Here is a 57,671-nt window from a genome sequence, read left to right on the forward strand (position 1 = left end):
GGCACGACAACCCGCTCACGCGGCAGATGCTCGGGGAAGGCCCGGCGCGCCGGCTTATTGCGCACGAAGCCTTCGACCGTGGAGGTTTTGGTGGCAGCGGCCTGCGACGCCAGTTCCGCCTCGGTCGCGGTCGCCTCGATCTCTTCGAACGTCATTTCCATCTGATCGATCAGACGGACACTACGTTCCGAGCGCGGACCGTACAGCGCGTTCTGGAGCTTGGCGATGACCAGCTTCTGGTGCGTGATGGTCGCCAGGGCGTCAGCATTTTCCGCCTTGGCGGCCGCCAGCTCGGCTTGCGCATGAAGGAGCTTCGCCTCCAAAGCGACCACATTGTCCGGAGTGATTTGGGGCGTCGTTTCCATGCCGAAGTGAATCACAAAACCCCTATCTTGCAAAGGAATTTTACGGCTCTCAACCCAATAAACATGCCCGTTCAGCCGACACTTTCCGGCTTCCATGTCATCTGCGGATTGCGCCAATCGATCCCTTCCAGGAGATAGCCCAGTTGGGCTGGCGAGATACTGACACTGCCATCCTTGACGGCCGGCCAGATGAAACGGCCCCGGTCCAGACGCTTGTAAAACAGGCAGGCGCCTTGGCCATCGTGCCAGATGATTTTGATCTTGTCGCCCTGGCGGCCACGGAAGACAAACAGGTGCCCGCTCGATGGATCACGCTTCTGGCTCTCCTGGATCATCAGGGCCAAACCGTTATAGCCCTTTCGCATGTCGGTATGGCCCATCGCCAACCACACCCGAACACCGGCCGGAACCGGGATCATAGCCGTCTGGGCGACACCGCCGCCACCACGTCAGCAGCAAATCGAGCGCCGGCTGAGACCGGAATCCGGATCAACGATCCATCGGGCATAACGATCTCGACCATGCCCTTGGTACATCCACTTGCACGCTTCGGCGTCTTGGCCTCCGTGTCCTTGCCAGGACCTGAAAGGGCCGGCACCAAAGCCACGCCAGCCTCCGGCGTCACCGTGACCGCAACGAAATCTCCGGCAGCCTCATTCACACGTTCTGCCGCAAGGCCATCCCGCCAGCGATATATCTGGTGGTTTTGAAGGCCATGCCGCCGTGCTACGGCCGAAACACTGGCCTCTCCCGAAAACGCCTCGTCCACAATTTGACGCTTCTCTTGCCAACTCCAGGTCCGGCGCTGAACATATATCCCGCTTGTAGCCATCGACAAAACTTTCCAGCACCAGTGCCGGCACTACTGCCAGCACTACCTACAGGCAGATAACTGCGCGAAACAAAGGCGAATGAACAAGGCGGCCCTCGCCGGAGGCTTACTGCATGTAGATGGTGCCGGAGGAACAGACGGACTGGAAATGAACCTGGCCATATTGGGTGCAGAAATACAGAATGTGGTCTGGACAATTACCGGCGATGTGACCGCGTCTTCAAATATCGGGATTTATGATCATTTTGAAACAATCAATATGACCCTGGGCGGCGGCAATAACGTCCTCAATATGGGAAACGAGGTTGACACGATCTATTCCGAGGCCGGCCATGACGTCATTAATGCCGGCGGCGGTGACGATACGCTCCAGGCCCACTTCTACAACCATACAGCCCTGTCGGTGACCTATCACGGAGGAACCGGCAACGATACGCTGAGCGGCGGCGCCGTGGATGATTATCTCTACGGTGACGCCGACGACGACTATATCGACGGCGGTGCTGGAAATGATGCGATCAACGGCGGCGCAGGTGCGGATGTTCTGATCGGCGGCCTTGGCACCGACACCCTTTTAGGCGGGACTGGCAACGATATCTATTACCTGGATGATTTCCATGATGTGGTAACGGAATCGAAGGGCCAGGGAACGGACACGGTCTATTCTTCGGTCCAGTATATCATGGGAGGTTCCTATGTCGAGAACGCCATACTGACCGGTAGTCTGAACAGCTATGCCGTAGGAAATGCGCTGGACAACCAGTTGACCGGCAATAGCGGCAATAACAACCTGACTGGCGGTGCGGGCAATGATCATCTCGATGGCGGTGCGGGGGCGGATGGCCTGCGCGGCGGACTGGGTAATGATACCTACTATGTCGATAACCTGGGCGACTTCATCGTTGAAAGCAAGGACGAAGGCACGGACCTTGTCTTCTCCAGCGTCAACTTCAACCTGGGCGCCCAATATATCGAAAACCTGACTCTGACGGGGACAGCCAGCATCAATGGTTCCGGCAATGCTCTGATCAACACCATCACCGGCAATGCGGGTAATAATATTCTCGATGGCCGCCAGGGTGCGGACATAATGTCGGGCGGCGCCGGCAATGACATCTACTATGTGGATAATCTGTGTGACAAGGTCATCGAAGCAAACGGGAAGGGCACGGACATGGTAATTTCCAGCGTGACCTTTGCCATGGGCGGGCAGTATATTGACAACCTGACACTGACGGGGACAGGCAAGATCAACGGTTCAGGTAACGCGCTGACCAATACCATCATCGGCAACAGCAATGTGAATACACTGAATGGTGGTGCAGGCAACGACACCCTGACCGGCGGAGCAGGGGCAGACATCTTCTTCTTCGGCGCCGGCAGCGGCAAAGATACGATTACCGATTTCTCTGCTGTCCAGGGGGATAAGCTTAATCTGGATGCCTATAACCAGGCGACGGCGGTGATCACACAGGTGGGAAATAACACCGTCATAGACCTAGGTGGTGGTAATATCATCACCTTGACCGGCGTTCACAAGGCGGATGTGACCAGCCATATCACGTGGTAACGTCATTTAGTTGAATCAAACCTGCCAGCAGCCTTATTTGGTGAGGTATGATTTGCATGTAGTTGTCGTTATGATATGCAACTCTTGGTGTTTTGGGAGGCGCGCATGACGCATATAGTCGGAACCAGTAACGGCGAGAACATTAACGGTAGTGCGCTTGACGATACTATTGATGGTCTGGGAGGAGCGGATTTTCTCTATGGAGGTATGGGGAATGACACGCTGAATGGCGGCGATGGTATTGACTTTCTGAACGGTGAGTTCGGCGAGGATATACTTAACGGTGGTGATGGTGACGACTGGCTAATTGATACGCACGGGGCAAATAAATACTACGGCGGCAGTGGGAATGATCATATTACTGCCTATTCTGATAGCCTTGGCAGTTTGGTAGATGCCGGCTCAGGCAATGATGACGTAACTCTGTATGAAGGCAATGTTACAGTAAATCTGGGCGCTGGTGACGACACCATCCTGTTCTTCGGATTTAACGGCGGCCTGATTATGTCGGGAGGCGCCGGACGAGACACCTACGATCCCTATACTAGCTTTTACACAGATGACACCGTCATCACTGATTTTCGGGGTGGTGCGAGCGGTGATGTTATCAAGCTTGGTGACTTGCTCTCGGCGGAGCATTGGTCAGGCACCAACCCCTTTGCCGATGGCTTTCTCAGGCTTGCTCAGTTTGGCAAGGATGTCTTGCTGCAATTACAGGGCAGTACGATCATCACCCTGCAGAATGTCAATATTGCAAGCCTGACCTCAGCTAATTTCGGCGGTTTAGCCCTAAACACGCCGCTGTTCCTGGGAACGGCCGGCGCTGACAAACTTACCGGGACAGCGGGTGCTGATATCATGCAGGGCGGCCTGGGTAATGATGTCTATTACGTCAACAGCTTTTCCGATGTGGTGACGGAGCTGAAGAGCGAGGGCACTGACACGGTGATTTCTTCGGTGCAGTACATTATGGGCGGGTCATACGTCGAGAACGCCACGCTGACCGGCACGCTGAACAGCTATGCGGTGGGTAACGCACTCGACAACATCCTGTTCGGTAACAGCGGCAATAACAACCTGACCGGCGGGGCCGGCAATGACCGTCTCGATGGCGGGGCGGGGTCTGACGGCTTGCGCGGTGGTGTCGGCAATGATGTCTACTATGTAGATAACCTGGGCGACTTCATCGTCGAGAACAAGAACGAAGGGACGGACCTGGTCTATTCGACGGTAAGCTTCAACCTGGGCGCCCAGTATGTCGAAAACCTGACCTTAAGAGGCAGCGCCAATATCAACGGCCTTGGCAATGCCCTGGCCAATACGATTATCGGTAATGCCGGCAATAACACGCTGGATGGCCGCCAGGGTGCGGATCGCCTGACCGGCGGCGCCGGGGCGGACATCTTCTTCTTCGGTGCCAGCAGCGGCAAGGACACGATCACCGATTTCTCCGCCTCACAAAACGACAGCCTCAATCTGCACGCCTACAACCAGGCGACGGCGGTGATCAGCCAGGTGGGTAATGATACCGTCATCGATCTCGGCGGCGACAATATCATCACCCTGACCGGCACGCTGAAGGCCGATGTGATCAGCCATATTACGTGGTAGGTGTGCGGCGCGTTTTTTGCATGTCGTATGTGCTATAATTTTTTATTTTAGATATATTGGCAAGGGGTGAGGAGATTTGCTTCTCTCCCCGCCGGATAGAAGCGTTTATGATTCACCTGCTCACGCGTTTCAAGGTTAACCCGACTTTGGGGCGGGCATTGGCGCAATGCCGGCCGCATTTTGTCAATGCGGCGGTCTTCAGCTTTTTCATCAATGTCCTCAGCCTGGCTCCCACGCTCTACATGCTTCAGGTATATGGCCGCGTGGTGCCGACGGGCGGGGTGATGACCCTGGTCTATCTGACGACGATCCTGCTTGTTTCCTTAGGCGCCCTGTCCATTCTTGACAGCCTGCGCAGTCGATTGCTGATGCGCTCCGGCGTGCGGCTTGATCGAATTCTGGCCGGTGATGTGTTAAATCATCTCTTTGCCCGCAGCAGCACAAAGAAAGGCGCGGCCAACACAACCCTGCTGCGTGAATTCGACGCTTTTCGCCAGGTTTTGAGCGGCCAGGGCATGACGGCTGTATTCGACCTGCCGTGGATCGTCATTTTTCTGGGTCTGGCCTTTTATCTTCATCCGCTTCTCGGCTGGTTGTCCATTGCCGGCGGTGTCCTGCTTGCCATCGTCACCTGGCTGAGTGAGCGGGCGTCCTATCAGTTTGTCACCCGTTCGGCTGAATCCATGGCGGCCGCCTATGCGCGTCAGGATGCCACCAGCCAGAAGGCCGATGTGGTGCGGGCGCTGGGCATGAGACGGGCCCTGGTCGACGTGCAGTTAAAGGATCGTCACGGTGCGCTGGACGATCAGGTGAAGGCGAGCCTGAGCGTCAGTGGCTATACCACGGCGTCCAAATTCATTCGTCAGTTTCTGCAATCGGTTGCGCTGGGTGTTGGCGCCTGGCTGGCTATCCATCAGCAGATTTCGGCCGGTGCCATTTTCGCAGCGTCGCTTCTAATGTCCCGTGCGCTTACGCCCATGGAGCAGGTTATCACGTCCTGGCGCAGCCTTATCCGGGGCTATAATGCGTTTCGTACGGTTGACAAGGCGCTGAACGAGCAGGACGCTAGTCCGGTGCTGACCGCCCTGCCGGCGCCCAAAGGCCTGGTCGAAATCGATGGGTTGACAGTGCAGCATCCGGACATGAAAGCGTTCATCCTTCAGGGGATATCTTTTCGCGTCATGCCCGGTGAACTGGTCGGCGTGGCCGGCCCAAGCGGGGTCGGGAAATCCACCATGGCGCGCCTGATTGTCGGCGCGGATGCCTATGACGTGGGGACCATCCGTTTCGATGGCGCCGAGCGACGCGACTGGGATCCGGAAAAACTCGCGCGCCATGTAGGTTATCTGCCGCAGGATTCAGCGCTTTTCGGCGGGACGATCCGCGATAATATCTGTCGGTTTGAGGCCGTGGGTGAAGGCGGCGATGCCGGGGTGGATGAAAAAGTTGTCGCGGCAGCCACGCTGGCCGGTGTGCATGAGATGATCCTGCAATTGCCTCAGGGGTATAATACTATCCTGGGACTGAACGGGCAGGGCCTGTCCGGAGGGCAGGCGCAACGCGTGGCCCTGGCGCGCGCGCTTTACGGTGATCCTGCCGTTCTGGTGCTGGATGAACCAAACGCCTATCTTGACAGCGCCGGTGAAATTGCCCTGATTGAAGCGATGACCGCTGTATGCAAGCGGGGAGGAAGTGTCATCATCATCGCCCATCGCACCAGTGTACTTGAGCGGGCGTCGAAACTGCTCATGCTGGCCAATGGTCGGGTGCAGTTTTTCGGGACACCGCAGCAGTGGGCCGAGGCCGTCGCCAAGCAACGCGGCCAGGTTAATCTGGCGCCAATCGCCGGTGGCAGGACGGGGGGAAACTGACATGCCATTTGACAGTGAACCGCCCGATCCGCATGCTCCACGAAAATTCGACATCTTGAACTCGTTTCGATACCGGAAAGCCGATGCGACCGGACTGGATGATCCGGCGCCGGATATCGCCAGGGGGCTGTTTGTCGTTATCGCCTTCTTCGTCGTCTTGCTCGGCTGGGCCGCGCTGGCGCGGGTGGATGCCGCTGTATATGCGCACGGCACCATCGTGGTGAGCGGCAGCCGTCAGGAAGTTCAGCACAGGGAGGGCGGCGTGGTTTCGGCCCTGCATGTGAAAGAGGGCGATCATGTCGTCAAGGGCCAAGTGCTCGTTGACCTGGCGGGGGACCAGACGGAAGCCACGGCCAATGCCTTGATCGCGCAATTTATCGATCTCAAGCTCAAGGAAGCGCGTTTGCAGGCCGAACAGGCAGGTGGCAGCGGATTTGCCGTTCCGGAGGCCGTGAATGATTTCGGCCCTCAGTACCAGCCCCTGGTCGACAGCGCCACCCGCCTGCAGCGCAATACTCTGGCCGCCAATCGGACCTACATGGCGACACAGCTCTCTGTGCTTGATCAGCGTGTGGAACAAACGCGCGAAGGCATTGCGGGCTATGAGGAACAATCCAAGTCCAATATCCAGAGACAGTCTCTGACGAAAGATGAGCTGTCGGGGGTGAAGGATCTACAGGCCAAGGGATATGCGCCAATGACGCGTGTGCGTGCCCTTCAGGAGGAAATTGCCGGCCTGGAAGGGGAATATGGCGCCCTTCGCGCCAATATCGCGGCCTCGGAAGCGAAGATAGGGGAAACCCGGATGCAGGCCGTATCCGTCCGCAAACAGTTTCTCGATCAGACTATTGCCGATCTCAGCGATACCCAGTCCAAACTGAAGGCGATGGAACCGCAGATGCAGGCGGCGCGCACCAGCTTCGATCGTCTTCACATAAAGGCGACGGCAACCGGCAAGATCATGGGGTTGAGCGTGACAACCGTGGGTGGCGTCATCGCGGCGGGACAGAAGGTGGCTGATATCGTGCCCGACGCCACGCCCCTGGTCATCCAGGCGATGGTCGATATCAAGGATGGCAATGACATCAAACCTGGGCAATTGGCGCAGGTGCGCTTTACTTCCCTGCATGAACGCGATGTGCCGATTCTGAATGGCCGGGTGCTCGATGTTTCAGGTGACAGTTTTAGTGACAAGGAAACAAACAAGGCTTTTTACACCGCCCGTATTCAGATTAGTCCCGAAACCATGAAAACCTTGAACCGCATCATGAAGGACAGCGATTCCCTGAAGCCGGGCTTGCCTGTGGAAGTGGTGGTGCCATTACGTAAACGTACTATGCTGCAATATCTGCTGGAACCTTTGAACCAGTCTTTGTGGAAGACTTTCAGGGAAAGCTGAGCGCTTAAACTGATTGCCGCGACGGACAGACCTTGGTAGGTTCTCCCCACATTATCAGATTACAGAAGGCCGTCGAACCGCCCCGCCCTGTGGCGCCGACCATAAAAAAGTTCATGAGCGCAAAACCCAACACTTATCTGTTTTACGGACAAAACATCCGCGTGTACATTTCCCGCACGGACAAGTCTCCGACCGACAAGGTGGTGATTTGTTTCCATGGCCGTGTAGCGGCGCCGGGATTTCAGAAGGGTAACTTCGGCGAGCCATTCCTCCGGTCGCGCGAAATCGATGCCATTCATATCCAGACCAGTGTCAATAATTGGTATCAAAGTCCCGACCTGCCCGAAGCCCTGGCTGCGGCGGCTCATGCGGCAGCTATCTATAAGCATCGCGTGACCTATGGTTCGAGCATGGGGGCTTATGCCGCCCTGGCTTTTTCAGGGCCGCTCAATGCCACATGTGTCACAGCCTTCGTCCCGCAGTATTCCCCTATGGCAGACAAGGTACCGTTTGAAACGCGCTGGAAGGACGAGCGCGTGGCGATCGCACCGGTCATGGAGGACATGGCTGCCCAGATTTCCAAAACGGCAAAGATCTACGTGTCCTACGATCCTTACCAGGTGCTGGATCGAAAGCACTTCGACCTGATCCAGGCGACAGGCGCCAAAATTACCCCGCTGCTGTTCCCAATGGTGGATCATGAAGTACTGCGGTTTCTGGGAGATACGCATCTGATCGAAAAGGTGGTTCTCGAAACCATTGATGGCAAGGCGACGGAAAAGGGATACCGCTCCCTCATCCGTGACGGTCGGCGACTGAGCTCGGCCTATTTGTTCTATTCCGGATTACGCCTGATCCGCCGCCGCCATCTTGCCAGGGGATGGGATTATTTCCTGAAAGCCATGGATCTGCCGGCCGGGCAATTCGACCATTACAATCGCATGTTCATCCAGGCCCAGCGTCAGGCGCCGCCTGCCGGCGTTGCCGAAAAGATTGCTGCCATTGTCGACAGGCGTCCGGAAAACGCGAATCTCCTTAAGGCATACAACGCCCATCAGCCCGAACTGATAAAGTTGTTCGCGGCATAGCGTTGGCTTTGTCAGGCCGCTCGCTGATTTGCTTCAGGCGGCTTTGACAGCGCCGATAAATTCCACCGGACGGCCGAGCAGGTAGCCCTGCGCTTCCTCGCAGCCTTCTTCGCGCAGCAGGCCCAGTTGCGCCTCGGTTTCGACGCCTTCGGCCAGGACCGGTATTTCCAGCGACTTGCCGAGCGCCAGGATGGCCCGAACAATGGCGCGCGCCTGGGCGCTCTTGTCGGCCTCCATCAGGAAGGAGCGGTCGATCTTGATCTTGTCGAACGGGAAGGAGTTGAGCGTATCGAGCGAAGCGTAGCCGGTGCCGAAATCATCGATGGCGATGGTGACGCCCATGGCCTTGATCTGACGCAACTGGTGCAGGGCGTGGATCTTGTCGCCGATAATGGTCGATTCGGTGATTTCCAGTTCGAGGCGCGAAGGCGAAAGGCCGGTTTCGACCAGCACCTGCCGCACCGTTTCGATCAGGCTGGAATCATTGAGTTGGACCGGCGACAGGTTGACGGCGATCTTGAGGTCATTGCCCCAGCCAGCGGCTTCGCGGCAGGCCGTGCGCAGCACCCAGGCGCCGATCTCGATAATGGCGCCGCTCTCTTCGGCGACGGCAATGAAATCCATGGGCGACACAAAGCCGCGCACCGGATGCTTCCAGCGGATCAGGGCTTCATAGCCGGTGATCTCTCCGCTCACGACCGACTGCTGGACCTGATAGAACAGCCGGAATTCCTCGTCCCTCAACGCGCGCTTCAGATCCTTGGCGATGGCATTGCGCTCGCGCGCCGCCTCATCCATGGCGGCGTCATAATAGCACAGCGATCGTCCGGTGATCGTCTTGGCGCGCTGCATCGAAAGATCGGCGTTATTGAGCAGGGCTTCCCGCGTCTGTCCGTCCTGCGGATAGATGCTGACGCCCATATTGATGGTGAGGACAATATCCTCGTCGCCGATGCGAATAGGCTCACAGGTGCAATCATAAAGCTTCTGTACCGCCTCGCGCAGGTCTTCGAGGCGCTTGAAACGACGCATGGAATTGAATTCATCGCCGCCGAAGCGCGCCACCAGGCGGCCATCGACATGGGCATGATCCACCAGTCGCGTGGCGAGTTTTTTCAGGACTTCGTCGCCGGCCTCGTGGCCGAGACGGTCGTTGATTTCCTTGAACTGCGCGATATCGAACGCCACCATGCCGAGATATTCGCCATTCTGCGCGGCGCGCGCCAGTTCGATTTCAAACGCGTCGTTGAAGTGGGTACGGTTGGGCAGGCCGGTCAGGGCATCATGGCGCGCCAGGTGCTGGATGCGTGCTTCAGAGTCGCGGCGCTCGGTGACATCCTCGAAGGTCGAGACCCAGCCGCCGTCGCCGACGGGCCTGTGCGAAATCGACATGGAGCGCGACTGGAAAAGATCGGAGGTCATGGTGCCGCCGCCAGGCGCACTGATCAGCGCCATGTGGCGGGCATGGTGCCGGGTCAGGGTCTCTTCATCAGGACGTTCGCCAAGACAGAGCGTGACGATATGGTCAGACAGAGCGCGGAAGGTCATGCCGGGCTGTAAGACGGTCGGATCGACGCCGTAAAGTTCGGCAAAACGGCCGTTGGAAAGGATCAGGTGCTCGTTGCGGTCAAAGAGCAGCAAGCCGATCGGCATGTTGGAGATAGCGGCGTCGAGATGCTGCGCCGTGGTTTTCACAGCGTCTTCCGCTGCCTTACGTTCGGTGATTTCGTGAGTGATATTGGCGAAGCCCAGCAGCTTGCCGTCGCCGTCGCGCAGGGCGCGCAGCAGGGTCTGGCCCCAGAAAAGCTTCCCATCGGCGCGGCGGGCCGGGCCTTCCAGTTCGGCGCGGCCTTCAAGTTCGGCCCGTTTCAGGGCCTCGCGGTAGCGGGCGGGGAAATCGGTATCGACCGCGCAGACATCGGCATAGATCCGGCCGGTAATATCCTCCACAAGGTAGCCGTTGTTGCGGTCGCTGCCGGCGTTCCAGTCGGTGACGCGGCCTTGCGGATCGAGCAGGAAGATGGCGGTGTCTTCAAGCCCCTCCAGCAGGACGCGGAAACGGCGGTTGCTTTCATCGCGCATCAGGTCGAGCTTTCGGCCGGAAATGACGGCGAAGGCGCACAGGGTCAGGACGGCGATGGCGGCCATGGTGATGGTCAGGGACATCGAGCCGGGTGACAGCATCAAGCCACTGGCCGTGCGGGTGGGATCGGGCTGCACGGTCACCGCGCCCATGGCAGTAAAGTGATGCGATACAATGGCCAGGACGAGCAGCAGCGGCGACAGCCGGGTGCCCCAGCGGTGCCGGCCTTGGGTATTGATGGTCCACATGGCGATGGCGCCGAAGACAATCCCCAGAAGGATGGATACGGCAACCAGGTCGGGCGCCCACACGACATGGCCGGGAAGATCCAGCGCCATCATGCCAAGATAGTGCATGGAGGCGATGCCGGCGCCCAGCACCGCGCCACCAACGAAGCTTGAATATCTGAAACCGCGGCTGATGCCGACCTCGATGCCACCGGCGGTGATGCCCATGGCGCAGAACAATGACAGCACAGTCAGGCGCAGGTCATAGCCCGTGGCGACGCCCGGATTATAGGCCATCATGGCGATGAAGTGCGTGGCCCAGATGCCGAAACCGCCCGCGGCGCCGGCCGTCAGCACCCAGTGCATTCGTTGTGCGCCGGAAGTGGACTGAGCGCGTTCAATGGTCAGGACGGCGACAACAGAAGATAAAATGCAGACGGCGGCAGCCAGAAAGACCAGCTTCCAGTCATGCTGATCCTTTAAGCAGTAAAGAATTCTATACATTTATACCACCGAATTGCCGCCGGTATTTTACCGGTCGTTGAGCGCTTCCATGCCCGTTTTACAGGCATATATCAGTGAGTATGGCGCAATATGATTGTAATGTTGTTAACTTGTCCGACGAAATACAGCGATTACGCCGTGATCATTGCCTGCGGTACAATATGGCCGCGTATCCAGCTTGCGAAAGCTTCGGCGCTTAGTTCGCCATTGCCGACGACCATAAAGCCCAGAAAACAGGTCGTGTCGTCGGCGCCGAGCCGGCTGCCATTGAGTGACAGGAAAAGCTCGGTGGCAATCAGAGCAGTGGAAAGATTGGCATCATGAAACAACTGGTCGTGGGCCAGCGCATAGCCATAGCAGGCGGCCAGGCTGGCCAGGTCGGTGGCGGTGCTGTCATTGAGGGCATGGGCACGGGCGTGCATGATCCTGATCGGGCTGAGTTCGCGCAGGCCCGACCGGCCGCCATGTTCGGCCGCCAGTTCGGCTTGTATCGCCTCGATCACCCCTTCCTGGATCAGGACGAACGGCATCTATTTCGCCAGTTCGTGAACGGTGTTGCGGCGTTTTCTCATCAGGTCGCGGGCCGTCTGCATCTGTTCGGCGAAGACGGGATCGTAGGGCGACAGTCGGTAGCCCTCCGGTGTTTCCGTCAGGAAGATGGAATCGCCCTTGTCGAGTTTCAGGCGGGTCAGCAGGTCGCGCGGCAGGATGACGCCCAGCGAATTGCCGATCCGGGTAATTTTCAGTTCCATGGCCGCCTCGGAGGTGATGTCAGTGTCAGCTTAGCCGTGAAATGTCAAAAATCCGTGTAAACAAAGCAGCCTATTGCAGGCTCCCGTCATCGCCCAACGCCTTGTAGAGCGCCACGAGATTGGTGGCGCGCAGGGCCTGCAGGCTGATCAGGGTCTGCTGCGAGGCATAGAGCGTGCGCTGGGCATCCTGCAGGGTCAGGTAGCTGTCCACGCCATTATCATAGCGCGCCTGGGAAAGGGTCAGGCTGCGCTGGGCGGCGGCGGTGGCGGCGGTCTGGGCGCTCAGGCGCTCATCGATGCGGGCACGAACGGCCAGGGCGTCACTGACCTCAGAAAAAGCCGACTGGATGGCCTTTTCATACTGGGCGACCGCGATGTCGCGGCTAGCCTGCGCGCTCTTCAGTCCGGCGACATTGGCGCCGCCGGAGAATATGGGAACCGAGATCGAGGGCACGAAGCTCCAGGTGCCGTTGCCGGACTTGAACAGGCCGTCGAGATCGGGGCTGGATGAGCCGGTCGAACCGGTCAGCGAGATACGCGGGAAGAAGGCCGCGCGCGCCGCCCCGATATTAGCGTTGGCCGCTTTCAGGTCGTGCTCGGCGGCCAGCACATCGGGGCGGTCGAGCAGGACATCGGACGGCAGCCCGACCGGCAGGGCATCGGCCACCTGTCCGGTTTGCAGGCCGTCGGGCAGCAGGTCTGCGGTCAGGGGGGCGCCGGTCAGCAGGGTGAGGGCCGATTTGTCCTGGTCGATGACGGTTTGCAGGCGGGCAACATCGCCGCGCGCGGTCTGGGCCAGCACCTGAATGGAGGCAAGATCGAGATCGCTCAGGACGCCGATCCGGGCGCGGCCTTCGGCGATGGTCAGGGCCTCATTGCGGGTGGCCGGGGTCTGCTGCGCCAGGCGGAGCTGGTCGTGGTCCGAGGCCGGGGTCAGCCATTGGGAAGCCACGGCGGCGATCAGGCTGATCTGCACGGCGTTGCGGTTTTCACGTTCGGCGAAGAAGCTTTCGACGGCGGCATTTTTCAGGGAGCGGACGCGGCCGAACAGATCGACCTCGTAGGCGCTGAGGCCGAGGTTAGCCGTATAGCTTTGGCCGTTCTCGCTGCGCGGGTTGCTGAGAGAGGCATCGATGGCCGGCAGCAGGTCGGCGCGGGCAATGCGATACTGCGCCTGGGCCTTTTCGACATTGAGCGCCGCCACCCGCAGGTCGCGGTTCTGTGTGAGCGCCAGGCTGATGGTCGCCTGCAGGCGTGGATCGGTGAACAGGTCGCGCCATTTGACCGGTGCGTCCGAGGCGGCCGGCGCCACCACCGGCCATTCGGCAGCGACCGGCGGCGCGGGCTGGATATATTTCGGCGCCAGGGTGCAGGCCGAGAGTGCCGAAGAAAGCGCGAGCAGCGAAATTATCGAGGTGTGTCTCATTGGTTGCGCTCCGCTTTGGCGGCATTTCTGGCGGCTATATCCTGCGGCAGGTTATCCATGCGGAACAGCTTCTGCACCAGCACGAAGAACAGCGGCACGAAGAAGATGGCCAGGAAGGTGGCCGAAAGCACCCCGCCGATCAAACCTGTCCCAATGGCGTGCTGCGAGGCCGAGCCGGCCGAATTGGCGAGGGCCAGGGGCAGGATGCCGAAGGTGAAGGCCAGCGACGTCATGACGATCGGGCGCAGGCGAATACGGACGGCCTCAAGCGTGGCGTCGAGCAGGGTGCGGCCTTCCTCGTGCAAAATCTTGGCGAATTCGACGATCAGGATGGCGTTCTTGGCCGAAAGCCCCATGGTGGCCAGCAGGCCGACCTCGAAATAGATGTCGTTATCCAGCCCGCGGAACCAGGTGGCCAGCAGGGCGCCGAACACGCCCAGTGGCACGACGAGAATGACGGCGAACGGGATCGACCAGCTTTCATAAAGCGCCGCCAGCAGCAGGAAGACAACCAGCACGGACAGGGCATAGAGCGCCGGGGCTTGCTGGCCGGATTCCTTTTCCTGGAGCGAGATGCCGGTCCATTCGTAACCGATGCCGGGGGGCAACTGGCCGGCCAGTTCTTCCATCTTTTCCATCGCCTTGCCGTTAGACTGGCCGGTGGCGGCGGTGCCCTGGATTTCCATCGAGCCGGCGCCATTATAACGTTGCAGTTGCGGCGGGCCGAAGGTCCAGCGCGACGAGCCTACGGCCGAGAAGGGGACCATGCTACCGTCGTTATTACGCAGGAACCAGCGGTTGATATCCTCCGGCTGGCTGCGGAACTGGCTGTCGCCCTGAACATAGACTCGCTTGATCCGGCCGCGGTCGATGAAGTCATTGACATAGGTGCCGCCGAGCGCGGTGCCCAGCAGCGAATTGATATCGGAGACCGCCACCCCCATGGCGCCGGCGCGGGTATTGTCGATATCGAGCTTGAGCTGGGGGGTGTCGTCCTGCACATTGGCGCGGACGTTCTGCAGGATCGGCTCCTTGGCCGCCGCCGCCACAAGCTGGTCGCGCGCATCGGCCAGCCCCTCGTGGCCCACCCCGCTGACATCCTTTAATTGGAGGTCGAAGCCGGAGGCATTGCCCAGTTCGCGCACGGCGGGCGGGATGATCGGAAAAACGCGGGCCGTGTGGATCTGCGAGAATTTCTTGTTAACGCGGTCGACGAGGGCAAACACCTTCATGTCGTCGCTGTGGCGTTGCTTGAAATCCTTCATGCGGACGAAGGCCATGCCCTGGTTTCCGCCGGATCCGGACCCACCGAAACCAGCGATGGTGAAGACGTAGGCAACCGACGGATCTTTCTGATAGACCTCCTGGACCTGCTTGAGGACGGCCACTGTCTTGTCGGTGGTGGAACCGACGGGCAACTGCACCCGGGTCATGAGCGCACCCTGGTCTTCATCGGGCAGGAAGGAGGTCGGCAGGGTCATGGCCAGGCCGACGACCGCGGCGATGATGCCGGCATAGACCAGCATGAACAGGCCCGGCTTACGGATAATGCCCTTGACCGACTTCTGGTAGCGGTGGGCGAAGACCTGGAAGCCGCGATTGAATCCGGTGAGCAGCCCCTTGACCTTGACGTCTTCTTCTTCCGTACCTTCCGGCGCGACCGTGATGCCTTCGTGCGGCTTTGGGCGGCGCAGCAGGGTGGCGCAGAGCGGCGGGGTCAGGACGAGCGCGACGAGGACCGACAGCCCCATGGCCGAAACGAGCGTCACCGAAAACTGGCGATAGATGATGCCCTGCGTGCCGCCGAAAAAGGCCATAGGCACAAACATGGCGGCCAGCACCGAGGCGACGCCGATCAGGGCGCCGGTGATCTCGTCCATCGATTTCTGCGTCGCTTCGAGCGGCCCCAGGCCCTCTTCGTGCATGACGCGTTCGACGTTTTCGACCACGACGATCGCGTCATCGACCAGCAGGCCGATGGCCAGCACCAGCCCGAACATGGTGAGCGTGTTGATGGAGAAGCCGAAGACGGCCAGGATACCGAAGGTGCCCAGCAGTACGACCGGCACGGCGATGGCTGGAATCAGCGTAGCGCGCCAGTTTTGCAGGAAGATGAACATGATGATGAAGACGAGCACGATGGCTTCGACCAGGGTCTTCACCACGTCTTCGATCGACAGCTTGACGAAGTCCGTCGAGTCGTTGGGGATGGCGTATTTGACGCCGGCCGGGAAGGAGGGTTCCAGTTCCTTGATCTTGGCCTTGACCAGATCGGCGGTCCTGAGCGCATTGGCGCCGGTGGCCAGCGTTATCTGCATCCCGGACGCTTTGTGGCCGTTCATGCGGGCGATGCTGCCGTAGTTTTGCGGCCCCAGTTCGACGCGCGCCACGTCGCGCAGATAGACCGGCGTGCCAGCGGCGTTGTTCTTGACGATGATGTTTTCAAATTGCGCCGGGGTCTGAAGCTGTGACTGCGCCGTGATGGTTGCGTTGATCGCGGTATCGGGCGTGGCCGGATCGGCCCCCAGATTGCCGGCGGAAACCTGCGTGTTCTGCGCCCGGATGGCAGTGATGACATCCGTCGGCGTCAGGCTGAAACTGGCCAGCTTGTCGGCGTTCAGCCAGATGCGCATGGCGTATTGCGAACCGAAGACACGTGTATCGCCAACGCCTTCGATGCGCGAAATCGGGTCGTTGAGATTGGAGGCGATCCAGTCGGCGAGATCGGCGTTCGTCAGGCTGTCGTCTTCGGTATAGAGGGCGATGGCCATCAGGGTGGAGCCCGATGCCTTGTTGACGCGCAGGCCCTGCTGCTGCACGTCGGTCGGCAGGCGGCGGATCACCGAATTGGCCTGGTTCTGAACCTGGACTGGGCGAAATCCGGATCGGTTCCGGCCTCGAACACCAGGGTCACCGAACCGGAACCGGTCGAGGAGGTCGAGGTCATGTATTTCAGGCCGTCGAGCCCGGTCATGCCCTGTTCGATCACCTGGGTAACCGAATCCTCGACCACCTTGGCCGAAGCGCCGGTATAGGTGGCCGAAACCGTGACCTGCGGCAGGGCGATCTTCGGATACTGCTCGACCGGCAGGGTGAAGATGGCCAGGGTGCCGGCCAGCATGATGACGATGGCGATGACCCAGGCAAAGATGGGCCGGACGATAAAGAAACGCGACAGCATGAACTATTGCTCCGAAGCGGTTGGAGCGGGCTTGATCGGCTGGGCCTTGATGTCGCCCTTGTCCTTCAGTTTCATGGCGCCTTCGGCGATCACCTTGTCGCCGGCCTTGAGACCATTCAGCACCTGCCACTGGTTGCCCTGCATCTGGCCAAGCGTAATGGCCTGCTTGTGCGCCTTGTTATCGGCCCCGGCCAGCAAAACGCTGGCCCCGCCTGTCGGATCCAGCACCACGGCGCCCTGCGGGATCAGGATCGCCTGCGATACCGTGCCCTTGACGATACGGGCATTGACGAACATGCCGGGCAGCAGCAGGCCCTGCGGATTGGCGAAGACGGCGCGCAGCGTCACCGAACCTGTGGCCGGATCGACCGTGACATCGGAAAATTCCAGCCGGCCGGTGAGCGGATAGGTCGAGCCGTCATCGAGCGTCAGGGTGACGTCGGCATGATCCGGCGCGCCCAGTTCTCCAGAGGCCAGGGCGCGTTTGAGCTTCAGCAGGTCGGAGGCCGATTGGGTGATATCGACATAGATTTTGGAGAGGTCCTGCACCGTCGCCGGGGCGGTCGTCTGGTTGGCGGTCACCAGGGCGCCGGGCGTCACCGTGGACTTGCCAATCTGGCCGGAGATGGGAGAGACGACCTTGGTATAGTTCAGATTGATGTGGGCGGTCTGGACCGCCGCCTTTTGCAGGGCCAGGGTAGCGGCGGCGGTCTTCAGCGCCGTCTGGGCGTCGTCGTAATCCTGCTGGCTAATGGCCTTGAGGCCGATAAGCTGGGTGTAGCGATCGGCCTTTTGCTTTGCCGAATCGTAATTGGCCTGGGCCTGGGCCTGCTGGGCCAGCGCGCTGTCATAGGCCGCCTGATAGGTGGCCGCATCGATCTGGTAGAGCGACTGGCCTGCCGTTACCTGTCCGCCCTCGGTGAACAGTCGCGCCTTGATGATGCCGCCGACCTGCGGCCGCACTTCGGAGACGAGGTAGGCCGAAGTCCGGCCGGCCAGTTCCTGGGTCAGGTTGAGGGGCTGTGTATTGACCACCACATAGCCTACCGTCGTCGGTCCGTGCGCGCCCTTCGCGCCGCCATCGTCCTTTTTGGCGCAGCCAGAAAGACAAAGCGTGCCGATCAGGGCGGCCGCAATCACGGTAGGTAAAGGTTTAAACATCAGGCGCCTCTTGGTTACTGCCCTTCTTAACGCAGGTGCGAACATTTTCCGGCGAAAATATCGAACAGATTTTTCGTATAGGCGGTATTTGTCAGTCATGAATAGGCGTGCATATCCATATAGTTGAGTTTCACGTCTGTATGACACGGGTGGGGTATTGGATTGTAGGGGCGGCAATCGCGGAAAGTCGGAAAAAGCGCTTGAAACCCGCGATGATAAGACGCAAGAACGCAGTCTCCGGCCTGACCGTACCGCACCGGTGACAGGTGCGGACGAGGGTCGATCGAGGACAGGCTGATGAACAAGACGGTATTGATAACGGGCGCGGATGGGTTCACCGGTGGTTATGTGGCGCATGATCTGGCGGCGCGGGGCTACCGCGTGATCGGATTGACGCGGCGGGATATGCCGGCGGCCGACTTTCCGCATTGCGCCGGGCTTTACAGCGCCGATCTGATGGACCAGCCGACGCTTGAGGCGATTATGTCTGAAACGCGCCCGGATGCCGTGATGCACCTGGCGGCGATCAGCTTCGTGGCGCATGGCGATGCCGACGCCATCTATGCGACAAATCTGATCGGTACGCGCCATCTGCTTGAAGCCCTGAAGCGGACCCACAGGCCCGACAGCGTGCTGCTGGCCTCCAGCGCCAATGTCTATGGCAATGCCACGCCGGGGGCCATATCGGAAGGCGCCGTGCTGGCGCCCGCCAATGATTACGCCGTCAGCAAGGTGGCGATGGAATATATGGCGGCCCTCTATCGTGACAGCCTGCCGCTCATTGTGACGCGGCCGTTCAACTATACCGGCGTTGGACAGGGCGAAAACTTCCTCCTGCCCAAGATCGTCAGCCATATCCGTCGCCGTGCCAAAACCATCGAACTGGGTAATATTGATGTGGCGCGTGATTTTTCCGATGTCCGCATGGTGGCTGAAGCCTATCGCCGGCTGATCGAAAATCCGTCTGCCACCGGCCAGACGGTCAATATCTGCTCGGGCCGGGCCTACACCCTGAAGGAGGTCATCCGCATGGCCTGCGACATTGCCGGCCATGAGATTGAAGTGCGGGTCAATCCTGCCTTTGTCCGCGCCAATGAGGTCAGGGTGCTGCAGGGGGATCGTCGCCGGCTGGAAGCGCTGGCGCTCGATTTGCCGGCCTATGATCTGGGCGATACCTTGCGCTGGATGATCGAAGCGCCTTAAGACAGCCCATATGAAAACTGTCTCCCGACTGGAAAAAATCAGACCCGCCGAAACAATGGAAGACCTGCTGGCTTTCTATGACGAGCGCTTCCTGTGGTGTGCTTACAAGACGCTTCTGGGGCGCACGCCGGATGAAACTGCCCTGCGCACCTACCTGCCCCTGCTGCGTAATGGTGAAGACCGGCGGGCGATTATTCAGGATCTGGCGGCGTCTGAAGAGGGGCGGCGTTACGCAGAACGCGGGGGAACGCCCTTTGCGGTGAGGCAGCCGAATGCAATAGGGAAAATGCTCCGTCGACTGGAGCGCATCCTGTTTCACCGATTGGGCTGGATCGGCGGATCGCGGCGATATGCCCGTCTTGAGAACCGGATGGGACAGGGGTTCGAGCAGGTGCTGGCGCGGCTGGAGGGGGGAATTACGGGACGCGAAGCGGAAAAGGACGCGCCTGACAGCCTGAACGCTCAAATCGGCGACCTGAAGCGGCTGGCCAGTCTGCCGCCTTCGGCCCAGTCTATATATTACCGGCTTCGCGCTAAGGCGGCGTCGCTGAAAGGGCGAGGGATCTGATGCGCATAGTCCTCGATCTTCAAGGGGTGCAGGGCGAAAGCCGGATACGTGGCATCGGTCGTTACAGTCTGTCCCTGGCCGAAGCCATCGTCCGCAACCGTGACGCCCATGAGGTGCATCTCATACTGAACGGTATGCTGAAGGATGGAATCGAGCCGATCCGGGCCGCCTTTGCGGACTTGCTGCCGCGAGAACATATACATGTGTGGCACGCCGCTGCCCCGACTGATTCCGTCCATTCGGGCAATGAAGGGCGGCGCTATGCCGCGGAATGGTTGCGGGAGGCGTTCATCGCGTCACTGGCGCCGGATGTGGTGCATATTTCCAGCCTGTTCGAGGGCTTCGGTGACGACGCGGTTCACAGCCTGGGGCGCTCGCCCTGGACGGTGCCCACGGCCGTGACGCTCTATGACCTGATCCCCTTGCTGAAGGACAGCGGCTACGCGCATCCCGACCCGGCTTTCGAGCCCTTCTACCGTGATCGCCTGAACCATCTGCGCCAGGCCGATCGGCTTCTGTGCATTTCTGAATCGGCGCGCAATGAAGCCATCAGCCTACTCAATACCCGCCCGGAAGATGCAGTCAATATCGGCGCCGCTGTCGATGACCGCTTTCGTCCGGTCGAGATAAGCGCGGGCGAAAAAGCCGACCTGTTCCGTCGTCTTGGATTGTCACGCAAGCTGGTGATGTATTCGGGCGCCACCGACGAACGCAAGAACCATATGCGGCTGATCGAAGCCTGGGCACGCCTGCCGGAAACTGTTCGCAGCCAGCATCAGCTTGTGATTGTCGGCAAATTGCCTGACGCGCATTTCAATGCGTTCACCGATCAGGCCCGGCGTTTTGGACTTTCGGGACAGGATGTGGTCATCACCGGCCGGGTCAGCGATGACGACCTTCTGAAACTGTATAATCTCTGCACTTTGTTCGTATTTCCATCCCTGCACGAGGGCTTCGGCCTGCCGGTTCTGGAGGCCATGTCGTGCGGCGCCGCCGTGATCGCATCCAGCCTGACCAGTATGCCGGAAATCGTTGGGCGGCAGGATGCGCTGTTTGATCCATGTGATGTCGACGCCATTGCCGCAAAGATGCAGCAAGCGCTTGAAGACACGGCGTTTCGTGCCGATCTGTCCGAAAGCGGGCTCCGACGCGCTTCAGACTATTCCTGGGATATTACGGCCCAAAAAGCGATAGCTGCATTCGAAGCGCTCCATGCGGCAAAGACGGCGGGCGGTACGCCGACCGCGGAGATGGTGGTTGAAGCGGCCATCGAGCACTTCGCCGGTCGCGCCGATCGGGAGGCCATCGCATTTGTCGACTTGGCCGCCGGGCTCGCCAAAACCTATCCGGCGCCTGCCCCGCGTCAGTTGCTGGTGGATATCTCGGAGCTGGCGACCCAGGACAGCCGTACCGGCATTCAGCGCGTGGTGCGAAGCATCCTCAGTGAACTTGTGGCCCGGCCACCGCAAGGGTTCGTGGTGCGGCCCGTTTATGCCGGTACGGAGGTTCAGGGGTACCGCTATGCAACGCGCTTCATGCATGCTTTCCAGGGCCAGTCACCCAGCGCGGAAGATATCTGCGTCGAAGTGCGCAGCGGGGATGTTTTTCTGGGGCTGGACCTCCAGCATATCGTTGTCATGCGCCAGGCGGAGGTTTACCGCGAGTGGCGGCGGATGGGCGTGGAAGTCTATTTTGTTGTTTATGACCTTCTGCCGCTCGTTCTTCCGGCTTTCTTCGCGGTGGAAATGCAGGATGCCCACCAAAACTGGCTGAAGACCCTGGCTGAGATGGATGGCATTGTCGCCATCTCAAGAGCAGTGGCTGACGAAACGGCGGAATGGCTGAAGGCAAATGGACCAGAGCGACACCGTCCTTTGAAACTGGGCTGGTTCCATCTCGGCGCCGATATCGAGGGCTCGCGCCCGACCACAGGATTGCCTCCGGAATCGACATCGGTGTTCCAGGCCATGCGCGAACGCCCGACCTTCCTGATGGTCGGCACCCTGGAGCCGCGCAAGGGATATGCCCAGGTCATTGACGCCTGCGATGCCCTGTGGGCGGAAGGCGTGGATGCCAATCTGGTGCTGGTCGGCAAGCTCGGCTGGCATGTCGGCGCTCTCGTCAGTCAGGTGCGCGATCACCCCCATCGCCATGATCGGCTGTTCTGGCTGGAAAATGCCTCAGACGAGTTTCTTCAAAAGCTTTACGACAAAGCCGACGCCCTGATTGCGGCCTCGGAAGGCGAGGGCTTCGGCCTGCCGCTGATCGAGGCGGCGCGGCACGACCTGGCTATTATAGCGCGCGACCTGCCGGTCTTCCGTGAGGTGGCCGGTGAGCGCGCCAGCTTCTTCGACGCCCATGACGCCGCTGGCCTGGCTGGACACCTGAAAACCTGGCTTGACCTCCACGCAGAGGATCGCGCGCCGCGTTCGTCCGGCTTGCCCTGGCTGACCTGGGCGCAAAGCCGTGATCAGCTGGTCGAGGTGATCTTAGGCGGGAAATGGTACAAATGCTGGATCTGAGACAATCGGGCATATGTCTTTAGCTGCCGATGGCAAGCGGGATATTCACCTGGTTTTGGGAATGGCGTATCCGTCATTGCGTTGCAGTGCGCAATATAGCCAGGTATGCCGTGCCAAAACCTGGGGCTGAATCTTTGAGTAAGATCAATTAAAGGTCATGCCGATCTCGCCTTGTTTTCCCTCAAATCGAGAAAGGGTTGGCCAAATTTCGCCTTACTTGAAATATAGAGAATGGGCTTTGGTTACCTTGGTATTTGTGTTTGCCTGACATCAGAAATTGTTTTGTTCTAAGGAGTTCCTGCCGCCGGAAGTTTTAAAACTGACCGAAACGGGCCTGTTCCCGGAGAATGGCAAGCGTTTTAAACTCCAGGGTATGGACTACGTCCGAACAGATATCTGTGTGGTAATTTCTTTCTGCCGGCAGATCGACTGATTATTGCGGCAGATGCGAAAACAATGAAAGTTTCTGCCGGTTACCTGGCCCCGATTGTGTCCTGATGTTTCCTATAAGAGGTTTCGATGAATCTCCGTCCCGTGCTGTTCTTGGCGATATTGGCGCTAAGCGCCTGTGGTGGCAGTAGTGGCGGGGGCAATAGTGGCGGAACGGGCGCCAGCGGTGGCTCGGGCGCATCCAGTTCGAGCAGTTCAAGCAATGCGCCGGCGCCGACCGTCACCTTGAGCGCTTCGCCGGAATCGATTACGGCGGGAAGCTCCAGTGTCCTGACCTGGAGCTCGACGAATGCGGATAGCTGTACCGCATCTGGAGACTGGAGCGGTACGAAAAGCACTTCGGGCTCTGTCACGGTCACGCCCAGCGCGACATCCACCTATACGCTGTCCTGTACGGGCGGCGGCTGGACGCCCAGCCAATCCGTGACGATCACAGTATCAGCCTCGGCTGTAACGTCTGCCTCCGCCTCCACCCTCGGAACCTACACGGTGGCGACCTACACTAGCGGCATCGCCACCGGCAGTCTGTATAACATTCCGAAGATCTGGTATCCCACCAATGGAACGGCCCCCTATGCCGCGGTGGTATTCATTCCCGGTTACGGAACCACATATACCGAATCGCCGGAGGTTGTCAGCATCAACGGGAAATCGGTTGTGGAGGCCGACATCATACAGTGGGCCAATTTCCTGGCCTCGCATGGTTTCGTGGTCATGTTTATCGATCCGAAGGACCTTTACGCTACCCCGAATACACGCTCGCTCGCTCTCGATCAGGCCGTCGACGCCCTGGTGGCGGAGAATACGCGCAGCGCCAGCCCGTTGTTCGGCCGCCTCCAGGTCGATAAGATCGCCGTCATGGGCCATTCCTACGGCGGCGCTGGCGCCATTCTGGCCACCGGCCTCGGCAATTCGCACGTCGTGGCCGCCGTGGGCTTAAGCCCGGTGTCATCCAGCACCAATCCCTATGGCGCCGACAAGACACCGACCATCATGATTTCAGCGGTGGCTGATCCGTATCTGTCCAATTTTCCGCAGCAATACGGCACTATTCCTTCCACCACCACCAAGCTGCTGGCGAACTTCAAGCAGAATACGGCCGAATGGAAAAGTATGCACGCCATAGCCCTGACCCCGCTGGGCACCCACTCGACCGATCCGGAAGTGGCCCGCCTGGCCCTGTCCTTCCTTGAAGTCTACCTGCACAGCGATACCCGCTACAAACCCTTTTTGGTGAATGACGCCGCCAATATGGCCAATTTCGATTACGTCAATCCGTAAGGACAAACTGTGGCATCTATCATTAGTGGAAGTACCATCACGTTCGAAGCGGGCAGTGATTATGTCTATACGCTGTCCGATGCGACGGCCGGACCCGGCCAGACGAAGCTGTATGTGTATGCGGATCAGCTTGGCGCCGGGGACAACCTGACCTTCGATGGCTCCGCGGAAACGACGGCCTCCATCTACCTGACGGCGGGTGCAGGCGTCGATACCCTGACAGGTGGGCAGGCGAATGACCATTTCGTCATTCATGACCATCTGACCACCGCTGACTCCATTAATGGCGGCGCGGGCTTCGACTGGCTGTACCTGATCGGCGATTATTCGGCCGGGCTGACCTTTGGTGCATCCACCATCAAAAATATGGAAAGCCTCTACTTCGGCGCGGGCTACAGCTACAAGATTATCCTGAACGACGCGAATATCGCCGCGGGCCAGCAGTTGCAGATTTACGGCAAAGACCTGACACTGACCGATTCGTTGAACGTCAATGGCACTGCGGAAACCAACGGTTCGTTTTATTTCGACAGCGCGACGTCTAAAAATACGCTTATCGGCGGTGCCCAGTCTGATACCTTTTATATTCACAATGGCGTCGGCCATGGCGGGGTGGGTACGCTCAACGGCAATGCCGGCAATGACCTGTTTGTTTTTGACGGCGACATCACCGCATCAAACAGAATAAACGGGGGAAGCGGGACGGACAGCGTAGACCTGTCCGGTTTCAACGCGGGGCTGGCCCTGGTCATGACTGCGACGACCATGACAGGCATAGAAACCTTAAGCCTGAGCGGGGGTAGTGCCTCTATTACGACCCATGACGCGACCATTGCTGCCGGCGCGCGCCTGACGGTCAGTTCTGATGCGGCGCTTACGCTGAATGGCAGCGCTGAAAAAGACGGCTATTTCACTGTAAACGGCGGCGAATACGGCGATAATATCAAGACGGGGGCGCTGAATGACACCATCAGCACCTATGGCGGCAACGACACATTAAACGGCGGTGCCGGCGCTGATATGATGACCGGTGGCCTGGGCAACGATACCTATTATGTTGACAATACGGGCGATAAGGTGGTCGAACTGAACGGGCAGGGCACGGATACGGTCATATCTTCGGTCACGTTCGGCCTGTCGGGGCAATATATCGAAAACCTGACCCTGACCGGCAGCAGCAATCTGAATGCGACGGGCAATGCGCTGGCCAATGTGCTGACCGGCAACAGCGGTAATAATGTGCTGAACGGCGGCACGGGCGCGGATACCATGATCGGCGGCGCCGGTAACGACATCTACTATGTCGACAGCTTCTACGACGTGGTGACGGAGCTGAATGGCGGAGGCACGGATACGGTCTATTCGTCCGTCCAGTACATCATGGGGGGATCTTATGTTGAGAACGCGACCCTGACGGGGACGCTGAACAGCTATGCGGTCGGCAATGCGCTGGACAACATCCTGATCGGCAATTCGGGCAACAACAACCTGACGGGCGGCGCGGGCAATGACCGTCTGAACGGCGGGACGGGCGCGGACGGCCTGCGCGGCGGCGTGGGCAATGACATCTACTATGTCGATAACCTGGGAGACTTTATAGTAGAAAACAAGGACGAGGGCACGGACCTGGTCTATTCGACGGTGAGCTTCAATCTTGGCGCCCAGTATATCGAATACCTGACTCTGACAGGCACCGGCAATATAAATGGTCTGGGTAACGCCCTGGCGAACACGATCACCGGTAATGCGGGGAACAATCTGATCGACGGTCGTCAGGGCAATGACAAACTAACCGGCGGCGCTGGGGCGGACATCTTCCAGTTCACCGCGGGCAGCGGCAAGGACGCGATTACCGATTTCTCGGCGTCGCAGAACGACAGCCTGAACCTGCACGACTATAGCCAGGCAACGGCGGTGATCACTCAGGTGGGCAACGATACCGTCATCGATCTCGGCGGCGGCAATGTCATCACCCTGACCGGTGCTCTTAAGGCGGATGTCACCAGTCATATCACGTGGTAGAAAAAGGAGTGACGTCTTCCTACGGCCAGTTCTTGGGTGTGGTTTTGCATGTATAATCCTGGCTGTAAAGAATCGGCCTGTGGTATTACTTGCATTACGGGGCAGGCATGATATGTCGCATAATGTAATATTTTTCGGGGGGAAGAATGACCAACATCACGGGTACAAATGCCGTTGACCTACTTCATGGTACTGGGGCGGATGATATCATTGACGGTCTTGACGGTGGCGACACGCTGTATGGCGGCGATGGCAATGACCTCCTCAATGGCGGTAGCGAAACAGACACGCTTGACGGCGAGGCCGGCAACGACACCCTGAACGGTGGGGATGGAGATGACATCCTGGAAGATACCTACGGCACGAACACGTTTAATGGTGATGCCGGTAACGACAACATATTTATCTATGGTGGCGATGGTACGATAAATGCCGGAACTGGTAATGATCTTGTCTGGCTTTACCAAACTGCTTATGATGCCAGTCATGTATTTACCGTTGACCTTGGTGCGGATGACGACACTTTCCAGTTCAAAGATGTAACGGGTCTGACGATTACGGGGGGAGACGGCCGGGATACGTATGTTCCGATTCTGGAGTATCACAATACAGCCGGCACGATCATAACCGACTTTAAAGGCGGCCCTGATGGCGATATCATCAAAGTAGATGATCTGCTGGCCGCCACGGATTACAGGGGCGAGAATCCATTCGGGAATGGTTACCTCAGCCTGGTCCAATCGGGTAACGACGTGCTGCTCCAGTTGAAGGGCGATACGATCATTATCCTTCAAGATGTTCATTTATCTGACCTGACGGCAGATAATTTTGGAGGCTTACCGGCCGATGGTTCCGCTCTCGCGAATACTGCCATTACGGGGACAGGCTACGACGACACAATTACGGGTACAGGCGGCAACGACACGATCGATGGCGTGAGCGGTGCCGATACGATTTTCGGCAGCCTGGGCAATGATGTCATCAATGGTGGCGGCGGAAATGACACCATCAATGGTGGCCTGGGCGATGACATTCTGAGTGGCGGTGACGGTGACGATTCCCTTTATGACCCATACGGGGCCAATCAATTCTATGGCGGCAACGGCAATGACGTTATTTCAGCCTATTCCGGCTCGTCTGTTGATGCCGGTTCGGGCAATGACCGGGTCAGTGTACTCGTTGGGGATGTCACGGTAAAACTGGGTGACGGTGAAGACACTATGTTCTTCTACGCCGTCAATGATCTGGTTATCACTGGCGGATCCGGACGGGATACCTATGACCCCGCTCAAGTTTTTTCCGGTAGTACCAATATCACCATTACTGATTTCCAGGGGGCGCTGCCGGTGATCTGTTTAAGCTGGATGACTTGCTTTCGGCCGAACATTATGCCGGCACCAATCCGTTTGCCGAGGGCTTCCTGAAGCTCGTCCAGTTTGGTAGCGACGTCCTTCTGCAATTGCAGGGCAATACGATCATCACCTTGCAGAACATCAATATCGGCACCCTGACCTCCGCCAATTTTGGTGGTTATGCCCTCAATACACCGCTCATCCTGGGCACGGCCGGTGCCGACAAACTGACCGGAACGGCGGGCGCCGATATTATGAAGGGCGGCATTGGCAACGACACCTATTATGTGGACAGCTTCCAAGATCAGGTTATTGAACTGAAGAACGAAGGCACGGACACGGTGATCTCGTCGGTGCAGTACATTATGGGCGGGTCATACGTCGAGAACGCCACGCTGACCGGCACGCTGAACAGCTATGCGGTGGGTAACGCACTCGACAACATCCTGTTCGGTAACAGCGGCAATAACAACCTGACCGGCGGGGCCGGCAATGACCGTCTCGATGGCGGGGCGGGGTCTGACGGCTTGCGCGGTGGTGTCGGCAATGATGTCTACTATGTAGATAACCTGGGCGACTTCATCGTCGAGAACAAGAACGAAGGGACGGACCTGGTCTATTCGACGGTAAGCTTCAACCTGGGCGCCCAGTATGTCGAAAACCTGACCTTAAGAGGCAGCGCCAATATCAACGGCCTGGGCAATGCCCTGGCCAATACGATCACCGGCAATGCCGGCAATAACCTGATCGATGGCCGTGCCGGCGCCGATGTGATGAGGGGCGGCGCGGGGGATGACATCTACTATGTCGACAATGCCGGCGACAAGGTGATTGAGGCAAAGGACCAGGGTACGGACAGCGTCTATTCAAGCGTGACCTTTGCCATGGGCGGGCAGTATATCGAGAACCTGTACCTGACCGGTAGCGGCAATATCAACGGCACGGGCACCTCCCAGGCCAACACCCTGGTCGGCAACAGCGGCAAGAACACCCTGACGGGGGGCGCCGGCAGCGACACCCTGACCGGAGGCGCCGGGGCGGATATCTTCTTCTTCGGCGCCGGCAGTGGCAAGGACACGATCACCGATTTCTCAGCCAGCCAAAACGACAGCCTCAATCTGCACGCCTACAGCCAGGCAACGGCGGTGATCACCCAGGTGGGCAATGATACCGTCATCGATCTCGGCGGCGGCAACGTCATCACCTTGACCGGCACCCTAAAGGCCGACGTCACCAGTCATATTACCTGGTAGAAAAAAGAGTGGCGTGAGGGGCGTGGCTGTCCTATCAGAACAGTCATCATTTGTCCCTGAAGAGAGCCTTCCATGAAAAGCATCGCCATGATTCCCGCCCGCATGGGCAGCCAGCGTCTCGCCAAGAAGAACCTGGCTTTGATCGATGGCGTGCCGATGATCGTTCATGCCATTCGCAAGTGTCTGGCAACGGGCCTGTTTGACGAGGTGTGGGTTAATTCCGAGCACCCGGATTTTGGGCCTATCGCTGAAGCGGAAGGGGTGAAATTTCACCAGCGGCCGGAAGAACTGGGCAATAATAATGCCACCTCCGAACAGTTCGTGCGCGAGTTCCTCGAAAAGCACGAATGCGATTACCTGTTCCAGGTGCATTCGATCGCGCCGCTGCTTAGCGTCGAAGATGTGAAAAGCTTCGTCACCGAGATGAAGACCGACCAGTATGATGCCCTGATGAGCGTGGTCGATGAGAATCTGGAATGCGTTTATGATGGCAAGCCGGTCAACTTCACCTTCGCGGAAAAAACCAACAGCCAGGATCTTCAGCCCGTTCGCCGCATCGTCTGGGCGGTGACCGCCTGGCGCCGGGAAACCTTCCTCAAGGCCGCGCAAGGGGGGCTGCGCCACCTATGCCGGTCGTGTCGGGTACAGCAGTGTCAGCCGTATGGCGGGACATGTGATCAAGACACAGGAAGATCTTGATATTGCCATCGCCCTCTATCCGATCATCATCAAAAACTGACATGGCGATTGAAGCCCGGTCATATGGCAATCCGGCTGCGGCCGAAAAAGCGTGCTCGGAAACCCTGTCCGCGGCGCTTGCGACGGCCCTTACCGCCACAAAAGGCCGCGTCAGTTTCATGGTGTCGGGCGGGAATACGCCGCGTCGCGTCCTGCCTCAGGTTCTGGCGGCGGATATTGACTGGCAACGGGTAGATGTTTTCGCCAGTGATGAACGTCTGGTGCCGGTCGATCATCCGGATTCAACCGAGGGCATGGTGCGTCAGCTTTTTTCACAGGCGATGAAACCCCTGAACTATCTTGGCTTTGGTGAGGATGTTACGCCTGAGGCCGCACTCGCCGCCTGGAAATCGGCTTTGAAAACGGCCGCCTGGCCGGTCGCCGCCGGCTTCATCGGCATAGGTGAGGATGCGCACTATGCCTCACTTTTTCCCGAACCGGCCGGAGATTACTGACGCGGATCTCTTTGCCGCTACTGTGCCTGAAACCCTGCCGCACAAGCACGTGCGCCTGACCTTGGGGCGTCGTGCATTTGCGCAATGTGACCTGCTGACACTGGTGGTTGCCGGTGCCGGTAAGCGCGCAATGCTTGAAGCCTGCCTGTCAATCAACGCGGACCCCCAAGCCTTGCCCGCCGCGCTGATCGCGGAACAAGGTCATGCGATCGCCTTCACCGACTGACGAGAACATATGGCCCTCAAATTTATCGACACGGTCAATGAACAACTGGAAGAAGACGATCGTCTGCGCGCCGATACCCTGAGCTGGTGGCGTTGGCGGCGTGGCAAGGAAGAGGTGCCTTTGGCGCAGGCTTTCATGTCCATTTTCGCGGAATTTTCGGAGTTCCGCTCATTGGCCTATTACCGCTTTACACAGGCCGGCGCCAATACGGACACGCTCGCGTTTAAACATCTCGCCAATGATCTTTGGCTGGTTTGTGACGATATTGGCGGTGGTCTGCGCATCCAGCACGGCAGTTCGACATATCTGCACGCTGAAAAGGTGGGGCAGGATTGCCATATCAATCAGAACGTTACGGTAGGTTCTTATAAAGGAAAGAAGCCGGTCATAGGCAACCGTGTGACCATCTACACCGGTGCCGTGATCACAGGCGGTGCGGTCATAGGCGATGATGCCGTGATCGCGCCGAATGCTTTTGTCAATTTTGACGTGCCGACGGGTAAAAAGGTATTGGCGCCTCGATCCATAATTAAGTAGGCCCGTCAGGATCCTTGTACCGATACTGGCGTACATGACATGGCCTACGGTTTCATCCAGAACGTCCAGTCTATGGAAATCTATCCGGGTATCTGATCGAGATCATGCTTCAGTTCATCGGGCGACATGATTTCTGGTTCCTCCGGCCCTGGCTCTGTTTGACTGAGATTCACTTCATAACGCGGGGCTTGTCGATCAGGACGAAATTAACTTTCTATCATGGGAGTTTTTTTTGATCGGGGGTTGGAAAAGGGCGGGATGCGATGGCATAAGGCAGCAGACTTCATTCCAGCAAGGCGAATCCATGACCCAGCCCCGTGTCCTGATCAGCAACATCATGATGTTGAACGAGCGTCCGCGTTTCGACGCGAAGCTGAGGGAAATGGGGTATGAGCCGGTATGGGCCACGGTCAGCCAGTTCCTGGACGAGGCGGCCTGTCTTGACCTGGTGGGCGAGATCGACGGCTGGCTGGCGGGTGATGATCAGATCACCCGCAAAGTGCTCGAAAAGGCCCTGCCGCGGCTGAAGGTCATTGCTAAATGGGGCACCGGCATCGACAGCATCGACCGCATGGCTGCCGCCGAACTTAATGTGCCGGTAAAGAATGCGCCGGGCGCTTTTGCCCATGCGGTGGCGGAATATGCCATCGGCCTGATCCTGATGGCCAATCGTCAGTTGGGCACGGTCGACCGCGCCATCCGCGCCGGGCAATGGCCCAAGCCGCGTGGCCGCGAACTGAACGGATCGACGCTTGGCATGATCGGTTATGGTGCCATCGGCCGTCGCATCGGCGAACTGGGGGCGGGTTTCGGCATGACGGTCATCCATCATGATCCGTTCTCAAAGGACTCGCTCAGTGTCGATGAAATCGCCGCGCAGGCTGATGTCGTCTGTATCGCCTGCGCCCTGACGCCGGAAAACCGCGGCATGATCAATGCGGACTTTCTGGCGAAGATGAAGTCATCGGCCCTGTTGTGCAATGTGGCGCGCGGTCCTATCGTGAAGGAGGCCGACCTGATCGCCGCGCTTCAGGCGGGCATCATTGCCGGTGCGGCGCTCGATGTCTTCGAGCAGGAGCCCCTGCCTCTGACGAGCCCGTTCATTGGCATGGATAATGTGGTCCTGGGCTCGCATAACGGCAACAACTGCATTGGCGCCGTCGAGTACGTCCACCAGGTGACGCTTGATAATCTTGCGGCCGGATTGAGCTGAGTCTTGGCGGGCAAACGCTGGTCCTTCATTGATGGCGCGCATCCGGTGCAGATTCTGGGGCGCGGCTGGGCGGCCCCTTCGGATGTCGGCCTGTGGAATGACGGCACCAGCGCGACGCTTAAACTGGGTGATGCCAATGTTCCGGCGATGCTTACGATCGATGGACAGACCTTCTCCCATCGCCAGCGGTTTCGCTTATTTGCCGGAAAAACGCAACTGGCCGAACTGATCCTGCCGCAGGGGGCGGAACGAAGTGTCGCTGTTCCCCCGGATATGCTGTTGTCGGGCCAGTCGCTGCGGCTGGAATTTCCTGATGCGGATATCCCGTACAATCTTGGATTCAATGCGGATCGCCGTACCCTGGCCCTGCGCCTGACCGGCCTGGAATGGCGTCCTGTCATAAACGCGCCGGTAAAGTGCCAACGCTTTTTCGGGACGTTCCTGGTGCGTCCCGTGGCCAGCATATTGCGCATCTGGGGCAGGGGGCCGCGCCTGACGCCCGCTTTCGTCTCAATGACGCCCAGGTCTTCAATTGTCCGTTCCAGAACGGCGAAACCTGGTCGGTCTGGCTGGCCATATCGCCTGAGCAGGCCAGCACCTCACGCCTGAAACTGAATATCTACCGGATGGATGGGGTGCTGATGGATGTGGCCGGTATTGATCAGTACGCGGTCGATGATGAATCCGGCGGCGGGGCGCCGATTCTGCTTCATATGGTGTATAAGCCTTATCAGGGTGATGTGCGGGAGATAACGCAGACATCGGGTATGTCATTCGTCGAACGTATCGAGAGACATCTCTATAAATTGATTTCAAGTCATTCCGTTACGTCCTTGCCCTCCCTGCCGGAGGAGCCACCGCTGGTAACGGCGCCTCCGTCAAACGATGCAGCGGGATCTGAGCCGGCGGCACCGCCTTCCCCGGTGCAGGTCACGTACAACGCCGCCGCCCGGTTGTTGATGATCCGTGTGGCTCTTGATGAAAGGGTTGATGAGGTTCGGGTACTGGGAGATGAGAGCGCCGAACTGGCCAGGGTTCGGTCTTCCGGCCCCGAAGTCAGGGCGGCAACGATCTGCGCGCCGGAATCATTGCCGCTCAGCCTGACGATCCGGCATTACAGCGGGGCAGATTGTGTAAAAGAACAGGTCATTCGCCGCGATGCCATTCAGTTGGCGGGGCTTGAAGTGGCGGCCCTCGCCCTCGACGGGGCGGAGATCAGCGGTGCCTTCTGGGTCGGGGCGGGAGCCGGGAGCGACTGGCAACTGACCTGTCAGGGCGCGATCGTGGGCCAGGCCCATATGGCAGAGGGGTGCAGCCTGGCCGACCTGTCATTAAGCGCCATTCCCTTCCGGATACCCTTGCCGGATCGGGATATCCAGCCGGCGCATGACAAGTTGCCTGGCGACAGGATATGGATCACACCAATAGCGCCGGGGGTGCCTGTGCCTGTGCAGCGACCGCTGACCTTGTCGCGGGTTCAGTTGAAAGGGCCGCATCGACCTGCACGCGAACTGGCGGCCCTGAGAGACATACACCGCGGGAGAGCAGCATGGATTATCGGCAACGGGCCGAGCGTCCGGCTTGAAGACCTTGAAGCGATCCCGGCCGGAGATGTGGTCTTCGCATTCAACCGGTTCTATCTCAGTTATGCGGACCATCCCCTGCGTGAAGACTATGTGGTTTCCGCCGATGCCCAGATGGTCGATGATTTCGGTCAGGAAATAATCGAACGCTCAAGCGGTCTGCCCTTGTTCTGCCGTCCGCGTGAGGCTCTGTCGCACCTGCGGGGGCGTTTTGTGGCCCTGACGCCCGGAAACAGCGCTCTGCCGGTCTTTTCCACTGACCCCGCGCATTTTGTGTCTGTAGGCGGTTCGTCGGTCTTCGTGGCGCTGCAAATGGCCTGGTATATGGGGCTGCGCGACGTAAGGCTTTACGGCATGGATTACAGTTTCAATACGGTGCTGAGTGATGATCTTGGGGGCGGGGGCGGGGGCGGGTGCGTGATGGCGGTCAATGACGGCAATCACTTTATCCCGAACTACCGTGGCGACAGGCCCTGGCATCCGCCATCTTGGGCGGACATCGCAACAGGCTTTCTGAATGCCCGCATTGCTTTTGAACTGGACGGTGGTCGCATCGTCAACGCGACCCGCGGTGGGCGGCTGGAGATCTTCCAGCGAATGGACCTGCCAGATATGATCGCTGAGATGCGTTAAAAAAATGTAGCAATTGCAACAGGGTATCGGCAAGACCTCAGCACGTGCAATGCCCTCATTCGTGGTTGTACTTTTTTGAAAAACGAATTGCACCTGATGGCAAGCTACGTTAACGCTGGAAGGCCGAAGGTGGTCAGGCGCGGTGTGCCGCAGTCACCGCCCTGGTGTGGGGGATTTTTTTGCAGGGCCTGAACCGTAATATTCGCTCGTTTCAGGTGAGCGCGGTTTGGCTGCGTGATAGTTTTTGTGAGGCAGAATGAGATTTGGGATTATCGGTTACGGCAAGATGGGGGAAATTCGTCACGAGGCGGTGAAAAAGACCGGCATTGGCGAAGTCGTGGCCATTTACGGTTTTGGCCCTGACCCGGTGCCGGAAGATCTGCGCGTCGACAGTGTTGACGCCATTCTGAACGACCCGACCATTGACGGCGTCTTTATCTGCTGCGTTAATTCGCTCAATCAGGAAATGACTATTCGCGCCCTCAAGGCCGGCAAGCATATCCTGTGCGAAAAGCCGCCCGCCTTCAATGCCGCCGGCGTCGAGGAAATCCGCAAGGTCGAGGCCCAGGCCAACAAGGTTCTGATGTATGGTTTCAACCACCGCCACCATGGCGCGGCTGTCAAGATGCGCCAGATCGTCGATGAGGGCGATCATGGCCGCATCCTGTGGATGCGCGGTCGCTACGGCAAGTCGGTTGATGAGAACTATCTCAGCACTTGGCGCGCTGATCCGAAACTGGCCGGCGGCGGTATCCTGCTCGATCAGGGCATCCACATGCTCGACCTGTTCATGTATCTCGGCGGCGAATTCGACGAGGTCCAGGCCATGGTCTCCAGCATATACTGGAATATTCCGGGCATCGAGGACAATGTCTTCGCCATGTTCCGCAATTCGAAGACCGGTCTTGCGGCCTCCCTGCATTCCACCATGGTTCAATGGCGCCATCTGTTCTCGCTCGAAGTCTTCATGGAGCGCGGCTATATGGTGCTCAACGGCCTCAAGACGTCTTCGAACTCCTATGGCGCCGAACAGCTTGTCGTGGCGCGCAACCGCAGCCATGCACCGGCCGCCACCTGGGCGGAAGAATCGTCCGAAACTTTCGAGACGGATACGAGCTGGGAACGCGAAGCACAGATATTCGCCGACTGGATCAGGACGGGCGCGCCGGAAGGCCATGGCGGCGACTCCTTAAGCGCCCTGCGCGTCATGCGCGTTATCGATGCCGTCTATGCCCAGGAAAAACATACCGCACCACAACTCTATTCGCGTCTCAACGCTGACGCCGACGCCTGATAATAAACAAGATTGGAGATACCCATGTCCGCTGATACCGCTGCCCCGGCCAATGCCGATGCCTTCCTCGCTCCCTATTTCGAGCAGTACACCAAGCTGATGTACAATGCCGAAGTGGCCGCCAATATCCAGAAATTCGCCGACCTGGCGCTTCAGGTGCGCGCCAATGGCGCCAAGATGATGTTCTCCGGCAACGGTGCTTCGGCCTCATGCGCCGAGCACGGTGCCACCGACTTCACCAAACAAGGCAAGGTTCGTGGCGTCACCTTCCACGATCCGAACCTGATGACCTGCTTCGCTAACGATTTCGGTTTCGATCACTGGGTCGCCAAGGCCGTCGAGCACTATGCAGACGATAATGATGTCGTCGTCCTGATCAGCGTGTCCGGCACCTCGCCGTCGGTCGTCAATGCCGCCAAATATGCCAAGGAACGCGGCCTGAAGGTCGTTTCCTTCACCGGCCGTTCGAGCGACAATCCGCTGAAGCAGCTTTCCGACATCGCCTTCTGGGCGGATTCGGATGCCTACAACGTGGTGGAAAATCTGCACGGCATGTGGCTGACCGGGACGATCGACTATGTCATCGGCAAGTCGGTCTACGAAACCCGCGCTTACGAACTGAAGTAGGTTTTGGTGACCTATCTGCGTCAGGAAAGATCGCCCCTCAGTGCTGTGGCGCTTGGGGGCGATACCACCCCCGCGTCACTGGCCGATGCCTATGCCGGTATGGCTGGGGAAATTAGCCGCGAGCCTGAACGCTGGGGCGCATGGAAGCTCGGCGGCACCAATTTCGGCAGTCAGGCGGCATTCAATGTCACGCGTGGCTATTTCGGCGCCATTGATCGCACGGAAATCCTGTCGCAACCATCCGTGGCGCCGGGCTTCCCGCTCTTCGAGATAAAAGGCGAGGTCGAGGTGGGGCTGCGCATAGGCGCTGATGGCAAGGGTTTCGATGCCTGGTGTGTCTGCCTGGAAATGCCATCCTCACCGATCACCAATCTGTTGGAAGCCGGCGTGGCCGCCTTGGTAGCCGACCGCTGCGCGGCCGGTGCTCTGCTTCTTGGTGCTGAGCGTATGGTGGAAACCATTGGTGCCATTGATACGGCCCGTTTTACGCTGGAAATCAACGGTGCAATTGCCTCGGTCGGCACCCTGGCAGATCTGGTGGCCATGCCCCAGGCGTGTCTGGATGATTTCCGCGCCCTGGCGGCCGAGACCGGCTTCCATCCCAAAGCCGGTGACTGGGTGGCGACCGGCGGCATTACCAAGTGCATCGCCTTCGATCCGGGCTCGCATGTGCGCGTCCTGTTCAATGACGAAGTCGTGCTCGATTTTACGGCCAGCGTTTTGGAAGCCTGAATGAACGACAAAGCCATACAGGCCGGGCTCGAAGCCATACTGCGCGAGGCCATGACACTGGCACGGAAGGCGCCGCCGGCGCGCGCGGATTTCAAGGCAGCGCAGGATTACGTCACCGATGTTGATCTGGCGGTCGATGCCTTCCTCGCCGAAAAGCTGTCGGCCCTGACTCCCGATACGCCCGTGCTGAGTGAAGAGCGTGCGGTCGAAGAAACCGGCGAACTGGACGGCTACTGGATCGTCGATCCGATCGACGGCACCATGAACCTGATGTGCCGCATTCCGTTTGTCGGCATTTCGGTGGCTCTGGTCGATGCGCACGGACCGCGCATCGCGGCGGTCGCTTCCGTGGCCGATGGCGTCACCTATTCGGCGGCGCGCGGGCAGGGCGCTTTCCGCGATGGCGTGAAGCTTGATCTGTCGCAGGCGAAGCCGAGCGAACTGATCGTGCTTTCCACCGGCCTGCTTGACGCGCTGATGGCTGGCCATGCCGAAGCCTATTCAGGTATGCGGAAGATCGGCAAGATACGCAATCTTGGCGCCCAGGCGCTTAACCTGTGCTTTGTTGCCGGCGGCGGTCTGGCGGCCGTGGCCTCGATCGAAGCGAAGGTCTGGGACGAAGCGGCGGGTGGTCTGATTGTGCGCGAAGCGGGCGGCATCTGGTCGGCAGCATCGGACAGCGCTAATTGGCGATCGCCTTCGGAGATGATGACCATCCGGGAGCAACGCAGCCTGGCGGCGCACCCGAGCGTATCCAGAGACGCGGCGGATATGCTGAGGCAGGTGCTGAATTAAAATGGACGCAGCAGAAATAAGTGAAGATATCTGGCACCTTATCAAGTCAGATGAGCTGCTGATGGCGGATATTCGTTCGTGGTGGCAGTGGCGTAATAAGGAATCCTTCGAATTGGATCCGGCCTTTACGGCATTGTTTGGAAAGTATCCGGAATTTCGGAGTCTTGTCGATTTTCGCTTTCGCTCAGCCGGCCATAGGCAAAGGGTATGCAATAAAATGCGTCGAGCGAATGATTTATATTTTGGAAATATGGAGGTCGGCCCTGGGTTTCGTATTCAGCACGGCCACTCAACTTGGGTGATGGCTGCAAAGATTGGGGAAAATTTTCATATTAATCAGAATGTTACCGTTGGTGTTTCCAAGGGCGGGATGCCTAATATCGGAAACAATGTCAGGATATTGACCGGTGCTGTGGTTATTGGAGCCGTGACCATAGGAGACGGCGTCGTGATTGCGCCGAATGCGTTTGTCAATTTTGATGTCCCGGCCGGAAAAAAAGTATTTCCAGCCCGCTCAGTTATCGTTTGAGAGGAATTGTTTAAAGGGCTCTATTTTGCCGGCTTCAATTTCTTCTCGTGATCTGTTTCGTTCCGGTAGAGAGCTTCAATTCTCATCATTTGATTGGTGGCTTCTTCATGTGTCAAGGCGGCGAGTGTATCTGCTGGATCGTAGGCGTAGAGGTGATCCCTGAGAAGGGCGGCGATATGGCGGCGGAAGGCCAGGCGGTGCGCGTCGAAGCCGGTGTGCGCCAGGGCGGCATTGACCGTATCGGCCAGGCCCTCACGCGCGGTGACCTCATAGGCGCTGCCCGAGCCTGACAGGGTGTTGCGGCCCATCAGCACCACCGGCCGGTCATTGGCCAGCGCGATATAGGCCACCGACGACAGGATCGTCACTGTCACATCGCTGAGCAGCAGGCAGTCCAGCACATTGCTCTCGCGCACCACCACCACGCGCGGATGCGGATGCGCCGCCTGCGGATACAGGTTCGGATGCGGCTTGAACAGGATCAGCCAGTTATTGGCCTCGGCCAGCGCCGCCAGCGCGTCCAGACCGTCCTGCGTATCCTCGTAGACAGGCGAGTGCAGGTGAGACCGACCGTCGCGCGGCAGGTTGCCTGAATGCCAGTCATTGATGCCGGCATAGAAGACCAGCTTCGCGCCTTCGGCATCGGCGCGCGCCCGCACCGCGCCCATCACCGACAGCCCCGACTGCGGCTTGCGATCCAGCCGCTTGTCGCGGATTTCGCTGATCACCGCCCCGGCCTTTTCCAGCCAGGGCGCATTGGCCCGGGTCGCCTTCAGCGTCACACCCACGCAGGATGCCTCGGCCATCATCCCCTTCGCATCCAGGGTCAGGGTCTTGGGCACCATGCCCTCGTGCAGGTAGGCACTCGGAATCGCCAGGGCATTGGCCAGGGTCCGCCCCACCTCCATCAGCGAATTCCACTGGTGCCACAACAGGACCAGCGATGGCTTCACCTGCTGCATCACATACAGCACCTTGCGCGCCTCGTCGTCGATCTGGTCGAGGCAGCGCTCCAGCGCCACCGGCGACTGGTTCAGCGTCGCGTAGAAGCCGTAGAGCGCCCGCGCCGCCCTTTGCCGGGCCGCCGGCGGAAACAGGCCGGCCGCGGCCGCCGGGTCACTGTCCCACGCCGTCCGGGCCAGGCCATCGAGGGCGCCATCGAAGAAGTTGATCTCGGCAGGGGGTCTTCAGGATTGGCACTGGGAATGGCGTGGGGCGAATGGTGCAGCACTACCAGTTCCCGGCCCTGGCGGCGCAGTTCGTCGCGCAGGCTCTTTATGGCATGGGCCTTTTCCGGGCGGTCGACGGCATCGAGATTGTGGATGATCAGCAAAACGCGCGGCCGCGCCGGCGGCGGCAGGACGCCCAGCAGCCGCGCCCGCGCCGCCTCGGCGCCGTAGCGGACAGGTCCCCGCCAGGCGCGGCCGGCGGGGCCGCCGCCGACACCTCAGGCACCGGAATCGCCAGGCTGATGCGCGCACCATTCTCCAGGGTGGCGCGGATATCGATCGGCAGGCCCGCGTCCAAAGGCGCATCCAGCAACAGTTCGAACCGCCAGCCCGTATTGGTTTCGCCGTGGCGGAACTGCTTGATATTGACCCCGCCTTCGCCGAGCAGGCGATCCCCCTGCCACGCCTCGATCAAAGACAGCCGATGCCCCCAGGCCACAAACGCCCCCCGCACCCACAACAAATCCCATGCCGGATCATAACGCGAATCAAACGCCGAAAAGTCGACAAGACCGTGAAGTTCGACGGGCGGCACAGGCAATTCAAAACGCCTGCCGGCTATCTGAATATCGAGCAAGTAGCCATTTTCGCTTAATTGCCGCGCTATCGCATCGTGGGAGGTGTCCTGGGGGAGATGACGCCGCCGATTTCAAAGCCGTAATGCACGAATATGCCATCGGATTGAGCAAGCGCTGTTTCGACCTCTGGCAGCCTGTCTGTCGTCCGCGTTATGACTTCGCCAGTGGTCAGGTCGCGCAGGCTGATATGCGGCGCGCGTTCGTGCAAGATCCATCCGGAAATGCGTAAGCGCCGGCTTTGGAGATCGAAAACGGCCTCTTTGACAACCTGAACAGGCGGCCTCAAAACCAGCCAGGGCAGCCAGCTTCTGAAGACGCGCGCCCGGGTGCGGGGATTGGCGCCAAGCCGGCCGCTGACAACATCTGTTACCAGGCTGGTGAGGGCGGCGCGCACATTCGGCGGCAGAAATCGGCTTAACCCAAGCCCCAGCATGAGGTAGTTTGTCCTATTCCTTCGCCCGGAAGTTTTTGAAGTCCCAGTAAGCCGTATCGCCGAAGTAAATCTGCGTGCCGTTATGCAGCACGACCAGCTTGTTGCAGGTGTCGCGGATAAGATTGAAGTTATGGCTGCCCAGGACCAGACATCTCGCGCGGCCAAGTATGTCCTTCATGCGATCGCCCGCTTTTTTGACGAAAGATGCGTCCCCCGCGCCCAGCCACTCATCCATAACCAGAATGTCCGGATCGAGACTGGTTGCGACGGAAAAGACCAGACGCGCCCCCATACCGGTGGAATAGGTCTTCATTGGCAGGTCGATATAAGGACCAAGCTCGGAAAAATCGATAATTTCTTCCATCTTGGCCAGAACCTGCTTGGTCGTAAAACCACGCATCCGGCCCATGGTGATAATGTTTTCGCGCCCCGTCAGCGAACGGTCGAGCCCAAGACCGACATCGATCATTGACGTGGTGCGACCGTTAATCTGTATGTGGCCTCGATCAGGCTCATAAATGCCGGCGATGACTTTAAGGAGCGTCGTCTTGCCGGCGCCGTTATGTCCGACCACGCCCAGGCGATCGCCCTCCTTTAGCGTGAATGTGACGCCGGAAAGAGCCTTGATGTGAATGACGTCCTTGCCATCCTTCAGCAATTTGCCACCAACGGCGAGGCTGGCGATGGTGTTGCGCAGGGACTGTGCGCGGATGGAATAGATGGGGTAGGCCAGTTCGACCGAGTTTAAACTGAGAATTTCAGACATGAGCGTTCGGAACCAATCTACAGCCAGAAGGGAATGCGGCGGCGCCATGCGCCAAAAACGAGCATCCAGACAACCACTCCGGATATCATGGTGATCAGGGCCAGCGTCCAGCAATGAGCCGGCGCTTCGTGACCCAGCAACGGAGAGCGGAGAATTTCCACCAATCCGTAGAACGGGTTCCATTGCGCATATTTGGCGCGGCTGGAATGGAGCTGGTCCATGCGCCAGAAGATGGGTGTCATGAAATACATGATGTGGGCCAGATAGGGCAGCAGATACCGCATATCACGGAAACGCGCCGCTAGCATCCCTGTAACCGTGCCCCAGGAAAACATCGTGACAAGTACAACCACGATGCTCAGCAGGACAGATGGATGCGGGAACTGAATGGCCCCTATCAGCAGCATCATTATGTAGAACACAACGACATTGTGCAGGAACAGGAAAAAGGTTTTGGCGGCGGCTTCCAGGACATAATAGCTGAACGGATTGGCGTGGTTCTTGATCATGTTGCCGGCGCCCATGAATATCTCGACCGATTCGGTCATGACAAAAGCGACCAGGCCAAAACACATGATGCCGCACATCATATAGGGCATGGTTTCTTTCAGGGTTGTGCCGAAAATACCGCCAAACACCAGTGACAGGGCGATCGACGTCGCCACAAGCTGGCCTGAAATCCATAGCGATCCCAGGAAGGTGCGTTTATATTTCGATGAGATCTCGTGATACGCCTGATATGTCCAGACATGATAGAGTTTCAACGCCTCGGTGACGTCTTTTATAGCCTTACTTAACATCAATCCTGTCCAGTTCCGCAGCGGTTATCTCCGCACGTCCTTCTATGCCACAGAGTAATTTCTTCGCAAGCGCACAAATCCTTGTCACCCGGAAACCACTTGCCACCCCACGCGTTAATGCTCCCCCAGCCGCGTTGCAAGTGTCTCCTCTTACAGACCTGTTCCGTGTTCGTCCATAAAAACTTCCCGCAAAGTCTCATCCCTCCGTTTCTGGCCATAGCTCTGAGATGGGATGCGAAAGCAGGTAGTTCTGAAAGCAGGCGTTACCATCAGCATTCCAGTGCGTATCGCAGGGATGGTAATGGGCTAATGTCAGTGGAAGATCATCATAGAACACTGCATCAGGCTTGGCCCTGCCGATTTCAGCCTTGAAATGAGCCCAGCCGGCAAGGTGATTTTCAGTCAGCCGTCCGAGGGCTTCAAGTCCTGTCAGTTTGGATGCCAACTCTTCTTTCATCGGGATGCGGATAACGGCGAACTTTTTGAAACGACGGCAGATTCGCTGCAAGTCGCCCGTTGCTTCGGCGTAACTGCCTGCGAATTTGTCCGGGTTGAAGGGTGCATAGCCGGGATTCAGCAGGTAAGGCTGGCCATCGATCATCTCAATGATCTGGCCTTCCACCCTGGTTAAGCTTGTGGCCCTGACCTTGGCCAGGCTTTTTTCAAGCGCCGTCTCCAGATTGGTCTGCCAGCGCATAAAGCTGAATAGAGGCTGGCTGCTCTCCTGCCAGCGCGCGAAATCGACGCAAAAAGTCCAGATATTCGGGTGGTAAAGAAAAACTGCCACGTCGCCGCGGCCAGTATAATATTGATCGAGCATCTCCCGCATCTGGCGTAAGCCGACGGGCAGCCCGAGATTCAGGAACTGCGCATTGAAGACGGCGGCATCGTACCAGTTAAGTCCGTTATCAACCGCGAAGCCCATGGCGTAGGAGGTGCCGAATATCACGCCTGGGCCCGCAGTTGCACACGGTCCGCGCAGGCCGAGATGATTGGAGGAAAAGGTAAACCCAAGATGCGTTCGATCGAGATCGAGATTGGGCCGTATCCGCAGACCGAAGCACCGGTCCTCCTCCAGCAGGGCCAGCCACTTCCGTCCCTGCAGGGGAAAGGACATGTTGAGGCTGTCGACAAACATAGTCTCGATCAATCGCTGGAGGTCATCACCGCCGGTCATGCTGTTTTCTATTTCGCTGCCCAGACGACATAGGATCCGGCGCCATTCTTGTTGAACTTGTTAAGCGAGGCGCTCGCCTTGGCCGGTTCGCAATAGCACCCGAAGCCGGCGGCGGAGAGCTGGCGGACTACATGATCCACCGACTCCAGCGAGCTATGCCCTTCGGTGGCGTGAACCTCGATAAAAATGCGCCGCACCTTGTCCAGATGGTTCCTTATTTCTTCCAGCACCGGCATTTCGGCGCCTTCAATATCCAGTTTCAGGAGATCGACCGGCCGGTCGATGAAGCGGCTGAGGGGGATAGTCGGCACCTCGTAGGAGTCCATGGCATAGGCGCTGTCCTTCAGGCGATTTGTCAGCGAACCGCCCATGGACATATGCTGGGGTTCGTTGAAATAGGCCACGCCTTCCTCTGCGGCTAGGGCGACCTGCCGGACGGTGACATTGCGCCAGCCGTTGTTTTCTGCATTTTCTTTCAGAGCCCGGGCGGCGGCGCGGCCGGGCTCGAAAGCAACGATCTGCGCATCGGGGTATTGCTGCAGGAAGCCGTATGTAGCCAGGCCGAAATTTGCCCCGCCGTCGAGAATATAGGGCGCCGGATTATTGGTGGCGAAGTAGTAGCTGCGGCGCAGGATGATTTCATCAAACAGAACAGGCAGATCCTGCTCGGTCGCCGGCCGCAGACTGGCGTCCTTCAGGGCCAGCAAACCCTCCTTGTTACGCAATTGCCGGCGCAGCAAACCCAGGGTTTGGTCATATGTCTGGCACATGTTTATGGCATTGGCCATAAAGAGACTGCGATCGAAGGTTCGGGGAAGCGCCCAGTTGCAGCTTGCCAGAAGCGATCGCGCCGCCGCCGCCGCCGTCATCCGCTGCGCTGCATCCTCCACCGAAGCGGCAGCCGTAAAGATATCGGGCTGTAGCCAGGTTTCCGGTTTGAGGCCGTTTTTCAATACAGGGGTGAGACGACCGGGTTCTACGGTCGATGAAATGAGCTCGATCAATTCCAGCGGCGTGTCGTCTGGCGCCTTCTGCAATGCGGCGCGGACATATTTGCGCACATCCGCCATATCGACATTTTCAGGCGTAACCTCCGGCTGGACAATATGCAGCGGCAACTGCGAAGAGTGAGCAGGTGTCTCGGCTGATAGTTTCAGCGCCTCCCTGTGCGCTTCGCAAAGCGTATGGAATGCGCTTTCGTCATAGGCGTCCACCGCCAGATCGGAGGTCGTTGCAAGTGTGTCCAGAATGGACTGAAGACGGTCAGAAAAAGCCGGAATAGCGGCTGTTGGGGCGATCGCTGCTTTCAGCCCGACATAGGTTTGCGGGGTGAAATCTGTCAATATACGGCCGACCTCATCACGAAACGCGCGGTAGTTTCCGCGCTCTATGAAGCTGATATTTCCCTCGCTGAATTCGCGCAGCACGGGCAGGTCGAAAGCCACGCAAGGCCTGCCCATATACTGCGCTTCGATCGGCGGATAGCCAAAGCCTTCAAAGCTTGACTGAAAAATCATCAATTTCGATTTGGCGATTTCCTCGAATTTTTCGACGTCGGAAATACCATGTAGAATCCTGAGCTTCACACCTTTGCGCTTCAACTTGTTCTCAAACGCTTCCAGTTCATCAGCCGGAGGCAGCGGGGCGGTGCCGACTACAAGTGCCAGCGTGTAGCCGCTCATTTCGGAGGGGATGAGCCTGAGGACGGCATCAATATTCTTGTGTTTTGCAAAAGAGCCGAAGCGGCTGATGCAAATGACCTGTTTCCTGGGTTCGATGTGACGGCCCGCCACCAGATCGGCAGCATAGGTGTTTATGGAAGGCGGCGCGTCAACGAACACGGTATGCGGCTGGACTGTGTCGTAATAGTCCAGGGCATAACGCGTACTTTCCCTGGCAGAAGACAGAATGGCGTCGCTGAATGTGGAGGTTGTATGCCAGAAGGTCCACAATGACGGATCTCGCGGCTCCGGCGACAATTCATTGTACCAGTTGGGCGATTCAAAATTCAACAGGATGACCTTGGCATTACTGAACTGCGCGCATTCCAGCGCGGCCATATAAGCCTTGGGGTCCGAAGAACTGTCCGGGATGACAAAGACGACGTCGAACCGTTCGGCGGGGGATTCGTCGAAATCATTGATCCAGAAGCGAATACGGTCATGATTGGGATTTAACGCCAGATAGGACCACCAGTAGGGCTTGTTGTCGAACCACATGACGATGTCATGGCCGCGCTGGGCAAGGGCCTCGGCGATCATGGCGGCGTGATAACGGCCACCCGAAAACAGGTGGGGCGCGCATTTGCTGACAATCAGCACGCGCAGCGGCTTATCTACGACCTGGAGCTTCGCCTGCGACTGTCGCGTCAGTTGTTTCTTGCCCTTGACCGGCTTCATGAAATGGCCGGGCACAGGGCGCGCCTTTAGGGCCGGCGTGAAGGACGGCTCAAGGCTGAAATACATCTTGCCAGCCAGTTCGCCCGCCTGACAGGACTCCTCAGCAGAATCCAGATAGCGCGAGAAGGTCGAGGTCTGACGGCGGGCGTCGAAGGTCGGGTGTGACTGATGGCCGGTATCGACGAGATCGTGATAGTGGGTCTTGGCCGAGTGCGCCCAGAAATCCTCGTTCTTTTCAGGATCCGGGTTCTTCCCGTCACAGCCAAGAACAAAGATCAGGTCGGAGAAGGTCGCGGCGATCGGCAGCATGTGGATATTGAGCGTGCTGTCGAGCCTGGGCAGGGACCAGATGGCGTCCAGATCGATATTGGCGCCTTGGTGCCGCTGGTCGCAGAAGATGATCTTGTCCTTGATTTCCGGGAATTTGGCCGAGAGCAGAAAGCCGAAAGCAGCGCTGGTAAAGAACAGCAGGTCGCGCTCTTTCAGCGCCTTGACCAGATCAGCGCGGAAACGTTCGGCATAGGCGGAAACGCCGAAATGGCTGACCACGTCGCCGGCGCAGACGAAGGCCGGTTTGATATGATCAAGCAGTTCGTCATCGGCCACCGAGGTATTGCAGACGACGGTCAGGCATTTCGAGAAATCATAATCGAAAGCCTTGTCGATTGAGGGACCGGTGCCGAAAACGACGGCCGCTTCCTTGCCTTCTGCGCGCAACTGTTCAAGACGTGCCCGGAATTTTGCCTGACTGTCGGCGAGCAAAGCATCGCGTTCGGGCTTGCCCAGCGCCATCCATTGCGCGCGGCAGTAATTGCCATATTCTGTCGATTCAAGGTCGTCCGTACCCACCGTCATTACCTGGCAGCCGGGCCCCAGTTTGCGAAGGCGAGCAAGGGCTTCGGCGGGCAGGGCCTGCCAGACAAAGATCAAGCGGGCACGGACAAGCGCTTCGTAATAGGCGTCGTCTGCATCGATCAGCCGGATATTCCCGTTATCGGCCATAGCATCGCCGAAATAGGGCGGCTTTTCTCCAACCTTCAGGTCCGGTGTCCGGAGCGCCATTGTGACCTGTTCAATGGATCGGCCGGCGCCGGTGAGATACCAGGCAGCGCGATGATAATGGTTTGTCAGGTCGGCGGCAGCCGCGAAGGGCGGGAAATAGGTCACCGTGCCGGGCGAAGTTTTCAGAGGCGCTGGCCTGGCCTCGACCGACGTAGCAAAAGCTTCGGCAGCAGCAAGCGTGGCCTCGGTTTCGATGTCCACCAAACGCGGTTTGTCCGGCGCCAGGCTGGCTGGCCGTGACAGTTTGCTGAAGGCGCTTGTTTCTTTTATCTCAATCAGCCTGATCGCCTTGTCGCCCTTTGATTTCACAGCCGCAATCAGGCTTTCGCCCTCTTCAAGCCCACTGCAAGGCGTCTGAAACTGCCATCGCCGCAGTCCATCCTTGCCGGTGGGCAGGCTTTTGAGGTGCGTTTGCGAAAAAATACGCCCGGCCGAACTGGTGATTTCAACGGCTGAGACCGAGAGTCCGCGCTCGAGTTTGCCTTCGGCCAGAATATGACGACGCTGGGGATTAAACTGTGCGGTGACAATGGAAATAGCACTGGCTTCGGGGGGCGCAGTGTTTTTTTCCACGACCTTGGGCCAGTTGACCTCCTTGCTGGTAGCGATATTCCCCGTTTCGGTTACCAATTCGGCTGTAATGGTTGGTGTGCGCTGGCTTTTTCCCACCTTCGCCTTGAACTCCCAACCGCTATGCGTATCGTAAAAGGAAGGGAAACGCGCGGCGACATTGCTTCGGCGCAGGCCATAGGTGAACTCGCCGTCTATTGCATTTCCATTCGCATCCCGGACGATGATAAGGGAGCGGCCGCCGCTGACCAGCCGCCAGCCGGACAGGGTAAGAGTATCACCCTGCTCATTGACCTGGGCGCTGGAGAGGGCAAAACGCGGGGCTTGGGCGGCATTGACCTGACGGACCTGTTGCGGGTCGATGTCCTTATGAGCCTTTACCGTGCCGGCGTCGGTCATCAATTCGGCTGTCAATTTTTCGACCGAGCGATATTCGCTGAGCGGAACACGGAATTCCCAGCCGGAATTCTCGTCGAAATATTGCGGCATCTTGTAAGCGATATCCGCCCGGTAAATACCCTTGGTCAAGCGACCATTCAGCACCTGGCCCAGCTGGTTGCGCAGGGTGATGAACCAGCGATCGGCTTCGGTCAAAACCCAGCCGCTGATGATCGCTTCATCAGCGCGGTTGTCGATTTCAATTCTGGAAATGGCCAGGCGTGAAGGCAATGCCTTTTGAGTTACAACGGGCTGGCCTGGTAAAGGCTTGACCTTGCCCGCATCGACCTTATGGATTGAGCTGGCGCTGCCATCCTCGGTAAACAGCTGCGCCTTTATCTCTTTCAGCTTTTTGAAGGTCCCGCTTGAAATTTCGAATTCCCAGCCAGCGGCTTCATTGTAATATTGCGGAAAATTATTGGCGACATCGGCACGTGGGATGCCTTTTCTGACTTCGCCATTGATCGACTTGTCGTCCTGATCGTGAAAGGTCAGCAGCCAGCGCGAGGCGCTCGTCAGGGCCCAGCCGCTCACGATCAGATTGCCACCTTCGGCCTGACGGATATTTGACACAGCTACCCGGGGGGGCAGAATGGCGTCGGCATCAGCCTTCTGGTTTGAGCGGAAAATGGAACGGGCGGCTGAGATAAGCGTTTTTTTGTCAGCGGCGGGCTTTTTTCGGTCATTTTCTCGATCAGGTCTGAGTGGCGTGGCAGTTTCGGCATGAAGGTGTTGGTGGCAGAGCTTGTCTTGCTGGCTCGTCCAATCGTTCGTTTGCCACTAAGTCATAGTGGTCAACCAGGCGTCAAGTGCAGGTCTGGTCAGTGCAAATGCGAATGATGCGAGAAGACTATTCTTCCCAGCGTATATTATCCCTGATCGCGCGCGCGGGCACGCCGGCCAGCAGGCTGTTAGGGAGAAATGCATTTGATACGACAGCTCTTGAACCTACCACGCTTCCGCTGCCGATTTGAGCGCCTTTCAGGATATTGATCTCTTCCGACAGCCAGACGTGGTCGCCAACAATAATGGGTTTGGGGGTATTGATGCGTTCGCCCGTATTCGTGTCGAAGATCTTGTGGGAATCCGATGGTCGGAACTTGGCGCTCCCAATCAGGCAATCATTTCCTATCGTGACTTCGCATCCAGTTTCGGCAAGGTTTGCCCAAAGGACATTATTTATCTTGGTGCGCTCACCGATGGTGATGATGTTTCCTGCACCCTTCATGTAGATCATGACCTTGCCGGTCGTGCCTTCGCCAATCTGCACGGTCTGATTCGGACGGTAAAATTCGATGCTTCCTTCGATGCGGTTGCTATTTGGCAGTATCAGGCGGCAGTCATCGGCATTGAATTTTACGTCGAGCCTGTCCGAGACCTCGCCTTCCACGATATTACCTTTTCCATTATCCGTAATTGGCAAGCTGTCTCTCCCATCTGAATTCCGGCAGCAGGATAATGCTCCGATAAAGCCGCAAGGTTAGGGCTTCGATCCATATCCATGCCGTATATGGGCGAATTGATAAGGAGTTTGCCTGACGGCTGCAAACACTAAATCCCTTTCGTGATGGTTGACTTCCCTTATTGAACTCCTTTAGGAAATTCCTGTTGCGGTAGGGCGGGCCGTCGGATGGCGCCTGTTTGCCGTCTTTCCATTTTTAAGGACCATTTATGAAGACCGCGATCATTACCGGAGTTACCGGCCAGGACGGCGCCTATCTGACTGCACTCCTGTTGGAAAAAGGCTACAGAATATTTGGTACCTATCGCCGGACCAGTTCGGTGAATTTCTGGCGACTGGAAGAACTAGGCGTGGCCAGCCATCCGAATTTGCATCTGGTCGAGTATGATCTCACCGACCTGTCTTCCAGCATTCGCCTGATGCAGACATCGGGCGCCACGGAAGTCTATAACCTGGCGGCACAAAGCTTTGTCGGCGTGTCCTTCGAGCAACCTCTGACAACGGCAGACATCACCGGTATTGGCTGCGTCAACCTGCTTGAGGCCATTCGCATCGTCAATCCGCAGGCGCGTTTCTACCAGGCATCGACCTCCGAAATGTTTGGTAAGGTCCAGGCCGTGCCCCAGATTGAATCCACCCCCTTCTACCCGCGCAGTCCTTATGGTGTCGCCAAGCTGTATGCGCACTGGATGACGGTCAATTATCGTGAAAGCTACAATATCTTCGGTTGCAGCGGCATCCTGTTCAATCACGAATCCCCCCTGCGCGGCCGTGAATTCGTCACCCGCAAAATTACCGACAGCATGGCCAAGCTGAAGCTGGGGATGCTGGATGTGCTTGAGTTGGGTAATCTCGATGCTAAACGCGACTGGGGCTTTGCGAAGGAATATGTTGAGGGCATGTGGATGATGCTCCAGGCTGACAAGCCCGATACCTACGTCCTGGCAACCAATCGGACCGAAACCGTCCGCGATTTTGTGTCCCTGGCAGCCAAGGCCGCGGGCTTTGAACTGGAATTCAAGGGCAAGGACGAGCACGAGGTCGGCATCGACACTAAATCCGGAAAGCTTCTGGTCAGCATCAATCCGAAATTCTATCGCCCGGCAGAGGTTGAACTTCTGATCGGCGACCCGGAAAAGGCACGCCGCGAACTGGGTTGGGAGCCGAAGACGAGTCTGGAATCGCTCTGCGAAATGATGGTGGAAGCGGATCTGCGACGTAACAAGGCGGGCGCTTCCTTCTAGAGCGCTGAACGGGATCGAAGGTTCATGCGGATCGCCATATTCAGTACCTGCCCTGCCGGCGTTTATTCCGGCGGGAGGTATCATGCCCTGATTGCAGGCTATTGTCTGGCCCGCCGAGGCCATGAGGTTTATTTCGTTACGGACAACGAGCCCATTTTCGATGCCGATCTCCGGTCGATTTCGCCTGAAAACCCGGTCCGTATCGTTACTGAAGCCTCATTCAATGTCCTGTCACCAGGGCGAATGGATGCAGTATTTATTGCCCCGCAACTGACTCCGGTTCGCCGGCTCTACAATATGGCCATGCGCACCGCCGAACGCGACAGGGCCGCGCTTATCCTGTTCTGTTTTGAAGCGCCGAACTGGTTCAACGAGGTCTCCCCCCACAAACGGCCGGAGGCAGGCTGGCGTGAGTGGCAACTGCCCGTGAGACGCGGTGGTCTGGTCCTGTGCAGCGCGGAGGAAAACCGGCGTTATGCCGAAGCCTACTTTACGGACGTTCCGCCTGAAACTCAGTTTGATGTCTGGCAACCGGCGATCAATACACCGGCGCGCGACCGGTCTGACGATATCACGCATCAGAAGAAGATTCTGCTGTTCGCCCGCCCCAGCGACAAGCACAAAGGCGCCGATGTCGTTGAGCACCTCATGGTGCCAGAACTCAGGGACCACGTTTTTTCGATTGTCATCGGCAATCCGCGTGGCGCGGGTATTTACCGCTCGCGTATTTCAATGCTGGCCGCGGAGCGTGGCCTTTCGGTTGAATTCCTGTTTTCGTTGTCTGATGAAGAGAAGTTTGCCGCGATCAAGTCAGCATCGGCCATGGTTTTTCCGTCCTTTTTCGAAGGTTACGGTTATCCGCCTGTCGAGGCATTGGCGTGTGATACCGCCTGCGTTGCATATGATCTGCCGGTCATCCGTGAAAATGTCGGCGATCTGGTGCGCTATGCGCCTCTCGGCGATATCGATGCTTTGCGTGAAGCGCTTATCGAAACCGTTCGCCAGCCGCGGCAGGAAACAGCCCTTAATCCGCGTATCAGGTTCCTGACTGATATCGATCAGCGTGCCGATGCGCTTGAGCAGGTCATTGCAAGGTACCTTCATCACCTGGCCCAGCCATCTGCGCCGGATGGTGTTTCGATCGGTGAGGCCAGCAGCCTTATCTTTGGCGACCGGACAGTGATACAGTTCACGCTTGCGAGCCGTGTCCGCATTCTGGGCGCCCTGTCATCAGCGGAATGGATACGCAGTTGCTGGGTGGAGCCTGGCTACTGGCATGAGGGCGAATTACTGCACACGGTGGTTCTCAGCGGCCGCACCCGCGAGATGACCGATCTGGCCGGAAGCATTCTGAGCCTGAGCTTTGCCGGCGGCAGGCAGGGGCAGGTCACCCTGGATATAAATCTATGCCCGCCGAAGCCCCTTGCTGATTTCGCAGACAACACATTTGGTATAAGTCAGATTATTCCGGTGGATCAGGCAAGGCTTGTATCGGCATGGGCCATGCCGCCCGCAGGCATCGAGTATGATGCGGTCGTCTGGCTGGCGCAACGCGGTGAGGCCCTGCACTGCGTGGCGGGGGATACGGCTTATGTCAATAATGACTACAAGGCCAGAACGGGCATTGGTGAGCAGACAAGCTGTGGCCTCCTGTTCCGTTTTGATCATGAAGCCGATCTGACCGGGCGCCATGCCGTACTTCTGCTGCGCAACGGACGAGTCGTTGCGGCGGGTAACATCCCGGCTGTCAGCCTTCCCAAGGCGCGCGGTGGTGAAAGCGCACTGCTTTCCCTTGAAGGCACCAATGCGGCGCGAATCGTGCGACTGATTGGAGAGGCGCCGGAGAGCCGCGCCGCCATGGATAGCGGCGGCATCTTCCGGGCGCGTGCCGATGCCGGCGATAATGCCGTCAGACTGGAACTCTATCGACAGCAGATCCGGCTGGGTTTTCCTTTGGGCAATCCGCAGCTATACGCCATTGTGAACCCCGATCGGGTTGAAGGAGATGAAGCAGAGTTCAGGCTGCTGCTCCCCGCGCTTGACAACAGAAAGTGGCGTTATAAGGCCTGCCTGCGGACATTCCGAGCTGAGATATCCGAAGCGATAACGCCCTTACTGGAATACGCGCAGGATGTGGTCGATCTGCCGGCAAAAACCCTGGTCCTGAATACTGAAGACACGACAACAAATGCCGCGTTTACGGTCATCAGGCGTCCGCTGCGCCGGGCTGTATCGCGTTATGTGTACGATGCTGTCGCCCGACAAATTCATGTGAGTGGCTGGGTATTAACGGAGGCTTCCGTGCGCGCCGAGCTTGTGGACGATACCAGTGGCGAGATAGTGGCGTACACAACCCGCCGTACGGAACGGGCGGATGTGGCAAAACGCCATGCCGATGGAACCTTTGTCGATTATGGGTTCGAGATTGATGCATGGGTGGGAGAACTGCCCCAAAACGGAATAGTCCTCGCTGATGGGCATGGGATGAATGAGGGGTTACGTGCAAGTGAAGCTCCGGAATTCTCAGTTGGGCGGATTAGCGAAGCTGGATATTTACTGCGCGTCTTCACCGGTGCAGGTGAAACGGTCGAATGGCCGATCGGCCTGCCGGTTCTTCATGGCGTTACCGAGTTTTGTGCTTTTGATTCGCGTTATGACTCGTCGTGGGATCTGTTGTGGATCCGGGGTGTTTTTGTGGCATCGGGTCATCGCCTGTCTTCGATCGAGGCGTGGCAGGGGGATCGGCTTCTGGGTGAAGGCGCGGTCAATATCAAGCAGTACCGTCACGGCGAGACCAACACCGGCTGGCGCTTCGAGCTTTTGCTCGACGCGCCCCTCGATACGGCCGTGCCGATCGATATCCGCGCCACCCTGGAAAACGGCGCCCGGGTCTCCCTGAGCCTGGCGGTACCGGAAGCTTCGGCTTCGGCTGCGCCTCCGCCGGTCCTGCCTGGCGGCGACCTGGTCCGCTATGGCGCCGAGGCGGCGAAGGCCCGATTGTTCAGCGTGCTGCCGCCACCGGCACGCCCGCGCGTTTTGCTGATCATCCACAATCTCGATGCCGTCGATCGGCCGGAAAAGGCTCAGGCCATCGCAAGCCTGCGCGACGAACTGCGCCGCCAGGGCCGGGAACTGGTGGTGCTGCACCATTCGCCCCACGCCATTCCCAGCCCCCGTCCTGCCCCCCCTGGCCGAGATCAATTTCTTTGACGGCGCGCTCGATGGCCTGGCCCGGACGGCCTGGGACAGCGATCCGGCGGCCGCGACACGCCTGTTTTCACCGGCGGTCAGGCAAAGGGCGGCCGGGGCGCTCTACGGCTTCTACTCGACGCTGAACCCGTCGCCGGTGGCGTTGGAAAAATGCCTCGACCAGATCGATGACGAGGCCCGCAAGGTGCTGTATGTCCTGCAGCAGGTGCAGCCGGATGTGGTCCTGTTGTGGCATCAGTGGAATTCCCTGATGGAGGTGGGGCGGACCCTGGCAAATGCCCTGGGGATCCCGAGTGCCTACCTGCACGAGGGCATGGTGCCCAAGACCCTGACCCTGGATGCGAAGGGGATGATGGCCGAAGCGTCCTGCGTGGGGGTGACGTTGAAGGCGACCCGGGCCAACGCGCCCTGGCTGGAAAAGGCCGGGGCAGTTATCGCCGATATCCGCGACAGGCGGCTGGATCGCAAGCCGCAGTCGGGGCTGTCGGTGATGGGCGCGGTGCGGGCGCGTGCCGATGCCGAGGGCGCGAAGCTGGTCTTCTATGCTGGCATCAATGACTGGCATTCGGGCAATCTGCCGCGTGATGGACAATCGCGTCTGCATTCGCCGATCTTTGAGGATACGCAGGACGGTCTGGCGGCGCTGGCGGAACTGGCGGAGGCCCATAACTGGCTGATCCTGTTCAAGCCGCACCCCAACCTCTATCCGCAGGCTTTTGCGCATCCGCGCGTGGTGGTGGTGCGCGAGAGCAATGTGCTGGACTGCCTGCTGCTGAGTGATGTGACGGTGACCATTCTGTCTTCGGTGGCCTATATCGCGCTGGCCAATGACCGGCCGGTGGTGCTGATGGGGCGCAACACCCTGTCGGGTTCCGGCAGTGTTTATGAGGTCACCGCGCGCGAGACCCTGGCCGACACGGTCAATGCCGCCCTGGCGCGCTCAGGTTTCGACGACCAGCGCCGGGCCTTCCAAAGCCATATCGCCGCCCTCCTGAAGGATCACCTCTATGCCTACGATCCGAAGGATACGCTCGCCATATTGACCCACAAAGATATGGTGAAAAAAATGAAAGATATGGAAGATGCCGGCCAGTCTGAAATGGCCATCAAGTAACCGCGAGTTGATATCTCATGAAAGTGCTTTTTATAGCCAACTGCCATGCCAAGCCGCTCAGCATTATCTGCAATACGCTTTGCCCTTCGATTGCATTCGACTGGGTCGAGGTCAACCGTCTAAGCGAGGCCGATCGTGAGACTGTTACGGCAAAGATAGAAAACGCGGACAGCGTACTTTACTATCCGATTTCGGACAGATGGCCGCAGGACTTCGTGCGCGGCGCGACTATCCGGGAAAAGGCAAAAGCATCGCTTGTCCTTACGAATGTCTATTTTGGTGGCCTGCATCCAGACATTACATTGACCGGCAAGGGGGGCGCACGATTGCAAAGCCCTCTGGCCGATTATCATAGCCGAATTGTGCTGATGAGCTACCTCAACGGCCTGGACGCGTCAAAGGCCCTGCAACTGGTCAATGATTCAGCCTTTGCCGATAAATTCGGCTATCTTCAGGTCTGGCCGGATAGCTTGGCAGAGTTGAAAAAACGTAGCAACGAGGCGGATATCCGCTTCTACGACGAATTTGAGGAGATGCTTTACGAACGCCTGCCTTTGTTCGTGGTCAATCATCCGGTTACGCATCTGTTGTTTCTCTACGCGCGCAAGATACTGGCGCACCTGGGGCTTCCCGTCCTGTCGCTGACCGCTGACTGTTTCCCGCAGTGGATGTTGAGCAATGCCGTCTTCCCTGTATTTCCGTATATTTCCGAGACGTTCAAACTGCCTTATTCGGTGTCTCTTCTGAAGGCGCCGCGGGCCGACGTTTTTCTGGAAATGCCGGATTTCGTCAATCAGTGTTATAGTTTGTATAAAGGGTATAAGCGCGAGGAAATGGTCGTCATGGACAAATACGCCGAATGGAAAACGCGCTTCCTGGCTAGTCTGTAATTAATGTTTGGAACCGGTTTTACCCGCTTTTTGCCAAAAGGTCTGCGCAATGTCATTCTGGGCCTGTCGAATGACTACCATTTCGGTAGCCCACGCATCCGTTACGCGCCGGTAAAGGCCCGGCGACAATATCGCGGTAAACGCGTCGCCATAGCCGGCCTTTTCTCGGTGCGTTGCGGGTTGCAGCGTGCTGCTGACCTGATGGCGATGGACATGGAAGCCAGGGGTATTCCTGTCTTTCGTATGGATATGGCAAGGGCTCTGCGTCTGGTGACAGACATCGAGCGAAACGATGCCGGCGGGCTGAAGGAGATGGCGAATTTTGCCCCGACCGATATCATCATTCATGCCGCGCCGCCCCTGTTCAACCGCTTTCTAAGCAAGCTCGGAAGACGGGAGTACAGCAAGGCAGCGGTCATCCCCTACTGGCACTGGGAACTGGCCGAGGCGCCGGCAGACTGGGGCAGGGCTCTTAAATGGGCAGACGAAATATGGGCTCCGACGCTTTTTGTGGCCGATGCCATCCGGGCTGTCATGCCTGAAGCGCGGCCAATAAGGATCGTGCCCAACGCGGTTGACGCCGATCCTTTCGTCCCGGTCAGCACGGTGGATGCTGCAAGGGTACGCTCCGTTCTGGGAATAGGCGAGGGGGCGTATGTTGCCGGCTTCACCTTTTCGATGGCGTCCGGGTTCTGGCGCAAAAACCCGCTGGGCGCGATTGAAGCCTTCCACACGGCATTTCCGGAAAGTCCTGAGACGCGCCTGATCCTGCGTTGTCATGACTGCGCGCTTTACCCGGCCGGCTATGATCTGCTAAAGGCCGCGGCGCTGGCGGATGCACGTATTCTGCTGTTTGATGGCCAGGACCGCAAAATCGGTCTTAGTGATTTTTACGCGGCGATCGATGTGCTTCTGTCCCTGCATCGTTCGGAGGGCTTTGGCCTGACCCTGGCCGAGGCTTTGCAATCCGGACGCCGCGTGATCACGACCGACTGGGGCCTGGCGCCGGAACTGGCGGCGGACGCCGGTGTCACTCAGGTGCCGTCGGTTCTCATTCCCGTGGAAGATCCGCAGGGCATATACGAAGATTACACGGTGCAAAAATGGGCCGAGGCGGATATTGGTGCGGCGGCGAAAGCCCTTCAGGCTCTCGCCATCCGTTCCTAGATCACGTAATCCAGGCCATCACCCAGGAAGCCGTTTGCCAGCATGTAGGCGACGACTTTTTCCGCCAGTTGTTCCGGCGTCTGGCTCGTGGTGTCGAGCGTCAGTTCCGGGCTTTCCGGCGCCTCGTAGGGGCTGTCGATACCGGTGAAGTTCCTGATCTCGCCGGCGCGCGCCTTGGCATAGAGGCCCTTGACGTCGCGCTTTTCCACCACATCAAGCGGGGTCGAGACGTAGATCTCGATGAACTCGTTGTCGCCCAGCAGCTCGCGCGCCATCTGCCGCTCGGCACGGAACGGCGAGATGAACGACACCAGCGTCACCAGGCCGGCATCGACCATCAGCTTCGACACCTCAGCCACGCGGCGGATATTCTCCACGCGGTCGGCATCGGTGAAGCCTAAGTTCTTATTCAGGCCGTGGCGGACATTGTCGCCATCGAGCAGATAGGTGTGGTGGCTGAGCGACAGAAGCTTCTTCTCGACCAGATTGGCGATGGTCGATTTGCCGGCGCCCGAAAGCCCGGTGAACCACAAAACGACCGGCTTCTGGTTCTTGGCGGCCGCACGGGTCGCCTTGTTGACGTCGAGCGCCTGCCAGTGGACATTGGTGGCGCGCCTGAGACCGTGTTCTATCATGCCGGCGCCGAGCGTCAGGTTCGACACACGGTCGATGACGATAAAAGCGCCCATTTCGTGATTGTCCGCATACGGATCAAACGCCACGGGTTCCTGCAGGGCGATATTGACCAGCGCCACTTCGTTCAGCTTCAGCGTCTTGGCCGCCAGATCGGCAAAGGTATTGACGTCGGTCTTGTGCTTTATTTCGGTCACCGACGCCGAAACCGTCTTGGCGCCGATCTTGACCAGCAGGGTGCGACCGGGGATCAGTTCCTGCTCGCTCATCCAGATCAGGCGCGCCTGGAACTGGTCGGAGACTTCGGGTCGATTGTCCGTTGCGGAGATTACGTCGCCGCGTGAAATATCGATTTCATCTTCCAGGGTCAGCGTAATGGCCTGGCCGGCGGCCGCGGCCGGCAGATCACCATCATA

Annotated in this window: 45 protein-coding genes and 1 pseudogene (2 of these 46 only partly in view); 27 read left to right on the forward strand and 19 right to left on the reverse strand. The window is 58.5% G+C overall.

All coding sequences use genetic code 11. The annotated features are described in order from the left end of the window. From NVV72_12035 to NVV72_12045, 3 genes are all read right to left on the reverse strand, one after another. A protein-coding gene (locus NVV72_12035) for an IS66 family transposase (GenBank protein ID MCR6660021.1) crosses the window boundary here: on the reverse strand, positions 1 to 365 show its 5' portion. It extends 1,264 nt beyond the left edge of the window; only the first 365 of its 1,629 coding nucleotides appear in the window; the start codon lies at positions 363 to 365; its stop codon lies beyond the left edge, outside the window. A 71-nt stretch (positions 366 to 436) separates the two neighbouring features. After that, on the reverse strand, positions 437 to 784 hold the full coding sequence (tnpB, locus tag NVV72_12040) for an IS66 family insertion sequence element accessory protein TnpB (protein ID MCR6660022.1): 348 nt from the start codon (positions 782 to 784) through the stop codon (positions 437 to 439). Beyond that, the gene (locus NVV72_12045) at positions 781 to 1,197 is read right to left on the reverse strand and encodes a transposase (protein MCR6660023.1); all 417 of its coding nucleotides are present in this window, start codon (positions 1,195 to 1,197) and stop codon (positions 781 to 783) included. Before NVV72_12045 ends, tnpB begins: the two co-directional genes overlap by 4 nt. Positions 1,198 to 1,276: 79 nt before the next feature. Here NVV72_12045 and NVV72_12050 point away from each other — a divergent pair, with 79 nt between their 5' ends. The 5 genes from NVV72_12050 to NVV72_12070 all read left to right on the forward strand — a co-directional run bounded on the left by NVV72_12050 (position 1,277) and on the right by NVV72_12070 (position 8,736). Continuing rightward, positions 1,277 to 2,767, forward strand: a complete 1,491-nt coding sequence (locus NVV72_12050) for a calcium-binding protein (protein MCR6660024.1) — start codon at positions 1,277 to 1,279, stop codon at positions 2,765 to 2,767. A gap of 105 nt (positions 2,768 to 2,872) precedes the next feature. Continuing rightward, positions 2,873 to 4,378 carry a calcium-binding protein gene (locus NVV72_12055; GenBank protein MCR6660025.1) on the forward strand — a complete coding sequence of 502 codons (1,506 nt, stop codon included), beginning with the start codon at positions 2,873 to 2,875 and terminating at the stop codon, positions 4,376 to 4,378. Positions 4,379 to 4,485: 107 nt separating this feature from the next. Then, a complete protein-coding gene (locus NVV72_12060) occupies positions 4,486 to 6,249 on the forward strand; it encodes a type I secretion system permease/ATPase (GenBank protein ID MCR6660026.1) in 1,764 nt (587 codons plus the stop codon). A gap of 55 nt (positions 6,250 to 6,304) precedes the next feature. Beyond that, positions 6,305 to 7,648, forward strand: a complete 1,344-nt coding sequence (locus NVV72_12065; protein ID MCR6660027.1) for an HlyD family type I secretion periplasmic adaptor subunit — start codon at positions 6,305 to 6,307, stop codon at positions 7,646 to 7,648. A gap of 113 nt (positions 7,649 to 7,761) precedes the next feature. Beyond that, on the forward strand, positions 7,762 to 8,736 hold the full coding sequence (locus tag NVV72_12070; GenBank protein MCR6660028.1) for a hypothetical protein: 975 nt from the start codon (positions 7,762 to 7,764) through the stop codon (positions 8,734 to 8,736). A gap of 33 nt (positions 8,737 to 8,769) precedes the next feature. Here NVV72_12070 and NVV72_12075 read toward each other — a convergent pair whose 3' ends face one another. The 6 genes and pseudogenes from NVV72_12075 to NVV72_12100 all read right to left on the reverse strand — a co-directional run bounded on the left by NVV72_12075 (position 8,770) and on the right by NVV72_12100 (position 18,070). Then, the gene (locus NVV72_12075) at positions 8,770 to 11,550 is read right to left on the reverse strand and encodes an EAL domain-containing protein (protein ID MCR6660029.1); all 2,781 of its coding nucleotides are present in this window, start codon (positions 11,548 to 11,550) and stop codon (positions 8,770 to 8,772) included. 131 nt (positions 11,551 to 11,681) lie between these two features. Then, entirely contained in the window at positions 11,682 to 12,080 is a 399-nt protein-coding gene (locus tag NVV72_12080) for a death-on-curing protein (protein MCR6660030.1), read from the reverse strand. Continuing rightward, positions 12,081 to 12,302, reverse strand: coding sequence for an AbrB/MazE/SpoVT family DNA-binding domain-containing protein (locus NVV72_12085; protein ID MCR6660031.1), 222 nt, complete (start codon positions 12,300 to 12,302; stop codon positions 12,081 to 12,083). A 70-nt stretch (positions 12,303 to 12,372) separates the two neighbouring features. Next, on the reverse strand, positions 12,373 to 13,728 hold the full coding sequence (locus NVV72_12090) for an efflux transporter outer membrane subunit (protein MCR6660032.1): 1,356 nt from the start codon (positions 13,726 to 13,728) through the stop codon (positions 12,373 to 12,375). After that, positions 13,725 to 16,906: pseudogene (locus NVV72_12095) on the reverse strand (efflux RND transporter permease subunit). The gene NVV72_12090 and the pseudogene NVV72_12095 overlap by 4 nt, the downstream one beginning before the upstream one ends. Positions 16,907 to 16,912: 6 nt before the next feature. After that, positions 16,913 to 18,070: an efflux RND transporter periplasmic adaptor subunit gene (locus NVV72_12100; GenBank protein ID MCR6660033.1), complete on the reverse strand. Its 1,158-nt coding sequence runs from the start codon at positions 18,068 to 18,070 to the stop codon at positions 16,913 to 16,915. A gap of 297 nt (positions 18,071 to 18,367) precedes the next feature. On the opposite strand from NVV72_12100, the gene NVV72_12105 reads away from it, so the two are divergent. The 18 genes from NVV72_12105 to NVV72_12190 all read left to right on the forward strand — a co-directional run bounded on the left by NVV72_12105 (position 18,368) and on the right by NVV72_12190 (position 38,083). Then, positions 18,368 to 19,273, forward strand: coding sequence for a GDP-mannose 4,6-dehydratase (locus tag NVV72_12105; protein MCR6660034.1), 906 nt, complete (start codon positions 18,368 to 18,370; stop codon positions 19,271 to 19,273). 10 nt (positions 19,274 to 19,283) lie between these two features. Continuing rightward, complete coding sequence (locus tag NVV72_12110; protein ID MCR6660035.1) at positions 19,284 to 19,841, forward strand: DUF4214 domain-containing protein; 558 nt, start codon at positions 19,284 to 19,286, stop codon at positions 19,839 to 19,841. Further along, on the forward strand, positions 19,841 to 22,363 hold the full coding sequence (locus NVV72_12115; protein MCR6660036.1) for a glycosyltransferase family 4 protein: 2,523 nt from the start codon (positions 19,841 to 19,843) through the stop codon (positions 22,361 to 22,363). The genes NVV72_12110 and NVV72_12115 overlap by 1 nt, the downstream gene beginning before the upstream one ends. 519 nt (positions 22,364 to 22,882) lie before the next feature. Further along, entirely contained in the window at positions 22,883 to 24,094 is a 1,212-nt protein-coding gene (locus NVV72_12120) for a hypothetical protein (protein MCR6660037.1), read from the forward strand. Positions 24,095 to 24,103: 9 nt separating this feature from the next. Further along, the gene (locus tag NVV72_12125) at positions 24,104 to 26,116 is read left to right on the forward strand and encodes a calcium-binding protein (GenBank protein MCR6660038.1); all 2,013 of its coding nucleotides are present in this window, start codon (positions 24,104 to 24,106) and stop codon (positions 26,114 to 26,116) included. 146 nt (positions 26,117 to 26,262) lie between these two features. Beyond that, positions 26,263 to 27,540, forward strand: a complete 1,278-nt coding sequence (locus NVV72_12130) for a hypothetical protein (GenBank protein MCR6660039.1) — start codon at positions 26,263 to 26,265, stop codon at positions 27,538 to 27,540. Next, a complete protein-coding gene (locus tag NVV72_12135) occupies positions 27,486 to 28,721 on the forward strand; it encodes a calcium-binding protein (GenBank protein ID MCR6660040.1) in 1,236 nt (411 codons plus the stop codon). The genes NVV72_12130 and NVV72_12135 overlap by 55 nt, the downstream gene beginning before the upstream one ends. A 72-nt stretch (positions 28,722 to 28,793) precedes the next feature. Continuing rightward, on the forward strand, positions 28,794 to 29,420 hold the full coding sequence (locus tag NVV72_12140; GenBank protein MCR6660041.1) for an NTP transferase domain-containing protein: 627 nt from the start codon (positions 28,794 to 28,796) through the stop codon (positions 29,418 to 29,420). Positions 29,421 to 29,461: 41 nt separating this feature from the next. Continuing rightward, positions 29,462 to 29,914 (forward strand): 6-phosphogluconolactonase, encoded by a 453-nt coding sequence (locus tag NVV72_12145; protein MCR6660042.1) that lies wholly within the window; start codon positions 29,462 to 29,464, stop codon positions 29,912 to 29,914. Next, the gene (locus NVV72_12150; protein MCR6660043.1) at positions 29,877 to 30,140 is read left to right on the forward strand and encodes a 6-phosphogluconolactonase; all 264 of its coding nucleotides are present in this window, start codon (positions 29,877 to 29,879) and stop codon (positions 30,138 to 30,140) included. Before NVV72_12145 ends, NVV72_12150 begins: the two co-directional genes overlap by 38 nt. Before the next feature lie 9 nt (positions 30,141 to 30,149). Further along, positions 30,150 to 30,677 carry a hypothetical protein gene (locus tag NVV72_12155; GenBank protein MCR6660044.1) on the forward strand — a complete coding sequence of 176 codons (528 nt, stop codon included), beginning with the start codon at positions 30,150 to 30,152 and terminating at the stop codon, positions 30,675 to 30,677. Between the two features lie 304 nt (positions 30,678 to 30,981). Next, positions 30,982 to 31,890 carry a phosphoglycerate dehydrogenase gene (locus NVV72_12160; GenBank protein ID MCR6660045.1) on the forward strand — a complete coding sequence of 303 codons (909 nt, stop codon included), beginning with the start codon at positions 30,982 to 30,984 and terminating at the stop codon, positions 31,888 to 31,890. A 416-nt stretch (positions 31,891 to 32,306) separates the two neighbouring features. Then, positions 32,307 to 34,106 (forward strand): hypothetical protein, encoded by a 1,800-nt coding sequence (locus NVV72_12165; GenBank protein MCR6660046.1) that lies wholly within the window; start codon positions 32,307 to 32,309, stop codon positions 34,104 to 34,106. A 256-nt stretch (positions 34,107 to 34,362) separates the two neighbouring features. Then, positions 34,363 to 35,400, forward strand: a complete 1,038-nt coding sequence (locus tag NVV72_12170; protein MCR6660047.1) for a Gfo/Idh/MocA family oxidoreductase — start codon at positions 34,363 to 34,365, stop codon at positions 35,398 to 35,400. A gap of 24 nt (positions 35,401 to 35,424) precedes the next feature. After that, complete coding sequence (locus NVV72_12175) at positions 35,425 to 36,027, forward strand: SIS domain-containing protein (GenBank protein MCR6660048.1); 603 nt, start codon at positions 35,425 to 35,427, stop codon at positions 36,025 to 36,027. Positions 36,028 to 36,033: 6 nt separating this feature from the next. After that, a complete protein-coding gene (locus NVV72_12180) occupies positions 36,034 to 36,759 on the forward strand; it encodes a hypothetical protein (GenBank protein ID MCR6660049.1) in 726 nt (241 codons plus the stop codon). Beyond that, positions 36,760 to 37,554 (forward strand): inositol monophosphatase family protein, encoded by a 795-nt coding sequence (locus tag NVV72_12185; GenBank protein MCR6660050.1) that lies wholly within the window; start codon positions 36,760 to 36,762, stop codon positions 37,552 to 37,554. A gap of 1 nt (position 37,555) precedes the next feature. After that, positions 37,556 to 38,083 (forward strand): hypothetical protein, encoded by a 528-nt coding sequence (locus NVV72_12190; protein ID MCR6660051.1) that lies wholly within the window; start codon positions 37,556 to 37,558, stop codon positions 38,081 to 38,083. Between the two features lie 20 nt (positions 38,084 to 38,103). Here NVV72_12190 and NVV72_12195 read toward each other — a convergent pair whose 3' ends face one another. From NVV72_12195 to NVV72_12235, 9 genes are all read right to left on the reverse strand, one after another. After that, the gene (locus NVV72_12195; protein ID MCR6660052.1) at positions 38,104 to 39,105 is read right to left on the reverse strand and encodes a CDP-glycerol glycerophosphotransferase family protein; all 1,002 of its coding nucleotides are present in this window, start codon (positions 39,103 to 39,105) and stop codon (positions 38,104 to 38,106) included. Between the two features lie 11 nt (positions 39,106 to 39,116). Further along, positions 39,117 to 39,416 (reverse strand): hypothetical protein, encoded by a 300-nt coding sequence (locus NVV72_12200; GenBank protein MCR6660053.1) that lies wholly within the window; start codon positions 39,414 to 39,416, stop codon positions 39,117 to 39,119. Beyond that, positions 39,410 to 39,889, reverse strand: coding sequence for a hypothetical protein (locus NVV72_12205; GenBank protein ID MCR6660054.1), 480 nt, complete (start codon positions 39,887 to 39,889; stop codon positions 39,410 to 39,412). Before NVV72_12205 ends, NVV72_12200 begins: the two co-directional genes overlap by 7 nt. 26 nt (positions 39,890 to 39,915) lie before the next feature. Further along, a complete protein-coding gene (locus tag NVV72_12210) occupies positions 39,916 to 40,323 on the reverse strand; it encodes a hypothetical protein (GenBank protein MCR6660055.1) in 408 nt (135 codons plus the stop codon). A 13-nt stretch (positions 40,324 to 40,336) separates the two neighbouring features. After that, the gene (locus tag NVV72_12215; GenBank protein MCR6660056.1) at positions 40,337 to 41,089 is read right to left on the reverse strand and encodes an ABC transporter ATP-binding protein; all 753 of its coding nucleotides are present in this window, start codon (positions 41,087 to 41,089) and stop codon (positions 40,337 to 40,339) included. A gap of 17 nt (positions 41,090 to 41,106) precedes the next feature. After that, positions 41,107 to 41,889, reverse strand: coding sequence for an ABC transporter permease (locus NVV72_12220; protein MCR6660057.1), 783 nt, complete (start codon positions 41,887 to 41,889; stop codon positions 41,107 to 41,109). A 196-nt stretch (positions 41,890 to 42,085) separates the two neighbouring features. Further along, the gene (locus NVV72_12225) at positions 42,086 to 43,066 is read right to left on the reverse strand and encodes a hypothetical protein (protein ID MCR6660058.1); all 981 of its coding nucleotides are present in this window, start codon (positions 43,064 to 43,066) and stop codon (positions 42,086 to 42,088) included. A gap of 8 nt (positions 43,067 to 43,074) precedes the next feature. Continuing rightward, on the reverse strand, positions 43,075 to 48,108 hold the full coding sequence (locus NVV72_12230; GenBank protein ID MCR6660059.1) for an FkbM family methyltransferase: 5,034 nt from the start codon (positions 48,106 to 48,108) through the stop codon (positions 43,075 to 43,077). A 277-nt stretch (positions 48,109 to 48,385) separates the two neighbouring features. Beyond that, entirely contained in the window at positions 48,386 to 48,958 is a 573-nt protein-coding gene (locus NVV72_12235; protein ID MCR6660060.1) for an acyltransferase, read from the reverse strand. A 248-nt stretch (positions 48,959 to 49,206) separates the two neighbouring features. On the opposite strand from NVV72_12235, the gene gmd reads away from it, so the two are divergent. The 4 genes from gmd to NVV72_12255 all read left to right on the forward strand — a co-directional run bounded on the left by gmd (position 49,207) and on the right by NVV72_12255 (position 56,622). Further along, a complete protein-coding gene (gene gmd, locus NVV72_12240) occupies positions 49,207 to 50,241 on the forward strand; it encodes a GDP-mannose 4,6-dehydratase (protein ID MCR6660061.1) in 1,035 nt (344 codons plus the stop codon). Between the two features lie 303 nt (positions 50,242 to 50,544). Then, positions 50,545 to 53,451, forward strand: coding sequence for a glycosyltransferase (locus NVV72_12245; GenBank protein MCR6660062.1), 2,907 nt, complete (start codon positions 50,545 to 50,547; stop codon positions 53,449 to 53,451). 1,131 nt (positions 53,452 to 54,582) lie between these two features. After that, positions 54,583 to 55,455, forward strand: a complete 873-nt coding sequence (locus NVV72_12250; protein MCR6660063.1) for a WcbI family polysaccharide biosynthesis putative acetyltransferase — start codon at positions 54,583 to 54,585, stop codon at positions 55,453 to 55,455. 3 nt (positions 55,456 to 55,458) lie between these two features. Beyond that, positions 55,459 to 56,622 (forward strand): glycosyltransferase, encoded by a 1,164-nt coding sequence (locus NVV72_12255; GenBank protein ID MCR6660064.1) that lies wholly within the window; start codon positions 55,459 to 55,461, stop codon positions 56,620 to 56,622. Here the strand turns inward: NVV72_12255 and cysN are convergent. Further along, a protein-coding gene (gene cysN, locus NVV72_12260) for a sulfate adenylyltransferase subunit CysN (GenBank protein MCR6660065.1) crosses the window boundary here: on the reverse strand, positions 56,619 to 57,671 show its 3' portion. 864 nt of this gene lie beyond the right edge of the window; 1,053 of the gene's 1,917 nt are visible here — the last part of the coding sequence; the start codon falls outside the window, past its right edge; it ends in the stop codon at positions 56,619 to 56,621. The genes NVV72_12255 and cysN overlap by 4 nt on opposite strands.

This window comes from Asticcacaulis sp., from assembly GCA_024707255.1.
GTDB lineage: Bacteria > Pseudomonadota > Alphaproteobacteria > Caulobacterales > Caulobacteraceae > Asticcacaulis.

Coding starts and splice junctions, on each gene's coding strand:
- NVV72_12245 (MCR6660062.1), top strand. CDS start 50,545: ATGCGCACCGCCGAACGCGACAGGGCCGCGCTTATCCTGTTCTGTTTT.
- NVV72_12070 (MCR6660028.1), top strand. CDS start 7,762: ATGAGCGCAAAACCCAACACTTATCTGTTTTACGGACAAAACATCCGC.
- NVV72_12145 (MCR6660042.1), top strand. CDS start 29,462: ATGGCGATTGAAGCCCGGTCATATGGCAATCCGGCTGCGGCCGAAAAA.
- NVV72_12225 (MCR6660058.1), bottom strand. CDS start 43,066: ATGACCGGCGGTGATGACCTCCAGCGATTGATCGAGACTATGTTTGTC.
- NVV72_12210 (MCR6660055.1), bottom strand. CDS start 40,323: ATGCTGGGGCTTGGGTTAAGCCGATTTCTGCCGCCGAATGTGCGCGCC.
- NVV72_12155 (MCR6660044.1), top strand. CDS start 30,150: ATGGCCCTCAAATTTATCGACACGGTCAATGAACAACTGGAAGAAGAC.
- NVV72_12100 (MCR6660033.1), bottom strand. CDS start 18,070: ATGTTTAAACCTTTACCTACCGTGATTGCGGCCGCCCTGATCGGCACG.
- NVV72_12160 (MCR6660045.1), top strand. CDS start 30,982: ATGACCCAGCCCCGTGTCCTGATCAGCAACATCATGATGTTGAACGAG.
- tnpB (MCR6660022.1), bottom strand. CDS start 784: ATGATCCCGGTTCCGGCCGGTGTTCGGGTGTGGTTGGCGATGGGCCAT.
- NVV72_12220 (MCR6660057.1), bottom strand. CDS start 41,889: ATGTTAAGTAAGGCTATAAAAGACGTCACCGAGGCGTTGAAACTCTAT.
- NVV72_12170 (MCR6660047.1), top strand. CDS start 34,363: ATGAGATTTGGGATTATCGGTTACGGCAAGATGGGGGAAATTCGTCAC.
- gmd (MCR6660061.1), top strand. CDS start 49,207: ATGAAGACCGCGATCATTACCGGAGTTACCGGCCAGGACGGCGCCTAT.
- NVV72_12115 (MCR6660036.1), top strand. CDS start 19,841: ATGCGCATAGTCCTCGATCTTCAAGGGGTGCAGGGCGAAAGCCGGATA.
- NVV72_12130 (MCR6660039.1), top strand. CDS start 26,263: ATGACCAACATCACGGGTACAAATGCCGTTGACCTACTTCATGGTACT.
- NVV72_12185 (MCR6660050.1), top strand. CDS start 36,760: ATGAACGACAAAGCCATACAGGCCGGGCTCGAAGCCATACTGCGCGAG.
- NVV72_12150 (MCR6660043.1), top strand. CDS start 29,877: ATGCCTCACTTTTTCCCGAACCGGCCGGAGATTACTGACGCGGATCTC.
- NVV72_12215 (MCR6660056.1), bottom strand. CDS start 41,089: ATGTCTGAAATTCTCAGTTTAAACTCGGTCGAACTGGCCTACCCCATC.
- NVV72_12110 (MCR6660035.1), top strand. CDS start 19,284: ATGAAAACTGTCTCCCGACTGGAAAAAATCAGACCCGCCGAAACAATG.
- NVV72_12080 (MCR6660030.1), bottom strand. CDS start 12,080: ATGCCGTTCGTCCTGATCCAGGAAGGGGTGATCGAGGCGATACAAGCC.
- NVV72_12055 (MCR6660025.1), top strand. CDS start 2,873: ATGACGCATATAGTCGGAACCAGTAACGGCGAGAACATTAACGGTAGT.
- NVV72_12250 (MCR6660063.1), top strand. CDS start 54,583: ATGAAAGTGCTTTTTATAGCCAACTGCCATGCCAAGCCGCTCAGCATT.
- NVV72_12045 (MCR6660023.1), bottom strand. CDS start 1,197: ATGGCTACAAGCGGGATATATGTTCAGCGCCGGACCTGGAGTTGGCAA.
- NVV72_12190 (MCR6660051.1), top strand. CDS start 37,556: ATGGACGCAGCAGAAATAAGTGAAGATATCTGGCACCTTATCAAGTCA.
- NVV72_12060 (MCR6660026.1), top strand. CDS start 4,486: ATGATTCACCTGCTCACGCGTTTCAAGGTTAACCCGACTTTGGGGCGG.
- NVV72_12120 (MCR6660037.1), top strand. CDS start 22,883: ATGAATCTCCGTCCCGTGCTGTTCTTGGCGATATTGGCGCTAAGCGCC.
- NVV72_12105 (MCR6660034.1), top strand. CDS start 18,368: ATGAACAAGACGGTATTGATAACGGGCGCGGATGGGTTCACCGGTGGT.
- NVV72_12050 (MCR6660024.1), top strand. CDS start 1,277: ATGAACAAGGCGGCCCTCGCCGGAGGCTTACTGCATGTAGATGGTGCC.
- NVV72_12175 (MCR6660048.1), top strand. CDS start 35,425: ATGTCCGCTGATACCGCTGCCCCGGCCAATGCCGATGCCTTCCTCGCT.
- NVV72_12090 (MCR6660032.1), bottom strand. CDS start 13,728: ATGAGACACACCTCGATAATTTCGCTGCTCGCGCTTTCTTCGGCACTC.
- NVV72_12085 (MCR6660031.1), bottom strand. CDS start 12,302: ATGGAACTGAAAATTACCCGGATCGGCAATTCGCTGGGCGTCATCCTG.
- NVV72_12075 (MCR6660029.1), bottom strand. CDS start 11,550: ATGTATAGAATTCTTTACTGCTTAAAGGATCAGCATGACTGGAAGCTG.
- NVV72_12255 (MCR6660064.1), top strand. CDS start 55,459: ATGTTTGGAACCGGTTTTACCCGCTTTTTGCCAAAAGGTCTGCGCAAT.
- NVV72_12140 (MCR6660041.1), top strand. CDS start 28,794: ATGAAAAGCATCGCCATGATTCCCGCCCGCATGGGCAGCCAGCGTCTC.